Here is a 55601-nt window from a genome sequence, read left to right on the forward strand (position 1 = left end):
GCGGCCACTTCGGCGACCTGGCCTATCCGACCGGCGGCCATTATCTGCCATTGCCTTCGCCCGAATCGACCCATGTGCGCGAGATTTTGTTCGACCTGGGGATCATCCAGCGCGACCCGCAGGCGGAAAAGCCGTATTACGACGAGCGCTACATCCTGCACGCGCCGGAAGAGCGATTGCTGTTCAACGGCCACTGGCAGGACGGCTTCATTCCCACCGAAGGCGTGCCGCCTGCGGAACTGGCGCAGCATGAGCGCTTCTTTGCCGAGGTGCGGCGCCTGCGCCAGGCGCATGGCAACGATGGCAAGCGCGTCTTCGTCTTTCCTACCGTGGAGTCGTCGCAAGACCCGGCCTGGCAGGCGCTCGACACCATCACCTTGAAGCAGTGGATGGAGCGCGAAGGCTATACCTCGCCCACCCTGCACTGGTATCTGAATTACTGCTGCCGCGACGATTACGGTACGCGCTACGACCAGGTCTCGGCCTGGGCCGGCCTGCATTACTACTGCAGCCGCTGGGGCCAGGCGGCCAATGCGGGCAACGGCGCCTGGCTGACCTGGCCGGGCGGCATGCAACCGGTCGCCACGGCCATGGAGCAGGCGTCCAAGGTCCGGCGCCAGGCGGGCACGGTGGTTTCCCTCACGACGACGGCCAACGGCGTGGAAGCGCTGTGCCTGGAACTGGTCGACGGCCAGCCGCGCACCTACCTGGTCAAGGCGCGCAAGGCCATCTGCGCCATGCCGCTGTATGTGGCGGCGCGCGTGGTGAAGAACATCGTCGACTATGGCTTCGACGCGCAGCGCCATACGCCCGCGTATGCGCCATGGATGGTGGCGAACTTTTTACTGAAACGCTTTCCCGACGAACTGCCGCATGCGCCCCTGTGCTGGGACAACGTGGTGTACCAGGAACCGGGCCTCGGCTATATCGTCTCGACCCACCAGGACATCCGCGTGCGTCCGCCCGAGAAGACCGTCTTCAGCGCCTACGTGGCCCTGTCCGACCGCACGCCACAGCAAGCGCGCAAGTGGCTCGACACGGCCAGTCCCGAAGAACTGCTTGCGCTGGCCAGCGTCGATTTAAAGACGGCGTATGGGGGCGATTTTGCCAGCTGCGTCGAGCGCGTCGACATCACCGTGCGCGGCCACGCCATGGCTGCACCCTTGCCGGGGTTTCGCAGCAACGCGGGCTTGAAGGCCTTGCGCGAGCACGACGGCGCCATCCTGTTCGCACATGCGGATTTGTCGGGCTTTTCCGTGTTCGAGGAGGCGGCGTGGTGGGGGGATCGCGCGGCGCGATTGGCCGCCAACGTCTGACATAAGCTACTGCGCGTCGCAATTTGCGGCCTGCGATGCTCACTGCCTCGGCGGCCCCATGCTAAAGCACAGCTGCGCTTCTCAGCCACAACTTGCTGCCGCTCGCTACGCTTTTGTCCGACGTTATATGTAAAAAAGGCCGGCGCGAACGCCGGCCAGAGCCCCCTAAGGCTCGAACCGGTCTACTTGTTTTTGTTGATCACGTCGATGAACACGGCCGCCAGCAGTACCAGGCCCTTGATCACCTGCTGGTAGTCGATGCCGATGCCCATGATGGACATGCCGTTGTTCATCACGCCCATGATGAAGGCGCCGATGACGGCTCCCATCACCTTGCCCACGCCGCCCGAGGCCGAGGCGCCGCCGATGAAGCAGGCAGCGATCACGTCCAGCTCGAAACCCGTGCCCGCCTTCGGCGTGGCCGTGTTCAGGCGCGCCGCGAAGATCAGGCCGGCCAGCGCGGCCAGCATGCCCATGTTGACGAAGGTGTAGAAGCTGACCCGTTCCGTCTTGATGCCGGACAGGCGCGCCGCCTTTTCGTTGCCGCCCACGGCATACACGCGTCGGCCCAGCACGGTGCGGTTGGTGATGAAGGTGTAGGCGACGATGAGCAGCGACATCACGGCCAGCACGTTGGGAAAGCCGCGGTACGACGCCAGCAGGTAGCTGAAATACACCATCACGGCGGCGAAGATGGCGTTTTTCAGCAGGAAGAAGGCGCGCGGCTCGTTTTCCATGCCGTGTTTCAGTTGCTTGGCGCGGCTGCGCAGCGAGGTGACGATCAGCGCCGCGGCGGCGATCACGCCCAGCAGCAGCGACAGGCCGCGCAGGTTGTCGCCGCCGAACGGGTCGGGCAGGAAGCCGGAGCTGAGCATCTGGAAGCCTTCCGGGAAGGGACCGACCGACTGGCCTGCCAGCAGCGCCAGGGTCAGGCCCTTGAAGACCAGCATGCCGGCCAGGGTGACGATGAAGGACGGGATTTTAAAGAAGGCGACGAAATACCCTTGCGCGCCGCCGATGACGGCGCCGGCCAGTAGGCAGAGGATGCTGGCGGCGACAAAATGCATGTGGTAGTTGACGATCAGGACGGCGGCCAGCGCGCCGACGAAGCCGACCACCGAGCCGACGGACAAATCGATATGGCCGGCCACGATGACCATCAGCATGCCCAGCGCCATGATGACGATGTAGCTGTTCTGCAGCACCAGGTTCGTCAGGTTCAGCGGCTGCATCAGGGTGCCGTCCGTCATGTACTGGAAAAAGCCCATGATGACGATCAGCGAGAGCAGCATGCCGTAGTCGCGCATATTGTTTTTCAGGAAGCCGGCATAGCTTTTCGCTTGCGGCGCGGCCGCTGGCGCTGCCGCTGCCGGCGCACCTGCTGTCAGTTTATTGTCCATTGTTTTCTCCGTGTGTAACGATCGCGCGCATGATGCGTTCCTGCGATGCTTCTGCCGCGCTCAGTTCTGCCGCGAAGCGGCCTTCGTTCATGACATAGATCCGGTCGCACATGCCCAGCAATTCAGGCATTTCCGAGGAAATCATGATGATGCATTTGCCTTCGGCGGCCAGCTCGCTGATGATGCTGTAGATCTCGTACTTGGCGCCCACGTCGATGCCGCGGCTCGGTTCATCGAGGATCAGCACGTCGGGGCGCGAAAACAGCCACTTCGCCAGCACCACCTTCTGCTGGTTGCCGCCGGACAGGTTGACCACCTTCTGCGCCACGCTCGAGCAACGGGTCTTGAGCTTGCGGCGGAACTCCTCGGCCACGCTGAACTCACGCTGCTCGTCGATCACCATGTGCCGCGAAATCGCGTCCAGGTTGGCCAGGCTGGTGTTCTTCTGGATGTCTTCCTCGAGGATCAGGCCCAGGCCCTTGCGGTCTTCCGTGACATAGGCGAGGCCGTGCGCGATCGCCTTGCCGATGGTGCTGACGTCGATCTCCTGGCCATGCTTGAGCACCGTGCCGCTGATGCGCTGGCCGTAGGCGCGCCCGAACAGGCTCATCGCGAGTTCCGTGCGCCCGGAGCCCATCAGGCCGGCGATGCCGATGATCTCGCCCTTTTTCGCGTGCATATTGATGCCCTTGATGACGGGGCGGTCGGCATGCTCGGGATGGAAGACGCGCCAGTCGCGCACCTCGAAAATGGTCTCGCCGATGGTGGGCGTGCGCGGCGGATAGCGGTCGGCCATTTCGCGCCCGACCATTTTTTCGATGATGCGGTCTTCGCTGACGGGTTCGATGCGGCAGTCGAAGCTGTCGACCGTGTTCCCGTCGCGCAGCACCGTGATGGCATCGGCGACCCGTGAAATTTCATTGAGCTTGTGCGAAATCAGGATCGAGGCGATGCCCTGGGCTTTCAGGCCCAGCAGCAGGTCGAGCAGGGCCGCGCTGTCGCTTTCGTTCAGGCTGGCCGTCGGCTCGTCGAGGATCAGCAGCTTGACGTCCTTGCACAGCGCCTTGGCGATCTCGATCAGCTGCTGCTTGCCCACGCCCAGGTTGGTGATCAGGGTGTCGGGGGACTCCTTCAGGCCGACTTTGTGCAGCAGTTCGCGCGTCTTCGCTTGCGCGTATTCCCAGTCGATGACGCCCATGCGGGACGGTTCGTTGCCGAGGAAGATATTCTCGGCGATCGACAGCTGGGGCACCAGCGCCAGTTCCTGGTGGATGATGATGATGCCGATTTCTTCGCTGTCCTTGATGCCGCGGAAGTGCCGCGTCTGGCCCAGGTAATCGATGTCGCCCGTATAGCTGCCATGGCCGTAGACGCCGCTCAGCACTTTCATCAGGGTCGATTTGCCGGCGCCGTTTTCGCCGACGATGGCGTGGATCTCGCCGCTGCGTACCCGCAGGTTGACATTGTCGAGCGCAACGACGCCCGGGAATGTTTTGCGTATCCCGCGCATTTCCAGGATAGTGTTCGTCATATAACCTCTCTGGCACGGCCGCGCTGGTGGGCAGCGGTCGTGCGGCAGTCTTGTTCTTGATCGTGCGTGAAGCGAAAGGCCCGGCAGTGCCGGGCCTTCAGTACCTTGGATGCTTATTTCACTTGCGCTTCCGTGTAGTAGCCGCTGCCGGTGACGAGCACCTGCTTCCAGTTCGCCTTGTCGACGGTGACCGGTTTCAACAGGTAGGACGGCACGACCTTCACGCCGTTGTTATAGGTCTTGGTATCGTTGACGGCCGGCGTCTTGCCGCTCATCATCGCGTCGACCATGTTGGCCGTGACCTTGGCCAGTTCGCGCGTGTCCTTGAACACGGTCGATGCCTGTTCGCCGCGGATGATCGATTTCACCGACGGGATTTCCGCATCCTGGCCCGTCACGACGGGGAACGGCTGTTTCGGCGTGCCGTAGCCGACGCCCTTGAGCGAGGACAGGATGCCGATGCTCAAGCCGTCATACGGCGACAGCACCGCGTCGACGCGCGCATTGCCGTAGTAGGCGCTGAGCAGGTTGTCCATGCGGGCCTGCGCCACGGCGCCGTCCCAGCGCAGGGTGGCGACCTTTTCCATGCCCATCTGCTTCGAGCGCACCACCAGCTTGCCGCTGTCGATGTACGGTTTCAGGACCGACAGCGCGCCGTTGTAGAAGAAGTGCGCATTGTTGTCGTCGGCCGAGCCGCCAAACAGTTCGATATTGAACGGACCCTTGCCTTCCTTGAGTTTCAGCGCCGATTCGATATAGCCCGCTTGCAGCACGCCGACCTGGAAGTTGTCGAAGGTGGCGTAGTAATCGATGTTTTTCGTGCCGCGGATCAGACGGTCATACGAAATGACCTTGATGCCCTTGTCGGCCGCCTTTTGCAGCACGTTCGACAAGGTGGTGCCGTCGATGGCGGCGATCACCAGCACCTTGGCGCCCTTGGTAATCATGTTTTCCACCTGCGCCAGCTGGTTCGGGATATCGTCGTCGGCAAACTGCAAGTCCGTCTTGTAGCCGCGCTCCTTGAATACCTTCACCATATTGTCGCCGTCGGCGATCCAGCGCATGGACGACTTGGTCGGCATCGAGATGCCGATCGCACCCTTGTCTGCGGCGCTTGCCACGGGCATTACCGCCATGCCGGAGATGGCCAGCGCCAGGCTCGCGGTCAGCATTTTCATTGTTGTTTTCATTTCAGGTCTCCACCGTCTTCGATAGTTGAATGTGCCAGGGCCGTCGTCCAGCGGGCGGGCTCCGTGCGGATGGCCGATTGCGGGCCACGGCTGATACTAGTTTGTCCATCCATCCCTCACCAATCACTTTTTTCGCATAGGCGATATCCAAAACGATATCGATAGGCCAATTGATGCGATGCGCCATTGCATGCTTTTCCGCCTGCGGACAGGGCGGAAGCGCAGGCCGGGCGGCGGCTTTTTTTGGTGCGCTGCAATACCAATAATCATCATTCAATTTGGTGATTTTCGTAATTGCGGTGACACAGGGCGGCGCGCAGAATCGGTCCGAACTTGAAGACCAGCCATCCCGTCACGACCTTTTGAAAGCTTGCCATGCAGCCGATTTCCCCCGCCTCCCTGTTGCCCGCCGACCTGGCGCAGGCTCTCCTCATCGGCCGTATCTGGCGTGACGGCCCCTGCGTCGTCGCCGTGCGCGGGGGCGAGGTGGTCGACATCACGCAGACGGTAGCGACGGTGGCCGAGCTGTTCGAACGCAGCGATGCGCTCGATATCGCCCGCCATGCGCCCGGCATCGCGCTCGGCCCCGTGCAGGCGCTGCTGGAACAAGCGCTGGCCTCGCCGGCCGGCGAGCCGCTGCTGCTGGCGCCGTGCGACCTGCAGGCCGTCAAGGCCTGCGGCGTGACCTTCGCCGTCAGCCTGCTGGAACGGGTGATCGAGGAACAGGCGGGCGGCGACGCGGCACGCGCGGCGAGCCTGCGCACCGCCCTGCAAACGACCCTGGGCGGCGACCTGTCCGCATTAAAACCGGGCTCGGAGGCGGCGCAGCGCCTGAAACAGCAGCTGCAGCAGCGCGGCGCCTGGTCGCAATACATGGAAGTGGGCATCGGCCCCGACGCGGAAGTGTTTACCAAGGCGCAGCCGATGTCGTCGGTGGGCTGCGGCGCGCAGGTGGGCTTGCTGCCATCGTCGGCCTGGAACAACCCTGAGCCCGAGATTGTCCTGGCCGTCAACAGCCGGGGCGAGGTGCTGGGGGCGACCCTGGGCAACGACGTCAACCTGCGCGACATCGAAGGGCGCAGCGCCCTCTTGCTGGGCAAGGCCAAGGATAACAACGGCTCCTGCGCCATCGGCCCCTTCATCCGCCTGTTCGACGAACACTTCACGCTCGACACCGTGCGCCAGGCGGAAGTGTCGCTGCTGATCGAGGGCGCGGACGACGGCTTTGTGCTCGAAGGCGCCAGCTTCATGCGCGAGATCAGCCGCGACCCGCTCGACCTGGTGCGCCAGACGGCAGGCCAGTACCACCAGTATCCGGACGGCTTCATGCTGTTCCTGGGGACCATGTTCTCGCCCGTGAAGGACCGCGGCGCGCAGGGCGGCGGCTTCACGCACCACCTGGGCGACCGCGTGACGATTGCCAGCGCCGCGCTGGGCGCGCTGGTCAACGAAGTGCAGCGCTGCGATGCGATTGCCCCATGGACGTTCGGCGTGCGCGCGCTGTACCAGAACCTGGCCAAACGCGGTTTGCTTTGATCCGATTTTTTTAAAAGAGAGATAACATGCAGCATGCAACTTACCCCAGCCTGGCAGGCCAGCGCGTCGTCATCACGGGCGGCGGCACTGGCATCGGCGTGGCCATCGTCGAGGCGTTCGCGCGCCAGGGCGCCCACGTCACCTTCCTCGACATCGCCCGCGAGGCGTCGCTGGCCCTGCAGGAAAAGCTGGCCCACCTGCCGCAGCCGCCCGTTTTCCGCTATTGCGACCTGACGGACCTGGCAGCCCTGGCCGCCACCTTCGCCGAGATTGAACACAGCGCGGGCGCCACGGATATCCTCATCAACAACGCGGCCAATGACGACCGCCACCAGCTGCAGGACGTCACGCCCGCCTACTGGGACGAGCGCATGGCCGTCAACCTGCGCCACCAGTATTTCTGCGCCCAGGCAGTGGCGCCGGCTATGCGCGCCAAGGGCAGCGGCGTGATCCTCAACCTGGGCTCGATTTCCTGGCACCTGGCGCAGGCGAATCTGTCGATCTACATGACGGCCAAGGCCGGCATCGAGGGCCTGACGCGCGGCCTGGCGCGCGACCTGGGTGCCGACGGCATCCGCGTCAACTGCATCATTCCCGGCGCCGTGCGCACGCCGCGCCAGGAGCGGCTGTGGCATACGCCGGAAGCGGAAGCCGTGATCCTGCAGGGACAATGCCTGCAGCTGCGCGTGGAGCCGGAAGACGTGGCGGCGCTGGCGCTGTTCCTCGCGTCCGACAACGCAGCCAAGTGCGCCGGCCGCGAATACTATGTCGACGCAGGCTGGTACGGCGCATGAGTACCCCAGGCAACCGCCAGGCGCGGCGCTTCCGCTCGCAGGACTGGTTCGACAATCCTGACCACATCGACATGACGGCGCTGTACCTCGAGCGCTTCATGAACTACGGCATCACGGCCGAGGAGTTGCGTTCGGGCCGGCCCATCATCGGCATTGCGCAAAGCGGCAGCGATATCAGCCCCTGCAACCGCATCCACCTAGAGCTGGCGCAGCGCGTGCGCGACGGCATCCGCGACGCGGGCGGCATACCGATGGAATTTCCGCTGCACCCGATCTTCGAGAACTGCCGCCGTCCCACGGCCGCCCTGGACCGCAACCTCGCGTATCTGGGCCTGGTGGAGATCCTGCATGGCTATCCGATCGACGCCGTGGTGCTGACGACGGGCTGCGACAAGACCACGCCGGCGCAACTGATGGCCGCCGCCACGGTGGACATTCCCGCCATCGTGCTGTCGGGCGGCCCCATGCTCGACGGCTGGATGGACGGCGAACTGGTCGGTTCCGGCGCGGCCATCTGGAAGGGCCGCCGCCAGCTGTCCGCCGGCTTGATCGACAACGACAAATTCCTGCAGATCGCCGCCGCCTCGGCGCCGTCGGCCGGCCACTGCAATACCATGGGCACGGCATCGACCATGAATGCGCTGGCCGAGGCGCTGGGCATGTCCCTGACGGGCTGCTCGGCCATCCCCGCGCCATATCGCGAACGGGGCCAGATTGCCTATGAAACGGGGCGCCGCATCGTCGGCATGGCGCATGACGACGTGCGCCCGTCGAGCATCCTCACGCGCGAGGCCTTTCTGGATGCCATCATCGTCAATGCGGCCATCGGCGGCTCCACCAACGCCCAGCCGCACCTGATGGCCATGGCGCGCCATGCGGGCGTGGCATTGCACTCGAGCGACTGGATGGCGCACGGCTACGACGTGCCGCTGCTGTTGAACATGCAGCCGGCGGGGAAGTATCTGGGCGAACGCTTCCACCGCGCCGGCGGCGTGCCGGCTGTGATGTGGGAGCTGCAGCAGGCGGGCCTGCTGCATGCGGACCGGTTGACGGTCACGGGCCAGAGCATGGCGGCCAACTTGCAAGGCCGCGAGAGCGCGGACCGCGAGATGATCCGCCCGTTTGCTGCGCCGCTGAAGGAAAAGGCCGGTTTCATGGCCTTGCAGGGCAACCTGTTCGACTTCGCCATCATGAAAACCAGCGTGATCTCGCCCGCTTTCCGCGAGCGCTATCTGTCGCGCCCCGGCAGCGAGGGTGTGTTCGAGGCGCGCGCCATCGTCTTTGACGGTTCAAGCGACTATCACGCGCGCATCAACGACCCGGCGCTCAATATCGACGACAGCTGCATGCTGGTCATGCGCGGTGCCGGTCCCGTGGGCTGGCCCGGTTCGGCCGAAGTGGTCAACATGCAGCCGCCCGACGCCTTGCTCAAGGCCGACATCCTGAATTTGCCGACCCTGGGCGACGGGCGCCAGTCGGGAACCTCGGACAGCCCCTCGATCCTGAACGCATCGCCGGAAAGTGCCGTGGGCGGTGGCCTGGCGCTGCTGCGCACGGGCGACATCATCCGCGTGGACCTGAACGGGGGGCAGTGCGACATGCTGGTCGATGCACAGGAACTGGCGCGCCGCGCCCAGGAACTGCCGCCGCCCGTCAACGACAGCGCCACGCCGTGGCAGGAAATCTACCGCGCCAGCGTGGGCCAGCTGGAAACGGGTGCCTGCATGGAGCTGGCGCTGAAGTACCGCGCCGTAGGCCAGACCCTGCCGCGCCACAATCACTAGTTTATTTGTTGTTCGTTGTACCTCGCAGTTAAAAAATGTAGCTAAAAAATCCAATAAGGAGACACGTAATGAACAAGATCATCAGTGCAGCCATCATGACCGCCATGCTGGCATTGAGCAGCAGCGCCGCCCTGGCCGATGCGAAAAACCCGAAGATCGGCTTTTCCATCGACGACTTGCGCGTGGAACGCTGGACGCGCGACCGCGATTTCTTCATCGCCGCCGCCGAGAAGCAGGGCGCCAAGGTCTTCGTGCAGTCGGCCGACGCCAGCGAGCAGCGCCAGATTTCGCAAATTGAAAACCTGATCTCGCGCGGCGTGGATGTGCTGGTGATCGTGCCGTTCAACGCCACGGTGCTCAACAATACCGTCAAGGAAGCGAAAAAGGCCGGCATCAAGGTGTTGTCGTATGACCGCTTGATCCTGAACGCCGATATCGATGCGTATATCTCGTTCGACAACGAGAAAGTGGGCGAAATGCAGGCCGAAGGCGTGACCAAGCTGCAGCCGAAGGGCAATTACTACTTGCTGGGCGGTTCGCCGACCGACAACAACGCCAAGATGCTGCGCGAAGGCCAGATGAAGGTACTTAAACCGTTCATCGACAAGGGCGACATCAAGATCGTCGGCCAGCAGTGGGTGAAGGACTGGAGCGCCACCGAAGCGCTGTCCATCGTGGAAAACGCGCTGACGGCCAACGGCAACAAGATCGACGCCATCGTCGCCTCGAACGACGGCACGGCCGGCGGCGCCATCCAGGCCCTGGCCGCGCAAAAACTGGCCGGCAAGGTGCCGGTCTCGGGCCAGGACGCCGATCTGGCGGCGGTGAAACGCGTCATCGCCGGTACGCAGTCGATGACCGTCTACAAACCCCTGAAAACCATCGCCGCCGAAGCGGCCAAGCTGGCCGTGCAACTGGCGCGCAATGAAAAGCCCGCCTACAACTCCAGCTATGACAACGGTCTGAAAAAAGTCAGCACGGTGCTGCTGAAACCAACGCCGCTGACCAAGGCGAATGTGAACATTCTCGTCGATGACGGCTTCTATACCAAGGCGCAACTGGGTAATTGATCGCCCGCCTGATGTCGGCTGACGCGCTGCGCGCTAAGCCGACATTTTTTCCCGTATCCGCAACGAGAGTGAGCATGTCCGACTATCTGCTTGAAATGAAAGGCATCGTCAAACAGTTTGGCGGTGTCCGCGCGCTCGACGGCATCGACCTGCAGGTGCGGGCCGGCGAGTGCATCGGCTTGTGCGGCGAGAATGGCGCCGGCAAGTCGACCCTGATGAAGGTGCTGTCCGGCGTGTACCCGCACGGCACCTGGGACGGCGAGATCCTGTGGGATGGCCAGCCCCTGCGTGCGCAATCGATCCGCGACACGGAAGACGCGGGCATCATCATCATCCACCAGGAACTGATGCTGGTGCCGCAGCTGTCCGTGGCCGAGAATATCTTCATGGGCCGCGAGATCACCCTGCCCGGCGGGCGCATGCATTACGCGGCCATGTACAAGCGCGCCGACGAGCTGCTGCGCGAATTGAAGATACCCGAACTGAACGTGGCGCAGCCCGTGATGAATTACGGCGGCGGTCATCAGCAGCTGGTGGAAATCGCCAAGGCACTCAACAAGAATGCGCGATTGCTGATACTCGACGAGCCGTCGTCGTCGCTGACGGCGTCGGAAATCGCCGTGCTGCTCGATATCCTGCGCGCGCTGAAGGCCAAGGGCGTCACCTGCATCTATATTTCGCACAAGCTCGATGAGGTGGCGGCCATCTGCGACACCATCGTCGTCATCCGCGACGGCAAGCATATCGCCACCACGCCGATGGCGCAGATGAATGTCGAGCGCATCATCGCGCAAATGGTGGGCCGCGAAATGAGCCAGCTGTATCCGCAGCGCGCAGTGGGGAACAATGTGCCTGCGGCCATCGGCGAAGTGCTTTTCGAGGCGCGCCACGTGAGCTGCATCGATGCCGACAACCCGCAGCGCAAGCGGGTCGACGATGTGTCGTTCACCCTGCGCAAGGGCGAGATCCTCGGCATCGCCGGCCTGGTGGGGGCGGGGCGCACGGAGCTCGTCTCGGCCCTGTTCGGCGCCTACCAGGGGCCGTGCCAGGCCGAAGTGTGGCTCGATGGCCGCCGCATCGACACTTCGTCTCCGCAAAAGGCCATCGCCATGGGCCTGGCCATGGTGCCGGAAGACCGCAAGCATCACGGCATCGTGCCCGACCTCGACGTGGGGCAGAACATCACCCTGGCCGTGCTGGAGCAATTCGCGCGCGCCACGCGCATCGATGGTGAGGCGGAATTGAAGGCCGTGCGCGGCGAGATCGCGCAGCTGGAACTGAAGGCGGCCAGCCCGTCGCTGCCCATTACGAGCCTGTCGGGCGGCAACCAGCAAAAGGCCGTGCTGGCCAAGATGCTGCTGACGCGCCCGCGCGTGCTGATCCTCGACGAGCCCACGCGCGGCGTGGACGTGGGCGCCAAATATGAAATCTACAAACTGATGCTGGCGCTGGCCGACCGGGGCGTGGCCATCATCATGGTCTCGTCGGAACTGGCCGAAGTGCTGGGCGTGTCCGACCGCGTGCTGGTGATGGGCGAAGGCCGCCTGCGCGGCGACTTTATCAACGATGGCCTGAGCCAGGAAACCGTGCTGGCGGCGGCGCTGGACCAGCGCCCGGCGCCCGCCGCCAACACCGCAAACAAGGAACCCGCAGCATGAAACCGCACAGTATCAAACAGCTGTTCACCCAATACAAGATGCTGGCCCTGCTGATCGCCGTGGCGCTGATCTGGGCCTTCTTTTCGTGGAAGACGGAGGGCAGCTTCCTCACGCCGCGCAACCTGTCGAATCTGCTGCGCCAGATGTCCGTCACCGGCATCCTCGCCTGCGGCATGGTGCTGGTGATTATCGCCGGCGAGATCGACCTGTCGATCGGCTCCCTGCTGGGGCTACTCGGCGGCATCGCCGCCGTGCTGGACGTCACGCAGCACTGGCCGCTGGCGCTGAACCTGATGGCGGTGCTGGGCTGCGGCCTGGTGATCGGCCTCTTGAATGGCTACCTGACGGCGTACCGGGGCATCCCGTCCTTCATCGTGGGACTGGGCGGCATGCTCGCGTACCGCGGCATCCTGCTGGGCATCACGGGCGGCATCACGATCGCGCCCGTCTCCGAGCCTATGGTCTACCTGGGACAGGGCTACCTGCCCGCGGTGCCCGGCATCGTGCTGGGCATCGGCCTGTTCCTGCTGGCCGCCTTCCTGACGTGGCGCGCGCGCGCCAGTCGCGCCCAGCACGGCTTGCCACAGACGGCGTCCTGGGCCGACGGCCTGCGCCTGGCCGTCATTGGCGCCGTGCTGTATGCCTTCGTGCGGACCCTGAACGGCTACGAAGGCATTCCGCTGCCCGTGCTGCTGCTGCTGGCCTTGCTGGGGCTGTTCAGCTACATCACCAGCCAGACCGTGTTCGGCCGCCGCATCTACGCCGTGGGCAGCAATATGGAAGCGACGCGCCTGTCCGGCATCAACGTCAAAGCCGTCAAGCTGTGGATCTTCGGCATCATGGGCCTGATGTGCGCGCTCGCCGGCCTGATCAACACGGGCCGCCTGGCGGCCGGTTCGCCGTCGGCCGGCACCTTCAGCGAACTCGACGCCATCGCCGCCTGCTTCATCGGCGGCACCTCGATGCGCGGCGGCTCGGGCACCGTGTACGGCGCCCTGATCGGCGCGCTGGTGATGGCCAGCCTCGATAACGGCATGTCCATGCTGGACGTGGACACCTACTGGCAGATGATCGTGAAAGGCAGTATCCTCACCCTCGCCGTGTGGGTCGATGTCAGCACGCGAGCCGGACGCAGATAGCCGTGAAACGATCTGGCACGGGAGGAGACACCATGAAGATGCCGACCGCGCACAGGATCGCGCTCCTGTTTAACGGGAATAAGATCTACGACCGCGATATCATCGCGGGCATCGCCGCCTACCTGAATACCACGCGCGTGTCGTGGGACCTGTTCCTGGAGGAGGATTTCCGCTGCCGCCTGCCGGGCATCGAGCGCTGGCAGGGCGATGGCATCATCGCCGATTTCGACGATCCCGCCGTCTGTGCGGCGCTGGCGCACAGCCGCCTGCCCGTGGTGGCCGTGGGCGGCTCGTATGCGCGCGCCGAGGATTACCCGGCCGGCATCCCGTACGTGGCGACCGATAATTTCAAGATCGTCAAGCTGGCCTATGAACACCTGGTGGAAGCGGGCTTGAGCCAATTTGCCTGTTTCAGCCTGCCGGAGGCCGATGTCAACCGCTGGGCGCAGGAGCGCGAAACGGCGTTTTGCGCCCTGATGGAGCGCGACCACATGCGCGCCGACGTGTACCGGGGCGTGGCCACCAGCGCGCCGTCTTGGGACGAGGCGGTGGAGCAGCAGATCGCCTGGCTCAACAGCCTGGAAAAACCCGTCGGCATCATCGCCGTGAGCGATGCGCGCGCGCGCCAGCTGCTGCAAGCCTGCATGCATGCGGGCATCGCCGTGCCGGAGCAAGTGGCCCTGATCGGCATCGACAACGACCCGCTGGCGCGCATGCTCACGCGCATTCCCTTGAGTTCCGTGATCCAGGGCACCGAGGAAATGGGCCGCACGGCCGCGCATTTGCTGCACCAGATGTTGAACGGCGCGCGTCTATCCGGCACGCGCATCCTCGTGCCGCCGGCCGGCCTGAACGTGCTCGCGTCCACGCGCCACCAGCCCTTCCAGCATCCGCAGGTGATGCAGGCGCGCCACTTCATCCGCCAGTACGCCTGCCAGGGCATCAAGACGGAGCAGGTGGCCGATTACGTGGGCGTGTCGCGCTCCTCGCTCGAAGCGCACTTCCGCCACGAACTGGGGCGTAGCGTGCACGACGAGATCCTGCATTTCAAGCTCGATGCGGCCAAGACCCTGCTGGCGCGCGGGCCGGGACAGGTGGCCGAGGTGGCCGTGCGTTGCGGCTTTACCACGGTGCAGTACATGCACGCCGTCTTCAAGCGCGAACTCGGCTGCACGCCGCGCGAATTCCAGCAGCGCAGCCGGCCGCCGCCAGCGCCCGGGCAGGCGCCATGATGCATCTGCTGCGCAATGCGCGCGGCATGCGCGTGGCCATCGACGCGCATGATGCCAGTGTGCGGGCCTGGTGGGCGCCCGACCGTTATGGCCGCCTGGCCGATGTGCTGGGCGCGGCACCCTCTGCGGCGCACGCGTCCACGGGCTGGCGGTGCGACCCGCCGGACGACGGCCGCTTGCTGCTGCGCCTGGCGCACGACGGCCTGTCGGTGCGACTGGCCTACCGGCTTGACGACGATGGCAGCCTGCACCTCGACTGCGCCGCCACGGCCGATGCGGTTTCCCGTTTTGCGCTTGCCGCGCCCCGCTTCAATCTGCAGGGCGGCCGCGCCGCCGTGGGCGACCATGTGCTGCGCCTGGCGGCGGACCGCTACTGGCCTGGCGGCCACTCTTGCAGCGCTCCGCTCGACGTGGCGGGCAGCGCGTTTGACTTCCGCCAGCCGGCGCCGCTCGCTTCGCGCCTGGCCTGGCCCGCGCTGGTGAACTTGCCGGGATTCCGGCATGACTTTTACTGGACGGGCAGCGGCCCGCTGCGCGAAGCGGCACAGGTTGCCGACCCCGCTTCCGGCCGGGTCCTGCGTTTTTCCAGCACCCAGGACAGCTGCCATCTGTATTCCGATGCGCGCTGTTTTTCCCTGCTGGCGCAGGACGTGCAATTGCAGCCGGGACAGGTGAGGCGGTTCCAGCTCGCCTACCGTTTGGGCGTGCAGGATATCGACGCGTTTGACATATCCGAACCGGTATCAATGATGTCAAATAAGTGATTGGTCAGATATGCGTGGCAGTTCTACCATGGGGTAGTTTTTCCCTCATTTATTTTTGCCCTTACCGACGCTGCCAACCTGCCATGAACATACTCACCATCGATGCCGGCACCACCAATACGCGTACCTTGCTGTGGCGCGACGGCGCCGTCGTCGCCCAGGCGCAGCTGGAAACGGGCGTGCGCAATACCGCCATCGATGGCCATAACGGCGCGCTGAAACAGGCGCTGCGCGACACCATCGCCAGCGTGCTGGCCAGCGCGGGCATCGCGCCGTCCGCCGTGGACCTGGCGCTGGCGTCTGGCATGATCACTTCGCCCATGGGGGTGCGGGAAGTGCCGCATTTGCCGGCGCCTGCCGGCCTGCCCCAGCTGGCGCAAGGCATGCAGGCGGTGGAATTGCCCGACGTGCTGGCGCAGCCCCTGTGGCTGATTCCCGGCGTGCGCAACCAGCATGGCGCCGTCGGCCTGCATAACGTCGAAGCGATGGACATGATGCGGGGCGAAGAGACGGAAGTCGTCGCGCTGCTCGAGCGCCTGCAGTTGCGGGGCGCGGCGACCCTGATCATGCCCGGCTCGCATACCAAACTGATCAGCGTGGACGAGCAGCGCCGCATCCTCGGCTGCAGCACCACCATCGCGGGCGAGCTGCTGCAGGCGATCACGCAGCACACCCTGATCAAGCAATCGGTCGATGGCGGTTTTGCGCAGACCCTGGTGCCAAAAATGTTGCTGGCCGGTGCGGCCGCGGCGCAAAAAACGGGGCTGGCGCGCGCCTGCTTCAGCGTGCGCACCCTGGGCCAGTTCAGCGCCGTCGAATGCAATGAGCGGGCCAATTTCCTGATGGGCGCCGTTCTCAGCGGCGACTTGCTGGCGCTGCGCAACAGCACCGCCATCCAGATGCGGCCCGATACGCCGCTCGTCATTACCGGCAAGCCCATGCTGCGCCAGGCGCTCGGGCTGCTGATCGAGGAACACGGATTCTTTTATGGCAAGCGCATCATCGTCGACGACCAGCAGCAAGACTATCTGGCCGGTCACGGTGCGCTGCTGATCGCCGCCGCGCGCGGCTTGATTTCCCCGCAGGAGACAGTATGAGTGACAACAAGAACAAGCGTCCCTTGCGTTCGCAAGCGTGGTTTGGCGGCGACGACAAGGACAGTTTCATTCACCGCAGCTGGATGAAGAACCAGGGCTATCCCAGCGACGCTTTCGATGGCCGTCCCGTCATCGGCATCTGCAATACCTGGTCCGAGCTGACGCCCTGCAATGGCCATTTCCGCGACCTGGCCGAGATGGTCAAGCGCGGCGTGCTCGAAGCGGGCGGCTTTCCCGTCGAGTTTCCCGTCATGTCGCTGGGCGAGACGAATCTGCGTCCGACGGCCATGCTGTTCCGTAACCTGGCCAGCATGGATGTGGAAGAATCGATCCGCGCCAACCCCATCGACGGCGTGGTACTGCTGACGGGCTGCGACAAGACCACCCCGGCCTTGCTGATGGGCGCGGCCAGCGTGGACTTGCCCACCATCGTGCTGTCGGGCGGCCCCATGCTGAATGGGAATTACCGCGGCAAGCCGATCGGCTCGGGCACGGACGTGTGGAAGTTTTCCGAAGACGTGCGCGCCGGGCGCATGACCTCAAACGAATTCAAGCGGGCCGAATCGTGCATGTCGCGCTCCGCCGGCCACTGCATGACCATGGGCACGGCCTCGACCATGGCCAGCATGGTCGAGGCGCTGGGCGTGACCCTGCCCGGCAACGCGGCCATTCCCGCCGTCGATGCGCGCCGCAAGCTGCAGGCGCAGCTGACGGGCCGGCGTATCGTCGACATGGTGCATGAAGACCTGAAACTGTCGCAGATCCTCACGCGCGAAGCGTTTGAAAACGCCATCATGGTCAACGGCGCCATCGGCGGCTCGACCAATGCCGTGATCCACCTGCTGGCCATTGCCGGGCGTATCGGCGTGGACATGCGCCTGGGCGACTGGGACCGCCTGGGCCGCGACATTCCCTGTTTGCTGAACCTGATGCCGTCGGGCCAGTACCTGATGGAAGATTTTTACTATGCGGGCGGCCTGCCCGTGATCATCCGCGACCTGCTGGGCAAATTGCATGGCGAGGCGCTCACCGTCACGGGCGAGACCATGGCCGTCAACGTGGCCGAAGCGGAAAATTTCAATCCCGAGGTGATCACGCCGCTGGCGCAGCCGTTCAAGGACGAGGGCGGCATCGCCGTCCTGCAGGGCAACCTGGCCCCGCGCGGCGCCGTCATCAAGCCCTCGGCCGCGTCGCCCGAGCTGATGCAGCACCGTGGCCGCGCCGTCGTCTTCAACAGCATCGAGCATTACAAAAAGCGCGTCGACGATCCCGCGCTCGACATCGACGCCAGCTGCGTGATGGTGCTGCAAAATTGCGGCCCGCAGGGCTATCCGGGCATGGCTGAAGTGGGCAATATGGGATTGCCGAAAAAACTGCTGGAGCAGGGCGTGCGCGATATGGTGCGCATCTCGGACGCGCGCATGAGCGGCACGGCCTACGGCACGGTGGTGCTGCACGTGGCGCCGGAAGCGGCCGTGGGCGGGCCGCTGGCGCTGGTGCGCGACGGCGACATGATCGAACTGGACGTGGCGGGACGGCGCTTGCACCTGGACGTCGACGAGGCCGAGCTGGCGCGCCGGCGCGCCGAGTGGAGCGCACCGCCACCGGCCATGAAGGGCGGCTACCAGTCCATGTACATCAAGCACGTGACGCAGGCCGACGAGGGCGCGGACCTTGATTTCCTCGTCGGCTGCCGGGGATCGGCCGTGCCGCGCGAGTCACACTAAAAAGGAAAAAAATGATGGGGACACAGGCCCAATTACTGGTCGATGCGCAGAACTTCCTGGGCGAGGGCGTGCGCTGGTGCGAACGCAGCGGCCGCGTTTTCTGGACGAATATCGAAGGCTGCCAGCTGCATGCGCTGGTGCTGGCCACGGGCGAACGCCAGCGCTGGGACATGCCCGAGCGCCTGGCGTGCTTCGCGCTGACGGACCGCGACGACGTACTGCTGCTGGGCCTGGCTTCGCGCCTGGCCTGGTTTGACGCGCGCAGCGGGGCCGTCACGCCATTGCACACGGTGGAGGGCGACCTGCCCATGACGCGCCTGAACGACGGCCGCTGCGACCGCCAGGGACGCTTTGTCTTCGGCACGCTCGATGAACGCCCGTGCCGCGATGCGATCGCCAGCTTCTATCGCCTCAACCTGGACTTGAGCCTGGAACGGCTGCCGCTGCCGCAGATCGCCATCTCGAACAGCATCTGCTTCAGCGTCGATGGCACGGCCATGTATTTTTGCGACTCGATGAAGAAGGCGATCTACCGCTGGGATGATTACCTGGGCGGCGACGCCAGCCGGGTGCGCGTGTTTGCCGTGCTCGATCCGGGGCCGGGTGCCGCCGACGGCGCCACCATCGATGCGGATGACCACTTGTGGAGCGCGCAGTGGGGCGCTGGCAGGGTCTTGCGCTTCGCGCCGGACGGCAGCGTCGAACGGGCAATAGCCTTGCCCGTCTCGCAGCCCAGCTGCGTGAGCCTGGGCGGCCCGCACTACGACGAATTGTTCGTCACGACGGCGCAGGAAAGCTTGACCCCGGCCCAGCTGGCGGGCGAACCGCTGGCCGGCGGATTGTTTCATGCGCGCCAGATGGGCGTGCGCGGTTTGCCGGAAGTGCGCTTTGGCGCCCTGCCGGCCTGACAGGAGAGAGCAGATGCAAAAGCACTTGGTTTTCAATGGCATCCTCGAACGGGGCATGGTCGGTATCGTGCGCGCCGACTCGCCCGATGCGGCGCTGCAGATCGCCGAGGCGTGCATCGCCGGCGGCATCACGGCGCTGGAAGTGGCATTTACCACGCCCGATACCCTGGGCGTGCTGCGCACCCTGCGCGAACGCCATGGCCATGACGTGCTGCTGGGCGCGGGCACGGTGCTCGATACGGAGACGGCGCGCGCCGCCATCCTGGCCGGCGCCCAGTTCATCATCTCGCCCAGCGTGAACGTGGAGACCATCGCGCTGTGCCAGCGCTACCAGGTGCTGGCCATGCCGGGCGCGATGACGCCGACGGAGATCGTCACGGCCCTGCAGGCGGGCGCCGACATCGTCAAGGTCTTCCCCGCCGAGATGTTTGGCCCCGCCTATATCAAGGCCTTGCGCGCACCGTTGCCGCAGGCGCCGCTGATGCCGACGGGCGGCGTGACGGTGGAGAACCTGCATGCATGGTTTGCCAGCGGCGCCTTGGCCGTGGGCATCGGCAGCAGCCTCAGTGGCCCGGGCGCCACGGGCGATTACGCGGCCGTGACGGCGCGCGCGCAGGCCTTCGTGGCGCAGATGGCGGCCGTGCGTATGGCTAAGTCTTCTGGCTAGCTCCCGGCGGGACGGGAATCTGCTACGCTAGACGGGCAATGTCGCACGCTTAACCACGCCCCGAATATGCCCAACATCGCCCGCATCCTGCAAGACAGCCGCATCATCGCCATCGTCGGCATGTCCGACAAGCCCGAACGCGCCAGCCACGAAGTGGCCGACTACCTGCTGCGGCAGGGATACCGCGTGCTGCCCGTCAATCCGGCCCTGGCCGGGCGCGACGTGCTGGGCCAGCGCGCTTACGCCACCTTGCCGGAGGCCGCGGCGGCCGTCGCGCCGGCGCGCATCGACATCGTCGACTGCTTCCGCAAGCCGGCAGATATCCTGCCCATCGCCGAGGAAGCCATCGCCGTCAAGGCCGGCTGCCTGTGGCTGCAGCTCGACGTCGTCAATGAAGAGGCGGCGCAGCTGGCGCGGGCGGCGGGCCTGGATGTGGTGATGGACCATTGCACAAAAATAGAACACCGCAAGCTGGCGGTGGCGGCATGAAGGCCCGCACGCAATTTCGCGCCGGCCAGGGCTTCGACCTGAACGAGGAATTCGCCGGCAAGCGCCTGCTGGGCGCGGCCACCAAGGCGCCCAACAAGAAGCTGACCCCAGCCCAGTGCAAGGCCCTGGACCGCGAGGAAACCGTGGCGTTGACGGCGCAGATCGCCGAGTGCCAGAGCATGCTGTACGCGCAGCACAAGAAGAAGGTGCTGCTGGTCCTGCAGGGCATGGATACCTCGGGCAAGGATGGCACGGTGAAGGCCATTTTCAGCAATATCAACCCGATGGGCATCCGCGCCGTGGCGTTCAAGGGCCCCACCGATATCGAACTGGCGCACGACTACCTGTGGCGCGTGCACCAGCACGTGCCGGTGAAGGGCGAGATCGCCATCTTCAACCGCAGCCATTACGAGGATGTGCTGATCACGCGCGTGCAGGACATGATCGACAAGGCCGAATGCCAGCGCCGCTACGCGCAGATCCGCGATTTCGAGCGCATGCTGAGCGAGACGGGCACCGTCATCCTGAAAGTCTTCCTGCATATCTCGAAGGACGAGCAGCGGGGACGGCTGCAGGAGCGGCTCGACGATCCCGACCGCCAGTGGAAGTTCGATCCCAACGATATCGCCCAGCGCAAGAAGTGGGATGGCTACCAGCGCGCCTATGAAACGGCGATCCGCGAGACCGATGCCGATCACGCGCCGTGGTACGTGGTGCCATCGAATTCCAAGACGCAGCGCAACCTGGTAGTGGCCTCGCTGCTGCTGGAAACCCTGCAGGCCATGAAGCTCGAATATCCGGCGCCGGACCCGAAACTGTCGTCTTTCAAGGTCGAGTAGAGGGCAGGGCAGTTCAGCGCATCGCCTGCGGAATCGGCCGCGCTGTGGCATAGTATCCCTCGTCGATAATTCAAACCAGACCGGAGATCCATATGCTGCAGTTGAAAGATCCTACCTTGTTGCGTCACCAGGCTTACGTGAATGGAGCCTGGGCGGATGCCGATGGTGGCCAGACGATTAATGTGAGCAATCCCGCCACCGGCGAGCATATCGGCACGGTGCCCCTGATGGGTGCAGCCGAGACGCGCCGCGCCATCGAGGCGGCCAATGCCGCCTGGCCCGCCTGGCGCAAGAAGACGGCCAAGGAACGCGCGGCCGTGCTGCGCCGCTGGCATGACCTGATCCTGGAAAACGCCGACGACCTGGCGCTGATCATGACCACCGAGCAGGGCAAGCCCCTGCCGGAAGCGAAGGGCGAAGTGCAGTTCGGCGCCTCGTTCATCGAGTGGTTTGCCGAAGAAGGCAAGCGCGTGGCGGGCGATACCTTGCAATCGCCATGGCCCGACCGCCGCCTGGTCATCACCAAGGAGCCGATCGGCGTGTGCGCCGCCATCACGCCGTGGAATTTCCCCGCCGCCATGATCACCCGCAAGGTCGGCCCGGCCCTGGCCGCCGGCTGCCCGATGGTCTTGAAACCGGCCGAGGCAACGCCGTTTTCCGCGTTGGCGCTGGCCGTGCTGGCCGAGCGCGCGGGCGTGCCGGCGGGCGTGTTCAGCATCGTCACGGGCGCGCCGAAAGACATCGGCGGCGAAATGACGTCGAACCCCATCGTGCGCAAGCTGACGTTTACGGGCTCGACCCAGGTGGGCCGTTTGCTGGCGGAACAGTGCGCGCCGACGATCAAGAAACTGTCGCTGGAACTGGGCGGCAATGCGCCGTTCATCGTCTTCGACGACGCCGACCTGGATGCGGCCGTGGAAGGCGCCATCGCCTCGAAATACCGCAATGCGGGCCAGACCTGCGTGTGCGCCAACCGCCTGTACGTGCAGGACAGCGTGTACGACGCGTTTGCCGACAAGCTGGTGGCCGCCGTGGCCAAGCTGAAGGTGGGCAATGGCATCGAGGCGGGCGTCACGCAAGGCCCGCTGATCGACGCCAAGGCGGTCGCCAAGGTGGAAGAGCACGTGGCCGACGCGCTGGGCAAGGGCGGCCGCCTGCTGGCCGGCGGCAAGCGCCATGCGCTGGGCAACGGCTTCTTCGAGCCGACCATCATCGCCGACGTGACGAACGACATGCGCGTGGCCACCGAGGAAACCTTCGGCCCGCTGGCACCCCTGTTCCGCTTCAAGACGGACGAGGAAGTCATCGCCCTGGCCAACAATACGGAATTCGGCCTGGCGGCCTACTTCTATTCGCGCGACATCGGCCGCATCTGGCGCGTGGCAGAAGGCCTGGAAACGGGCATGGTCGGCGTCAACACGGGCCTGATCTCGAACGAGATCGCCCCCTTCGGCGGCGTCAAGCAATCTGGCCTGGGCCGCGAAGGGTCGACCTACGGTATCGAAGATTATTTAGTCATTAAATACATCTGCATGGGCGGCATCTAAGGCCGCCTAGCGTGAACCGCGGCGCGCGGCGAGGCGGTCCAGCATGCCCTTGACCGCTTCCATCTGCGTGCCGCTCTTGCGGTAGAAATCCGGGTCGATCGGGTTGATGCTGGTGTAGCCCCAGAAATCCCAGCAGCCTTTCGGGTTGTACGGATAGACGGGGCTCGGTTCGGCCTGCGGATACAGCACGATGATCTTGTTGGCGTCCGCCACCTGGTTGTAGCCGGTGCTGGTATAGAAACGGTCGCCGATCGCCTGCGTCGTTTGCAGGCAGCCGTGGAACACCACGTGCACGCGGCAGCTCTCGCTGTCGCAGGCTTTCGGGATGTAGGCATAGCCCGTATTGTTCATGCTGGAGTAGGCGTTCTGGATGAAGCTGCGTTGGTTGAATGCGATCAGCTTGCCCGTCAGGGTGGTCGATGACGGCTGCAGGTCCGGATACAGGTGCTGCAGGATGTCGCGCGCCTGCACGTAGTCGCAGTCATTGATGAAGGGCGACTCCGTCACGGCGCAGGGTTTGTCCTGATTGCTGTCGGTCAGGATGGCGTGGCCCGCGCCAAGCGTGTCGACGAAGCGGATCTGCGCCGCCGGCGTGCCCGCCAGTTGATAGAATTTTCCCACCTGTTCCACCACCGGCCGCGTCACGGTCTGGTCTTTCGTTCCGCTGAACAGATACACGCGCTGGCGTTTCAGGTTGGCCGTGTCGTCGATGAGACGGGCCTGCGCAAAATCGTTCGCCGCGCGCAGCAATTCGCTGGCCACGGGCGGCGCCACTTGCGAGCTGCCTGGATTCATGCAAGTGGTCAGGGCATTCGTCAGGTAGGGAATATACGGGAAGCGGCCCGGCTGGCCCGAGCAGAAATACGGGCCCCCCGCGATGATGCCGGCGCCAGCGACGGTGGCCGAGTAGGCGACGGCAAACTGCGCCGCCATGAAGCCGCCCGAGGACAGGCCGGACACCGTGGTCTGGCTCAGGTCGGCCTGGTAGGCGGGCAGGGCGGGGGCGTCCTTGGTCGCGGCGGGTTTGACGGCTGCTTTTGCGGCCGTGGCGGCATGCGCGTCGCCGGGCGCCAGGATGAGTAGGCTGGCGGCCAGCAGGGTGGTGGGTAATGCGGTCAGGTGCGGGAAGGGCATGGCAACTCCAGAAGGCAAGAAAAGGGACAGGAAGGCCGAGCATAGGTAAAAAAACTGTGCGCTGGGCAAGTACTGCACTGTCGTTGATGTCGCTCAAGCTATCGCTGTTGTTGTGCGTCTTGTACGCGCGCGCGGCGTTTGACATAGAATGGTTTTTTTCCGTTCAACCATGGTGCCCCTCATGTCCAAGACCCTTGCCCAGCTGTTTGCGCTCACCACCCTTGCCGCCGGCGCCAGCCTGGCCATGCCGGCCCATGCCGCCGAAACCGTGCCAGCTGCCGCCGCGGCAACCGCCTGCCCCGCCATCCTCAAGCAGACCTTCAACCGCCTGCAGGATGAAGCGCCGCAAAACCTGTGCCAGTATGCGGGCAAGGTCGTGCTGGTGGTCAATACGGCCAGTTATTGTGGTTTTACCAACCAGTATGAAGGGCTCGAGGCGCTGTACGCCAAGTACGGCAGCAAGGGCCTGGTGGTGCTGGGCTTCCCGTCGAACGATTTCGGCAAGCAGGAGCCGGGCAACAGCAAGGAAATCGCCGATTTCTGCTACAACACCTACGGCGTGAAGTTCCCCATGTTCGCCAAATCGGTGGTGTCCGGTCCCACGCCGAATCCCCTGTACGTGGACCTGATCAAGCAGACGGGCAAGACGCCGGCCTGGAATTTCCACAAATACCTGATCGACCGCCACGGTAAAGTGGTGGAAAGCTTCCCCAGCAAGGTGACGCCGGACGACAAGAAACTCGTTGGCGCGGTGGAAAAAGCGCTGGCGATGTAAGTTGCCGATATACAAGCAGGCTTGAACGCCTGCTTTTTTTTTAATGCCGCGCTTGTCGTCTTGCCATCATTGTCCTAAGCTGGTTGTTCGCGTTTGTTACAACAAAGGAGATCATCATGGCGTATGTCGATGGATTTGTGGTGCCCGTACCGAAAGCCAAGCTCGATGCCTACCTGGCCATGTCGCGCAGTTGCGGTGCCGTCTGGCGCGAATATGGCGCGCTGGAATTTCGCGAATGCGTGGGCGACGATGTCAAGCCGGGCAAGCTGACCTCGTTCCCGCAGGCGGTGGACTTGCAGGATGGCGAAGTGGTGGTGTTTTCATGGATCGTGTATGAGTCGCGCGCCAAGCGCGATGAAATCAACGACAAGGTCATGAAAGACCCGCGCCTGGCCGAGATGATGGACCCGGCCAAGCTGCCGTTCGATGGCAAGCGGATGATCTACGGCGGCTATGAAATGCGCATTGACGTTTAAATGACGAGCTGGGCCGGCATCGCGCCGCGCAGCGCATTGCACACGACGATGGCCTCGGCCCGTGCCAGCATGGTGCGCGTGATGATGGTTTCCTGCGCACCCCAGGCGGGATCGGCCAGCATCGCCGCGCGTTGCACGCCGGGTAGCAGTCCGCAGGACAGGGGCGGCGTGTGCCAGCGGCCATCGAGCCGGACGAAGACATTGCTGCGCCCGCCCTCCGTCAATTCGCCCCGCTCGTTAAAGAACAGCATGTCGAAGCCGCCTTGCGCCTCGGCCGCGCGCCACGCCGCGTCATAGCGCGCGCGCACGCTGCTCTTGTGGCGCAGGAACAGGTCGGCGGCAGTCGTGGCGTCGGGCGCCAGCATGACGTTGACCGTCTTCGGCAAGGGCGACAGGGCGCCGCTTTGCAGCGTGAACTGGCCATCCTGGCGCAGCGCCAGGCGCAGGCGGAAGGGCGCATCGTCGGGTCGTGCCGCACAGGCCGCGTGCAGCGCCGCGCGGGCAGCGTCGGCATCCCAGGCAAAATTAAAATAGGCGCAGGAGGCGGCCAGGCGCGTCAGGTGGCGCTCCTGCTGGCGGCAGCCGTCGGCGCGGCTCGCGTGCAGGGTCTCGAACAGTTCGAAGTCATTGGTCAGCCCTGTTAGGAAGCGGGCCTTGAGCTGGCATTCCGCAAATTCCTCGTGCGGGTCGCTGTCCAGGACGATACCGGCGCCCACGCCCATCTCGCCGCGCCGCATGCCACCTGGACCCGCCGGCTGCAAGGCCAAGGTGCGGATCGGCACGGACATGCAAAAGTCGCCCACGGTATGGGCGGCTCCGGCGGCTGGCGGATCGAACCAGCCGATGGCGCCCGTGTAGACACCGCGCGGTGCGGGCTCCAGTTCGGCGATGATTTCCATGGTGCGGCGCTTGGGCGCGCCCGTGATGGAACCGCACGGATACAAGGCCTGGAAGATATCGGCCAGGCTGGCGTCGTCTCTCAAACGCGCCTGCACGGTGGAGGTCATCTGCAGCACGCTGCTGTAGCGTGTCACCTGGAACAGGGCGGGCACCTTGACGGAGCCCGTGGCGGCGATGCGGCCGATGTCGTTGCGCAGCAGGTCGACGATCATCAGGTTTTCCGCGCGGTTTTTCGGATCATTGGCCAGGGCGGCGGCGCGGCGCGCGTTTTCGTCCGTTTGTTCAGGCGGAGCCGCCGGCGCCGTGCCTTTCATCGGGCGCGCCGTCAGCTCGCCCTGCGCATGGCGCACGAACAGCTCCGGCGACAGCGACAGCAGGGCGCCGCCATCGGGCAGCATCACCAGCGCGCCATACGGCACGGGCTGGCGTTCCCGCAGCCGCGTATACAGGGCCAGGGGCGAGCCGAAGGCGTCGAAGCGCAAGCGATACGTATAGTTGACCTGATAGGTGTCGCCGGCCACGATGTAGTCGTGGATGCGGTGCAGCGCGCGCGTGAATTCGGCCTGATTCACGTTCGCGCGGATGCCGGCGATGCCGGTCGGCGTTTCCATCGCCGGCGTACGTGCGGCCAGCCACTGCAGCACCTCGTCCTGCGACAGCTGGGTGCAGTGTTCGAAGACGAGCACCTGCGCCAGCGGCGGCGCATCTGGGCCAGGGGCGCGCGGCGGCATGGCCAGCAAGTGCGCGCCCAGCTCGTAGCTGCACACGCTGACGGCGTACTGGCCGCGATTTAAGGCCTTTTGCAGCCCCTCGAGCAGGGTTGTCCACTGCTCCCCCTCGCTGCACTGCAGGACCGCCGCCAGGCCCGTGTACAGGCGCGAAGCGGCGCCCGGGGTGCTGGCGTCGTCGAGCAGGGCGAAACAGTCGGTATGCATGGGGACAGCCGCGGCGGTGACTTACCCCAGCAGCATGGCGATTTGCAGCGCCGCTTCCTGGGATGGATTGATCTTGAAGCCGCTCTTGGCGTAGCGGTGCCAGCGTCCAATGACGAAGCTGACGATCAGGGTGGCGCGCGCCGCCACTTCGCTTTCCTTGCCATGGCCTTCGGCGGCGGCCACGCGCAATGCCTGCTTGAGCGCCAGTTCCACGCGGTCGTAGAACTGGTTCATGCGCACTTGCAGGCGCTCGTCCTCATTGACCAGCGCGTCACCGATCAGCACGCGCGTCATGCCCGGATTGCTGATGGCGAAATTGAGCAGCATGCCGATGATGTCGCGCGTCTGCGTCATGCCGTCGCTGTGCTTTTCCGCGATCTGGTTGATCAGGCCGAAGACGCTCGACTCGATGAATTCGATCAGCCCTTCGAACATTTGCGCCTTGCTGGCGAAATGGCGGTACAGGGCCGCTTCCGAGACGGCCAGCCTGGCCGCCAGTGCGGCGGTGGTGATCTTTTCGCCTTTCGGCTGCTCCAGCATTGCGGCGAGGGCCTGAAGAATTTGTAGCCTGCGTTGGCCCGGCGGTGTGCTTGCCATATTTTCTCTTGTCGTTAAAAAAAATGCTGCTTGATGGGGAAGTCCGTCACCGCCGCTAGCGGTGCTGCTTCCGGTGTCAGCCGGAAGCCCAGGAGTCCCCTTCAACGCAGACGGTGAAGGCGGCGTGCCAAATGCCGGACAGATTTTACTTTGACATCGACGTAAGCGGGGCGATTTAACGCCTTGGGCAGCTTCGCCACGCCGATCGGGTCGGCCATTTTCAGGTATTGCGTGACCCAGGCCGTGCGCAGGCCCAGTCTTTTTGCGCCCTTCAGGTTGGCGAGGGTGTCTTCCACCAGGATGCAGCGGCCAGGGCGGATCTGGTGCTTGCGCATCAGTTTGCGCAGCATCAGCGTCGATGGCTTGGGCCGCAGCTGGCGGTGCACCTGCATCGCCTCGATGGCGACGTGGTGTGAAAAGTGCCGGCGCAGTCCCAGGTGGCGCATCACGTCGCTCGAATAGCGCAGCGGCGCGTTGGTGAGTAAAATTTTACGGCCAGGCAGGCGTTTGAGTAAAGCCCCCAGTCCCCGCTCGGCGCGTATCATGGCGCGCAAATCGTCGAAGGCGTGCGTCTCGTGCAAAAAATGCGCGGCCTGCACCTGATGGTGCTTGACCATGCCCAGCAAGGTGGCGCCATAGCGGCGCCAGTAAGCCGCGCGCGCCGCATTGACGATGGCGTCGTCGGCCGGCGTCACGCCGTCGCCCAGTACCCGGGCAATATACGTGTTCATATTGGCCGTGATGGTGGGAAAAATGGCGTGCGAGGCATTGTGCAGCGTGTTGTCGAGGTCAAACAGCCAGACCGGCGACGAGCGGTTAAGATGGGACACAGGCACGAGAGTCTTTGCTAGCGAGAGAAGATGAAAAATTCAACAATCAGGAAAACCATGCGACGCCAGATTATAGTGATGTTTTGCGGATTATTCTTGCTGCCGTTGCCGGCGGCCTTCGCCGAAGTGCCGCCCGTGGCGCAAAACCGGGGCGCGCTGTTCAAGGTGCAGGACACGGGCCACACCCTGTATCTGTTCGGCACCATCCATGTCGGCGCCCCCGATTTTTATCCGCTCGAACCCACCGTGACGCAGGCGCTGCACCAGGCCGGGGCACTGGCACTGGAGATCGATCCCGGCGCCGATCCGCGCGCCGCCGTGGGTGCCGTGCTGAAATATGGCATGGAGGCACCGGGCAGCAAAGTGCCGGCAGATTGCCGCCAGACGCTGGCGCCACGCCTGGCGCCGTTGTTGCAAAAATACGGCATTTCAGCCGAATCGGTGGCGCCGATGAAGCCGTGGATGCTCGCCAGCGTGCTGGCCATCGGCGAATTTTCCACCCTGGGCTACCGCTCCGACCTGGCGGTGGACAATTATCTGTCGCAGCAAGCCAGGGCGCGCAAGATCCCCGTGGTGGAACTCGAGTCGATGGAAGGCCAGATGGCGCTGTTTGGCGCCATGTCGCCAGCTGAGCAGTGCCGTTTCCTGGAAGACGGCGTGGCGTCGATCGAAGACCAGGAACAAAGCCAGGAGGCGCGCGAGATCGCCGATGCGTGGCGCAACGCCGACGCGGCCGCCTTCGACAAGCTGGCGGCAAAGGCAGCGACAGACCCCTCGTTCGCGGCGCAGTTCGTGCAAAAAGTGTTGCTGGACGGCCGCAACCCGGCCCTGGCCGACGGCATCGCCAAACTCCTGGCGCGCGAAAAGCACAGCCTGGCCGCCATCGGCGTGCTGCACCTGGTCGGAGCGAAAAGCGTGCCGGATTTATTGCGCAAGAAAGGCCTGAAGGTCGAGCGGATTTATTGAACGGCAGAAGCGATGACGGCGGCTCAGCCGCGCAAAACACGCGGCAGAGTAGATGAAAAGTGTTCAGGGCAAGGCGTCGAGACGAAGACAGTACGCATGTACGGCGAGGCGAGGCAACGCAGCCATGGACATTTTTCAGATACGGGGATATAAAGTTGGTGCCCTTGACGTGGATCGAACACGTGGCCTCTCCCTTACCAAGGGAGTGCTCTACCACTGAGCTACAAGGGCAAATTAAAAGCGGCGCCAGGTGATCTGCGCCGCCAAACTACTCGCTGTGATGCATTGCGATTTTTTTAGTGCGAACGGATCATAGTACCAAAAGCCTGCTCGGTCAACACTTCCAGCAATAATGAGTGTTCGATGCGGCCGTCGATGATGTGCACCGTGTTGACTCCGGACTTGGCGGCGTCGAGCGCGGATGAGATCTTCGGCAGCATGCCGCCCGAGATCGTGCCATCGGCGAACATCTCGTCGATTTCACGCGCGGACAGGTCGGTCACCAGGTTGCCCTGCTTGTCCTGGACGCCGGCGATGTTGGTCATCATGATCAGCTTTTCCGCTTTCAGGATTTCCGCGATCTTGCCCGCGACCACATCGGCGTTGATGTTGTAGGCCTGGCCATCCTGGCCGAAGCCGATCGGCGAGATGATGGGAATGAAGGCGTCGTCCTGCAGCGCCTTGACGACGGCCGGGTTGATCGCGTCGATCTCGCCCACAAAGCCGATGTCGAGGAATTCGCCCGGATGTTCGCGGTCCGGCATCTGCATCTTGCGCGCACGGATCAAGCCGCCGTCCTTGCCCGTCAGGCCGACAGCCTGGCCGCCGTAATGGTTGATCAGCATGACGATATCCTGCTGCACTTCGCCGCCCAGCACCCACTCCACCACTTCCATGGTTTCTTCATCGGTGATGCGCATGCCTTGCACGAAGGTGCCTTGCTTGCCGATTTTTTTCAGCGCGTTGTCGATCTGCGGTCCGCCGCCGTGCACCACGACCGGGTTCATGCCGACCAGCTTGAGCAGGATGACGTCGCGCGCGAAGCCGTGCTTCAGGCGTTCGTCCGTCATGGCATTGCCACCGTATTTGATGACGATGGTCTTGCCGTGGAAATTGCGGATGTAGGGAAGGGCCTCGGCCAGAATCTGCGCCTTGATTTGCGGCGACACCGCCGTCAAGTCGTCATTCATGTCCAGGTTCAAGTTAGCTAGTTGATTCATGGCGAGTCCGGAAAATAGATTTGTGCGATTTTACAGGGAAGAAGAAAATCCTGGAGGCATTATAGGGCGATCTTGTTGTATTTTCCCTGATGATCCTATAGTCTGGCCCGATATGTCCCCCAGCCAGCCCTTTTACTGCCCGTTACATCTGCGTCGCATCGCGGCGCAGCAAGACACACACTTGCCAATTCAAACACAGCCATGAGCCAGTGCAGCCTTTGCGGCGCCACTTTCCAGTGCGGCCAGCTCGATCCGGACGCCAAGGAACCCTGCTGGTGCGTCGCCCTGCCGCCCGCTGTTCCCGTGCCCGGCAGCGCCGCCGTGGGCTGCTGGTGCCCCGCCTGCCTGCAAGCGCACATCGCCACACTATCACCTCCTGCCAAGCCCTAACGTCGGCTAATTAAGTGCTTCGGCATGCAATTGCTTTGCAATAAACCTTGCATTCTGTAGGGGAATACGTTCAGACTTCGATTTTCAAGAATTTCTTATAGGAAAGTCATGCGCTTCAGGGATATCAGTATCGGCGTGCGCATCAATGCCGGTTATGCCATGTTGATCGTGCTGATGCTGGTCGTCATCGTCCTCTCTGGCAGCCGCATCTATGCCATCCGTGCCGAGACCGACGATATCCTGCAGCGCGACTGGGTCGCCGCCAAGGCCACCAGCAAGATCCACGGGCTGGCGCGCGAGGCGGCCACGCGCATCGGCAATCTGCCGAACCAGCACAAGCTGGCGCTGCGCCAGGCGAATCAGGCGCGCCTGGAAGCGATCAAGCAAGGCATCGACGAGCAGGTGCGCATCCTTGATGGTCTCGATGCGCGGCCCGAGGAACGGCGCCTGCTGGAACAGATGCACCTGGCACGCGCCGATTACTATGGCTCGCTCAAGACGATGTTCGAGCTGGTCGAGCGCGGCGAGGATGCCCGCGCCGAGCAGGCCATGCAGACGCAGACCTTGCCGGTGCTGGAAAAAGTGCTGCTGTACGTGGGCCAGCTCGACGACCTGCAGCAGCAGCTGATCCGCGACAGCGCGGCCAGGATACGCAACGACATCGATACCTCGCTGCTGCTGATGGGCGGCATCGGCCTGGCAGCCTTGCTGACCGGTCTGGCCTTTGCCTGGTCGGCGCGCTCGATCACGCGTCCGCTGGGCGAGGCGGTGGCGATCGCCACGCGCGTGGCCAATGGTGACCTCAGTTCCGTCATCGAAGTGACGTCGCGCGACGAGACAGGCGAATTGCTGCAGGCGCTCAAGGACATGAGCACCAGCCTGGCCGTCGAGCAGGACCTGCGCCATGCCGTCGAAGTGGCCGAGGATGCGACCAAGATGAAGTCGGACTTCCTGGCGAATATGTCCCATGAAATTCGCACGCCGATGAACGGCATCATCGGCATGACCCACCTGGCGCTGCAGACGGACCTTACGTCGACCCAGCGCAACTACCTGGAGAAGGTGGAATCGGCTTCGAAGAACCTGTTGGCCATCATCGACGACATCCTCGATTTCTCTAAGATCGAGGCGGGCAAGATGGCCTTTGAAAAAGTCGATTTCTTCCTCGAGGACGTGCTGGCGCAGATCGCCGACCTGTCCGTGATGCGGGCGCAGGACAAGGGGCTCGAACTGCTGTTCGACATCGCTCCCGACGTGCCGAACGCCTTGCAGGGCGACCCGCTGCGCCTGGGCCAGGTGCTGATCAATCTCACCAACAATGCGATCAAGTTTACGGACAAGGGCGAGATCGTCGTCACCATCCGCCTGCAGCAGCTGGAAGAGCATGCCGCTGTCTTGCGCGTGGACGTGCGCGACACGGGCATCGGCCTGACGCCACCCCAGCGCAGCAAACTGTTCCAGGCCTTTACCCAGGCCGACACCTCCACCACGCGCCACCATGGCGGCACGGGCCTGGGGCTGACCATCAGCAAGCGCCTGGTGGAAATGATGGAAGGCGAGATCGACCTGGTCAGCGAAGCGGGCGTGGGCAGCACCTTTTTCTTCACGGCCCGCTTCGGCCTGGCCGCCGTGCCGCGCGACAGCCTGCTTGCACCGCAGCGCTTCGAGGGCCTGCGCGTGCTGGTGGTCGACGACAACCCCAGCGCGCGTGAAATCTTCGTCAGCATGCTGACGGCGCTCGGCTTCGAGGCGCGTGCCGTGTCTGGCGGCGTGCTGGCCATCGGCGCCGTGGCGCAGGCGCGCGCCGAGGGGCGCCCGTACGGACTGGTGCTGATGGACTGGAAAATGCCGGGCATGAACGGCCTCGATACCCTGGCCGGCATCCGCGCCGCCGCCGCCGGTATCGATGCCACGCCGGCCTGCATCATGGTCACGGCCTTTCATCGCGAAGCGCTGCTGGAAGCGGCGCGCCAGCGGGACTTGCCGCTCGACGGCGTGTTGAACAAGCCCGTCAGCGCCTCGACCCTGCTCGACCAGATTTCGTTCGTGTTTGGCGGCGTGACGGGGCAGAGCCGCAAGACGCAGCGCCAGAGCAGCTACCGCGACGACGAACGCGCCCTGCGCGGTGCCTGGCTGCTGCTGGTCGAGGATAATGAAGTGAACCAGGAAGTGGCGCAGCATATCCTCAACGACGCCGGCATCCGCGTCGATATCGCCGGTAATGGCGCCATCGCGCTGGCGAAGATAGAGGAAAACGCCTATGACGGCGTGCTGATGGATTGCCAGATGCCGGTGATGGATGGCTACCAGGCGACGCGCAAGCTGCGCCAGGACCCCCGTTACTCGAATTTGCCCGTGATCGCCATGACGGCCAATGCCATGGTCGGCGACAAGGAAAAATGTCTGGACGCCGGCATGAACGATTTCATCGCCAAGCCGATCGACGTGGCGCAGCTGTTCGGCACCCTGGCGCGCTGGATCGCGCCGGCCGCGCCGCAGGCAATGACGTCGGTAGCGGCGCAGCCGGAAGCGGAGCTGCCCGTGATCGCCGGCCTGAAAATGGCGGAAGCCATGCGCCGCGTGGGCGGCAATGCCGCTTTGATGCGAAAATTACTGGACCGCTTCGTGGAAACCCAGTTTGACGCCATGCAGCGCATCGTGGCCGCCATCGAGAACAACCAGCTCGAGACGGCGATCCGCGAAGCGCATACCCTGAAGGGCCTGGCCGGTAATATCGGTGCCGGCGGCCTGGCCGACAGCGCCGCGCGGGTCGAGCACTTGCTCAGCCTGGGCTCGCACGACGGCTTGCCGCAGGCGCTGGCCGCTTGCACCCTGGCGCTCGACGAGCTGGTGCCGAAGATCGTGCTGGCGATGCAGTCGCGCGGCAATGTGGCCGAGGCGGGCGGCGCGGCGGTGGCGCACGTGGCGCCGGTGGACCGGGCATATCTGGAAGCGGGCTTGCGCGAGTTGTCGCAGCTGCTGCAGCAGGACGACGCGCAGGCCGTCAAGCACCTTGACGGCATCGGTCCCGTGCTGGTCGCGGCGGGGCAGGCGGAACATGCGCGCCAGTTGAAGCGCATGCTGGGACAATACGATTTCGAAGGTGCGCTGGCGCAGCTGGGCGAGGTGGCCGATGCGCTGGAGCTGACACTGTGACAAGGATAACTATGCAGAGCGAAGGACGGGCATGAGAGCGCCGGCAAGCAAGGCAACCATCCTGGTGGTCGATGACACGCCAGACAATATCGACCTGCTGCGCGCGGTGCTGGAAGACGATTACCGCACCAAGATCGCCGTCAATGGCGAGCGCGCCCTGAAGATCGCCGCCGGCGGCGACCAGCCTGACCTGATCCTGCTCGACATCATGATGCCGGGCATGAGCGGCTACGATGTGTGCCGCGCGCTGAAGGCCGATCCCGCCACGGCCGGCATCCCCGTGATTTTCGTCACGGCCATGAGCGAGGTGGCAGACGAGCAGCTGGGCCTGGCCCTGGGCGCCGTCGATTACATCACCAAGCCGATTTCGGCGCCCATCGTGCTGGCGCGTATCAGGACGCAGCTGGCGATGAAGCAGATGCAGGATTTCCTGCGCGACCAGAACCAGTATCTGGAAACGGAAGTGGAGCGCCGCGTGCAGGAAGTGGCGGCGCTGCAGGACGTCACCATCCACGCCATGGCGTCGCTGGCCGAGACGCGCGACAGCGAGACGGGCAACCATATCCGCCGCACCTCGCACTACCTGAAGGCGCTGGCCGAGAAGGTGCGCAACTTGCCGCGTTTCCGCGATTTTTTGACGGACAAGAATATCGAACTGCTGTTCAAGACGGCGCCGCTGCACGATATCGGCAAGGTGGGCATCCCCGACCATATCCTGCTCAAGCCGGGGCGTTTCGAGCCGCATGAAATGGCCATCATGAAGACGCACACCACCTTGGGACGCGACGCCATCCTGGCGGCCGAGCACGAACTGGGCATCGAAGTCGATTTCCTCAAGTACGCGAAAGAGATCGCCTACAGCCACCATGAAAAATGGGACGGCAGCGGCTACCCGCAAGGACTGGCGGGCGACGCCATCCCGATTTCGGCGCGCCTGATGGCGCTGGCCGACGTGTACGACGCCCTGATCAGCCGGCGCATCTACAAGCAGGGCATGGACCACGCGCAGGCCGTGCAGATCATCGTCGAGGGGCGCGGTTCGCACTTCGACGCCGAGATCGTCGATGCCTTCCTGCAGATCCAGGACCAGTTCATCGCCATCTCCAACCGCTATGCCGACGGCGTGTGCGAGATCGCCGACAAGCAGCGGCAGATCGCGCCATACACCGAAAACATCAGCTGACGGTCTTGAAGAAGCGCAGCATTTCCCGGCTGGCGTCCGGCCCTTTTCCGTCCGTATAGCTGCCGTTGTTGCTGCCGCCGGACCAGGCATGGCCGGCGCCGTGGATGACCCAGTGTTCGCCCAGCGGCGAGCCGTCGGCCTGGCTGTGCGTGGTGCGCGTGTAGCGGTGGCCGTTCGGCACGCTGCCGTCGACGGAAGCGGCCCTGGCCGCCTTGCCGCCCGCCTGGCTGCGCACGCCCTGGGCGATCAGTTCATCGCCATTGCGCGGGTTGACGGTGGTGTCGCGGTCGCCGTGGAAAACGATGATGGGTACGCCGCCGGCCGGCGCCTTGCGCTGGGCATTGGGCATGGCACCGCCCTTCATGGCGGCCAGCGCCGACGGCAAGTCCTGCGCCGAGGCGAAGGGCAGGCCGGAATGCACGCCGACGGCGGCAAACAGGTCGGGGTACAGGGTACCGACGATGACGGCCATGGCGCCGCCCGCCGACAGGCCGGCGACGAATACTTCGCGCTCGTTGACCGGGTATTCGTCGATGACTTGCTGGGCGATGCCGGCGATCAGCGACGGTTCGCCCTGGTCGCGTTGCTGGTCGATGGCGTTGAACCAGTTCCAGCAGCGCGAACTGTTGGCGCCCTGCGTCTGTGCCGGATAGACGACAAAACACTCCTTTTCTTCGGCCAGCGCATTCATTTGCGTGCCGGCGGCGAAATCGTCGGGATTTTGCGTGCAGCCGTGCAGCATGACGATCAGCGGCATGGCCTGGCCGTGGTAGCTGCTGGGGATATACAGCTTGTACGAACGCGTGCCCGCATGGTTGCGGTATACGCCGTCGATGAACTGCGCGCCAGCGGGGATCTCCGCCGGCGTGGCGGCCGGCGCGTTGAAGCCGGGCGGGTGGAAATTGGGCAGATCGAAGCTGGGCATGTCGAAGCTGTGCTGGCCCAGGCCGGCGGGTACGCCCAGGCGCGCCATGAAGTCCTGCGCGAAGTCCTGTGCCGCCTGCGCGGGCGAGGGCGGCGCGGCGTCAGCGTGAGGCTGCCCGGTCCGGGCCTGCGCTGGTGCTGGTGGCGGATTAATGTCGCGCATCGGCTGCGGTGGCGGCGCTTGCGTGGCGGCCGCTTGCGGCGCCAGGCCGGCCGCAGACAGCGCCTGCTGGATCGCTTCGGCGGCGGCGGCGGGGCCGCTGCCCATCAGATTACGGGTCGCGGCGCGCATCTGCGCCAGCATGTTGAGAGGTAGTTTCATGACCATCCTTAACGGTGCCGCGCATCGGCCGGGTCATCGCCGCGAACCAATACGCTAGTGAATTCGCCCTGCGAGCGCCGTCTTGACGACGGTGCTGGCGTGCAGGGCACCTAATACGAAAATCGACTCGATGGTGGCCAGTGCCAGTTCCACCGAGACGTCGCTGGCGATGCTGGCCAGTCCCAGCACCTGTATCTGCAGGCGCTGGCCGGCTGCCTGGATCGCTTCCAGGTCGGCGCGCGAGTAATGCTGCATGCCCAATACCAGGCTTTTACGGGCGACGGTTTGTTTCACCACGTCGGCGTGGGTGCCCAGCTGGTTGCGTATGGCCGTACGGATCAGATCCGTGCGGTTGGAATAAAATCCCTCCTGGACCAGCAGATCGATCTGCCCCAGGTCAATCAAGCCGAGGTTGATCGTGATTTTCTCGGATTCCCCAATTTTGGGCTTGCTGTCTTGCTTGGCCATATCTCTCCATAAACTCCACGTGGCATCCATTTGCCATCTGTATGGATGGTAGTATAGTTCTGAAATATCTCAAGTCAAGCAGGATCTGGCCTGATCGTGTTGTAGGACGGGCACCCGCAGAGTGAGAATGTGTGAAAAATATATTTCCGGAAGAGCGGTTGTTGACCATTGTTTCGCTGGAAAATATATTCACGGAAACATTGCAGGGCGATGCCATCGACTCGCCGGCGCCGTTTCGCGGCATAATGAAAGTCTTCACGTTTACCGATGCCGCTCCATGATGGTCGCTCCCCCACCTCCGCCAGCCGTTCCGCTTTCTTTGCCGTCGCCGGTGCCGTCGCCCTGCGTCAGCCTGTGCAAGATGAACCGCAACAGCGGCTTGTGCGAAGGCTGCCTGCGCACGCTCGACGAGATCATCGCCTGGAGCAAGGCCGACGACGATTTCAAGCGCGCCGTGTGGGCCGAATTGCCGGGCCGTGAATCTTTGCTCGATTTCGAGCCCGACTACTGAGGAAGCCATGCCGCGATCGCCAGCGCTGTTCCCCGATGCCATGCAGGTGTTCGAACGCGGCTGGCTGTCGTCGAACAACATTCTGTTCCAGGGGAAGGATGACACGGCCCTGATCGACAGCGGCTATGTCACGCATGCGCCGCAAACCCTGGCCCTGCTGCGCCACAGCCTGGCCGGCCGGCCGCTGGACCGCCTGTTCAACACCCACTTGCACTCCGACCATTGCGGCGGCAACGCGCTGCTGCAAGCCGCATATGGCTGCCATACGGCCATTCCCGTATCGGAAGCGGACAAGGTGCGCGCATGGGATGTCGATGCCCTGAGTTTCCAGGCCACGGGTCAGCAATGCCCGCGCTTCCGCTTTGACGCCACCGTCTCTCCGGGCGACACCTTGACTTTGGCCGGCATGGCCTGGCAGGCGCTGGGTGCGCCGGGCCACGACCCGCACTCGCTGATTTTTTACTGCGCCGGCGAGGGCATCCTGATTTCCGCCGACGCCCTGTGGGAAAACGGCTTTGGCGTGATCTTCCCCGAACTCGATGGCGGCTCCGGCTTTCCTGAAGCGCGCGCTACCCTGGACCTGATCGCCGGCCTGGACGTGCGCGTCGTCATTCCCGGCCACGGGCGGCCATTCCAGGATGCCGCCGGCGCCCTGCAGCGCGCGTATTCGCGCCTCGACTACCTGGCGTCCGACCCCGTGCGCAATGCGCAGAATGCGGTCAAAGTGCTGCTGAAATTTTTGCTGCTGGAGCGCCAGCGCATCGCCCTGGCCGAGATACCGGCCCTGCTGCGCAGCATGCCGATCTTCGAGGAGGCCAACCGGCGCTTCCTGCGCCAGGAGGCGGCCGCGCTGGCCGAGTGGGCCGTGTCGCAACTATGCAGGGCAGCAGCGGCGCGGGTCGAGGGTGAGTACTTGCTTAACGAGGGTTGAGCAGGGCTTGCGATAAATTCAGCACGATCGTACTTTTTCTGCACTATAATCAACGTTCAGTGTGTCTTTCACGTCCGATCAACTTTCCAGCGAGTCCGCCATGGCATTGCCTGTTGCGTTGCAAAACCTCTCCTTACCCGTTATCGCCTCGCCGATGTTCATCGCCAGCGGCCCGGCCCTCGTCGCGGCGCAGTGCAAGGCCGGCATCGTCGGTTCCTTCCCGGCCCTGAACGCGCGTCCGGCCGAATTGCTCGACACCTGGCTGACCGACCTGCAGGCCGAGCTGGCCGCCTTCCAGGCCGCTCATCCCGATAAAAAAGTGGGGCCGATCGCCGTCAACCAGATCGTGCACCAGTCGAACGACCGCCTGGCGCATGACGTGGCAGTGTGCGTGAAACACCAGGTCCCCATCATCATTTCCTCGCTGCGCGCGCCGCCCAAGGAAATGCTCGACGCCATCCACAGCTATGGCGGCATCGTGCTGCATGACGTGATTTCGATCCGTCACGCGAAAAAGGCGCTGGAGGCGGGCGTCGATGGCTTGATCCTGGTCGCCAGCGGCGCCGGCGGCCACGCGGGCACCCTGTCGCCGTTCGCGCTGGTGGGCGAAGTGCGCAAATTCTTCGACGGCCCGCTGGCGCTGTCGGGCTCCATCGCCACGGGCGACGCCGTGCTGGCCGCGCAAGCGATGGGCGCCGACTTTGCCTACATCGGCTCGCGCTGGCTGGCGACCAAGGAATCGAACGTCAGCGACGGCTACCGCGACGCCATCGTGGATTCAAGCGCGGCGGACATCGTCTACACGAACCTGTTTACTGGCGTGCACGGCAATTACCTGAAAAAATCGATCGAAGCGGCCGGACTCGATCCGGAAGCCTTGCCCGAAGCGGACAAGAGCGCGATGAATTTTGGTTCCGGCAGCGCCAAGGCCTGGCGCGACATCTGGGGTGCGGGCCAGGGCGTCGGCTTGATGGATGACGTGCCGAGTGTGGCAGAGATGGTGGCGCGCCTGAAGGCCGAATACGATGCGGCGCGCGCGCGGTTGAAGCTGTAAAAGCGTGAAGGCTGGGGTCAGACCCGTCGGGTCTGACCCCGGAATTTGGCCATCACTCCTGCTTCAAATCCTCAGGCTTGATGGCCCACAAACCCGGCAGGTTGCGCCAGTAGCCATACGCATCCATACCGAAGCCGACGACGAAGCGGTTCGGGATCACCAGGCCGACGATGTCGGCTTGTACGGGCTTTTTCTTGCCGATGGCCTTGTCGGCGAACACGGCCAGGATGACTTCCGAGGCGCCCATGTCCAGCAGGCGCTGCTTGACGTGCGCCAGGGTTTCGCCTTCGTCGAGAATATCGTCGAGCACGATGACGGTGCGGCCCGCCACGTTCGAGCGGGGGATGACTTTCCACACCACTTCGCCACCCTTGTCATCGTCGCCGTAGCGGCTCACATGGATGTAGTCGAATTCGAGCGGGAAGCTCAGTTGCGGCAGCAGGCTGCCCGTAAACACGACGGCGCCGCCCATCACGCCCAGCACCAGCGGGAACTCTTTCGAATCCTCGGCGTTGAAGCGTGTGTTGAGCACATCGGCCATGCGCGTGATCGACGCCTGCACGGCCTCCTGGTCGAACAGCAGTTCCGCGTTCTTGATCAGGTCACGGGCACGGTTGTGATGAAATTCTTGCATGGACTCTTGCATGGCGATGAATAGGGCTGATGGTCAATGCCGGTATTATCCCGCAAATCGGCCTTATTTGTAATCGCGCATGTCGTCGATGATTTTCCCATCCTGCGCCAGACTGCCTATGGCCACCAGCACCACGTCGCCCCGCAGCTTGGTCAGTTCGCGGATCGAGCTGATGATCGCTTCCACGCCGCTGGCGTCATGCGGATCGTCGACTTCGCAATGCAAGGCCATCTCATCGTTGGCCATGCGTCCCGACACCACCAGCCGCGCCTTCCTGATTTGCGGGTGGCGGCGCGCGATCTCATGCACCTGCGACGGATGCACGAACATGGCGCGCACCTTGGTGGTTTGATCCGCGCGTCCCATCCAGCCCTTGATGCGCGTATTCGTGCGCCCGCACGGCGAATCCGGCGCATCGACCAGCACTGCCGACAGATCACCGGTGGCGAAGCGGATCAGCGGGTAGTCGGCATTGAAGACGGTGACGACGACTTCGCCCACCTCGCCCGGCGCGACGGGAATGCCGCTGCCCGGATGGACGATTTCCAGCAGCACGTTTTCATCGACGACCATGCCGGGATTGAGCTTGCCATTGCTGGCCGTTTCATAGGCGATGCTGCCGATATCGGCCGAGGCATAGGTCTGGAACACGTGCGGCACGCCGTTCTCGGCAAACCAGCTGCGCAAGGATTCGGGCAAGGCTTCCGCGCCTATCACGGCCTTGGTGACGCTGCTGATGTCGGCGCCCATCTCGCGCGCCTTTTCGATGATCAGTTTTAAAAATGAGGGCGTGCCGATATACGTGTCCGGCTTCAGGTCGGCCATCGCCTGCACCTGCATTTCCGTCTGGCCGATGCCGGCCGGGATGACCGTGCAGCCGATGCGCGCGGCGCCCCCTTCGACCATGAAGGCGGCCGGCGTGAAGTGATACGAAAAACAGTTCTGCAGCAAGCCGCCGGCGCGCACGCCGGCCGCATACATGGGCCGCGCGAAGCGCCACCAGTCGGGCCCCCTGCCTTCCGGATCGAAGATGGGACCGGGCGAGACGAACACGCGCGACAGGGCGTTTTTCGGCGTCGTGTTCAAGCCGCCGAACGGCAGCTGCGCGTGCTGCAATTGCTTGAGATCGGACTTGCGCGTCACGGGCAGCTGCGCCAGCGCGGCGCGGCTGGTGATGCCGGCCGCGTTGACGCCGTCGAGGATACGGGCCCAGCCCGGCGCCTGTTGCGCGCGCGCGATCAGCTGCGGCAGGCCGGCCATCAATTCGCGTTCGCGCGCTTCGGGGGCGCGGGCTTCCAGACTGTCGAGCGTATCGGTCATGTTGCTGATTCTCCAATGTCACGTTGCATTTTTTTCGTCAGCCCCGCAAAAATCAGGCTGTATGAGCGGTGCAGCAGGGCGGCCATTTCCCCATCGTCCAGGGCGTCGGGGCTGGCGATATGCACCCATTTGGCCCGCGCCAGGTAGGGAGCCGGGCGGATGCCGGGGCGGTCCGTCAATTCCAGGAAGCGTTCCGCATCGACCTTGAAGCTCATGCCGCGCGTGCTGTGCGCTTCCGCGCCGCACAGGGCGAACATCTTGCCGCCAACGCAAAACGCCAGCACGTTGCTCCACTTGATGTCTTCGGTCGCGCCGGGAAAGCCACGGCACACTTGCTTCGCCCGTTCCAGGTCCATGACGGCAGCTCTTATGTCAGGCCAGCCAGCGCTTGCGGCGGCGGTAGAACTTCATGTCGCGGAAGCTCTTGCGCCCGGCGCTGGACACGCCCAGGTAAAACTCTTTGACGTCTTCGTTGCTGGCCAGTTCCTGCGCTTGCCCTTCCATCACGACGCGGCCGTTTTCCAGGATGTAGCCGAAGTCGGCGTAGCGCAGCGCCACGTTGGTGTTCTGTTCGGCCAGCAGGAAAGACACGTTTTCCTTGTGGTTCAGGTCCTTGACGATGCCGAAGATCTCTTCGACGATCTGCGGCGCGATGCCCATCGAGGGTTCGTCCAATAAGATCATCGACGGCTTGGCCATCAGCGCGCGGCCGATGGCGCACATCTGCTGCTCGCCGCCCGAGGTATAGCCGGCCTGGCTGCTGCGCCGCGTTCTGAGGCGCGGGAAATAGTGATACACCTTTTCCAGCGCGTCTTTCAGTTCGCCGCGCGACAGGCTGCGCGTGTAGGCGCCCGTCAGCAGGTTCTCCTCGATGGTGAGGTGGCCGAAACAGTGCCGGCCTTCCATCACTTGCGACAGGCCGCGCTTGACCAGCTCATTCGGCGTCAATTGGTCCACGCGCTCGCCCTTGAACTGGACCTCGCCCTTGGTGACGTCGCCCCGTTCGCCGCGCAGCAGGGTCGAGATGGTTTTCAGGGTGGTCGACTTGCCGGCGCCGTTGGCGCCCAGGAGCGCCACGATCTTGCCCTGCGGGACTTGCAGCGACACGCCCTTCAGGACCAGAATCACATGGTCGTAGATGACTTCGATATTGTTCACCGACAGGTAGGGCGGCGGTGCTTCCGTCTGGATCGGGGATTGCGTGGCAGTGTGGGTCATGGCTGCTTCTTTAAAATGTTAAACACGGGACCGGCGCGCTGGCACCGGTCCGGTTCCAGTTGCTTATTTCATGCACGCCGGCGTGATCTTCTTCTCTTCGGCGTACTTGTTCGAGGATTCCTCGACGAGCTTACGCACCAGGGCCTTGTCGCCGACGATCCATTTTGGCGTGATGGCGGTCCACTTCTTGCCATCCCACTGCTGCACTTTCACGGCGCCCGAACCTTCATGGTCGTCGCAGCTGGTCTTCACGGTGGGGAACATGCCCAGCGCGCCCACGGCCTTCTGGCGCGCATCGTCGACGTTCAGGTTTTCCAGACCCCAGCGCATCTGCTCGCCCGTGATCGGCTTGCCCTTGCCGAATTTTTCCTGCGCCACGCGGATCGCTTCGACCCACAGGATACCGGCCGTCACGCCGCGCATGTGGTACACGGAGCCGATGCGCGACTGGTCGGACAGGTTGCCCTTGCCGGTGGCGTAGAGTTTCTTGCGGATGTCGTCGAGCACGGGGTAGTTGCCCGGCGTATTGAACGTCATCGCCGTGTAGCCCTTGGCCGCGTCGCCCGATGGAATCGTGTCTTCCTCGGAACCGGCCCACCAGACGCCCAGCATTTTGTCGCGCGGGAAGCCGTTGCGCTGCGCCGTCTTGATGGCCACGGAGTTCATCACGCCCCAGCCCCACAGGATCACGTGGTCCGGCTTGGCCTGGCGGATTTGCAGCCATTGCGATTGCTGTTCGCTGCCAGGCGGCGCGACGGGAATCTTGATCAGCTCAAAGCCGTACTGTTTCGACAGCGCTTCGAGCACGGGCAGCGGTTCCTTGCCGAAGGCCGAATCGTGGTACAGGTGGACGATCTTCTTGCCTTTCAGCTTGTCCATGCCGCCATCCTTGTCGCCCAAATACTTGATCATGGCGGCGGCCTGGCTCCAGTAGCTGGAGATCAGCGGATACACATACGGGAAGACCTTGCCGTTGGCGGCGTCCGAGCGGCCGTAGCCGATCATCGTCATGGGGATCTTGTCCTGCGCTACGCGGTCGAGGATGCCGTAGGCGACGCCCGTGGACAGGGTTTCGACCAGGGTGGCGCCGCCCTGCTTGGTTTTCAGGCGTTCATAGCATTCGACGCCGCGCGACGGGTTGTATTCGGTTTCGCATTCTTCCCAGCTGATTTTCACGCCATTGACGCCGCCGGCCTGGTTGACCAGGTTGAAGTAATCGATGATGCCGCCGTAGAAACCGGAGCCGCCGGCCGCGTACGGACCCACGCGGTAGGAGGGCAGGGCGATGTACTGTTCCTTGTCCTGCGCCTGGGCGCTGCCGGCCATGGTGAGTGCGGCACTGGCGATGGCGGCGGCCAGCATGAGCGATTTGATGTGTTTCATTGTGTGTCTCCTCTTGTTTTATTTGGTATTCAAGTGAACCGACATCGACTGCAAAAACTTAATGGGGGAAGGGCCAGAGTCTCAACTTTTCCTTCGCAATCTGCCACAGCCTGGCCAGGCCGTGCGGCTCGACGATCAGGAAGAAGATGATCAGCGCGCCGAACACCATCAGTTCCAGGTTCGAGGCCACGCTGGTTGGCAATGTCAGGCCATGCGCGATGGTGTTCAGGAAGACGGGCAGCAGCACGATGAAGGCCGCGCCGAGGAAGGAACCGAGGATCGAACCGACGCCGCCGATGATGATCATGAACAGGATGCGGAAGGACAGATCCAGGTTGTATGCTTCCGGTTCCACCGTGCCCAGGTAGGCGTACGCATACAGGGCGCCGGCCACGCCGCAGTAGAACGAGCTGACGGCAAACGCCAGCAGCTTGGTGCGCATCAATCTGAAACCGATCACCTCGGCCGCCATGTCCATGTCGCGCACGGCCATCCACGAGCGGCCCACGTTCGAGCGGATCATGTTCTTGGCCAGCAGCGCCATGCTGGCGACGATCGCCAGCACCAGCAGGTATTTGCTTTGCGGCGTGTCGAACTGGTAGCCGAGGATAGTCATCTTTTGCACCGTGATCACGCCCGAGGAGCTGTAGTTGGTCAGATACGGGATCTTGGTCAGGCACCAGACAACAAAAAACTGCGTTGCCAGGGTGGAGGCGGCCAGGTAAAAGCCGCGGATGCGCAGGGAGGGCAGGCCGAAGGCGATGCCCACCATGGCCGCGCACAGGCCGCCCAGGATGAACGACACGAGCAGCGGCAATCCGGGCAGGCGCGCCATGAAGTTATACGAGGCAAACGCGCCGACGGCCATGAAGGCGGCCGTGCCCAGCGACAGCTGGCCTGCATAACCGGTCAGGATGTTCAGGCCCAATGCCGCCAGGGCGAAGATCAGGAAGGGGATCAGGATCGCCGACAGCATGTACGGCGAGGCGAAATACGGCAGGAGGAAGATGGCGACGAGCAGCGTGGCCGTCAGCGCCAGGCGGTCTTGCCGGATCGGGAAAATCTGGTTGTCAGCCTGATAGCTGGTCTTGAATTGTCCTGCTTCACGGTAAATCATGGCATGTCCTTTGCGATGGAGCGGTAGCGTTGTGCGTCGTTTGCATGGTGCGGCGGTGCGGCATCAGATGCGCCGGATGATCTTCTCGCCGAACAGGCCTTCCGGGCGCACGAGCAGGAACAGCAGGGCCAGCACATACGGGAACCAGCCTTCGATGCCGCCGCCCACCATGGGACCGAGGTAGACTTCGGCCAGCTTTTCCGACGCGCCGATGATCAGGCCTCCGACGATGGCGCCCGGCACGGAGGTAAAGCCGCCGAGGATCAGCACGGGCAGCGCTTTCAGGGCGATGAAGGTGAGGGCGAACTGCACCCCGTTGCGCGCGCCCCACAGCAAGCCGGCCACCATCGCCACCAGGCCCGCCACGCCCCACACCACGGCCCAGATGCGCTGCAGCGGAATGCCGACAGCCAGCGCCGCCTGGTGATCGTCGGCGACGGCGCGCAGGGCGCGGCCCACCTTGGTTTTCGAGAACAGCAAGGCCAGGCAAATCACCAGCAGCGCGCAGATGCCGGCCGCCACCACGTCGAACTGCGAAACGATGATGTTGAAATGGTCCATCAGGAAGGGCATCGGCACGTCTTCGATGGGCAGGTCCAGCTTGTGCACCTGCGAGCCCCACATCAGCTGCGCCAGGCCCTCGATGAAAAAGGTCAGGCCGATGGTGGCCATGAAGAGCGTGATTTCGGGCTGGTTGACGAGGGGCCGCAAGACCACCCTTTCAATCGCCATGCCCAGCACGATCATCGTCACCATCGTCAGCGGGATGGCCAGCCACAAGGACAGGCCGAACTTGTCCATGATGCCGACGCATGTGAGGGCGGCGAAGAACACCATCGCGCCCTGCGCGAAATTGAATACGCCCGAGGCCTTGTAGATCAGGACGAAGCCGATCGCCACCAGCGCGTACATGACGCCCGACAGCAGGCCGCCGATCAGCACTTCAAAGAAAAAATTGATATTCATTGCTATTCCTTGTCTAGTGCGCCACGCCGAGATAGGCATTGATCACATCCTGGTTGCTGCGCACCTCGTCGGGCGTGCCGTCGCCGATCTTCTTGCCGTAGTCGAGCACCACCACGCGGTCGGAGATATCCATCACCACGCCCATGTCGTGCTCGATCAGCACGATGGTCGTGCCCAGCTGGTCGTTGACGTCGAGGATGAAGCGGCACATGTCCTGCTTTTCTTCCACGTTCATGCCGGCCATCGGTTCGTCCAGCAGCAAAATCTCCGGTTCGGCTACCAGCGCGCGGCCCAGTTCCACGCGCTTTTGCAGGCCGTAGGGCAGGCGTCCCACGGGCGTCTTGCGGATGGCCTGGATTTCCAGGAAGTCGATGATCTCTTCTGCCTTCTTGCGGTGCTCGATTTCCTCGCGCCGCGCGGGTCCCCAGTACAGGGCCTGCAGCAGGAAATTCGACTTCATTTTGAGGTTGCGCCCCGTCATGATGTTGTCCAGCACCGTCATGCCCTTGAACAGGGCGATGTTCTGGAAGGTGCGCGCGATGCCGGACTTGGCGGCCGCGTAGCAATCCATGCCGCGCCGGTGTTCGCCGCGGTAGATGATTTCTCCCTGCTGCGGGCGGTACACGCCATTGATCACGTTGAGCATCGAGCTTTTGCCGGCGCCGTTCGGGCCGATGATGGCGCGGATTTCATGCTGCTTGACGTCGAACGAGATGTCGGTCAGCGCTTTCACGCCGCCGAACGACAGCGAGATATTCTTCAGGTCGAGTATCACGGGGCCCGTCTTGCGGGCCGTGCCGAAATGGGTGTCGGGTTCGTTCATTTGCATCGTGCTGTGCTCCATCATGCGGCCAGGCTCTGGGGCCGGTACGTTTTGCTGTCCCAGATCTGCAGGTCGGCGCTGGTCGAGCCAAGGCGGCCATCCTCGAATTTCACCTGGGTCTCGATATATTGCGTTGCCTTGCCCTCATACAGGGCGGAGATCAGCACCGCGTATTTTTCGGCGATGAATTTGCGGCGCACCTTGCGCGTGCGCGTCAGCTCATCGTCATCCGGGTCGAGTTCCTTGTGCAGCACCAGGAAGCGGTGCACCTGCGTGCGGTCCATCAGCGGGTCGGCCGCCAGTTCCGCGTTGACCTGCTCGATGCAGTCGCGAATCAGACCGTAGGTTTCGGCGCGCGCCGCGAGGTCCGTGTAGCCGGAGTAGGCGATGCCGCGCCGCTCCGACCAGTTGCCCACCGCTTCGATGTCGATGTTGATGAAGGCGCACACCTGGTCTCGCGCATGGCCGAAGGCCACCACTTCCTTGATGAAGGGGAAGAACTTGAGCTTGTTTTCGATGTAGTTGGGGGCGAACATGGCGCCGCAATTCAGCTTGCCCACATCGGCCGCGCGGTCGATGATTTTCAGATGGCCTTCGCTGTCGAACACGCCCGCGTCGCCCGTGTGGAAGTAGCCGTCGTTGTCGATCACTTCGGCGGTGGCATCGGGGCGCTTGAAGTAGCCGCTCATGGTGGCGGGCGACTTGACCAGCACTTCGCCATTGGCCGCCAGCTTGACTTCCACCCCTGGCGCGGGCAGTCCGACGCTGTCGAACTTGATATTGCCGTCCGGTTGCAGACACACATAGGCGCAGGTTTCGGTGGAGCCGTACAGCTGCTTGAGGTTGACGCCGATCGAGCGGTAGAAGCGGAACAGGTCGGGGCCGATGGCGGCGCCGGCCGTGTAGGCAACGCGCACGCGCGACAGTCCCAGCACGTTTTTCAGGGGGCCATAGACGAGCAGCTCGCCCAGCTTGTAGCTGAGGCGGTCCGCCAGCGAAACGGGCTTGCCGTCCAAAATCTGCGCGCCGCAGCGCTTGGCCACGTCCATGAAGTGACTGAACATGCGGCGTTTGATGCTGCTGGCGTCTTCCATGCGTATCATCACGCTGGTGAGCATGTTTTCGAACACGCGCGGCGGCGCAAAGTAGCAGGTGGGGCCGATTTCGCGCATGTCGATCATCACCGTGTCGCCCGATTCCGGGCAGTTGACGGTAAAGCCGGCCACCATGGCCTGCGCCAGCGAAAACAGGCAGTCGCCCACCCACGCCATGGGCAGGTAGGACAGGATGTCTTCATTGTCGGTGAGCTGGTCGAAGGCGACGCCGCCTTCGCCGGCTGCCAGCAGCGCCGTATGGCTCTGGCACACGCCCTTCGGTTTGCCCGTGGTGCCCGAGGTGTAGAGGATCACGGCCGAGTCGCTGCCCTGGCCCGCTGCCACGGCGGCGTCGAAAAAACCCGGGTGTTCGCGGTCGTAGGCGCGGCCGAGCACCTGCAGGGCGGCAAAGGACGTCAGCTCCGGCTGGCGGTAATGGCGCATGCCCCGTTCATCGTCATAGGCGATGTGGGCGACGTGCGGATACAGGGCCTTGAGCTCGAGCAGCTTGTCGACCTGCTCCTGGTCTTCGACGATGGCGTAGCGGATTTCCGCATCCTGCAGTACGTAGGCCATGTCGGCGGCCGGCGCGTCCTGGTACAGCGGCACGGGCACGCCGCCCAGGCTTTGCGCGGCCAGCATGGCCCAGTACAGGCGGGGACGGTTGTCGCCGATGATGGCCAGGTTCATGCCGCGCTGGAAGCCGATGGCGGCCAGGCCGCAGGCCAGCGCGCGCACTTCCTCGTTGACCTCGGCCCAGGTCCAGGTCTGCCAGATGCCCAGATGTTTTTCGCGAAAGGCGGGCTTGTCGGATCGTACTGTCCCGTGTTGCAATAAGCGCCGCGGAAAAGTCGGCATTGTTGCTGTGGTATGCGTTTGCACCAGTGTCTCCCTGTTGCTTGTCTCAGGCTCCACCTCGTTGGATGGCGCTCTGTGTTTTTTATGTGTAAGGCGTTTGTGCAATGATAGTAGCTTGCGTTAGTTTGCCGAGTTGTCTTTTCGGGGACATTTACCCACTTTTCGATGGTGCATCGCACAATGACCTACCCTGATATCAGTTTGAAGGATGCCGTGCGCGCGGCCAACTGGGCGCAGCTGCTCGATCCCGTGCAAATGGCCCGGGTCGAGGCGGATGTGTTCGAGACTTTCGTGCCGAAAGGCGGTTTTGTCTGCCGCAAGGGCGAGCCGGTGGACAACTGGATCGGCGTTATCAGCGGCATGGTCAAGATGAATAATTTTTCCGCCTCCGGCAAGGCCATGACCTTCATCGGCGTGCCGCCCGGCAGCTGGTTCGGCGAAGGCTCGCTGCTGAAGAACGAGATCCGCAAATACGACACCATGGCCCTGCGCGACACGCGCGTGGCGCGCCTGCCCGGCGCCACCTTCCACTGGCTGCTGGAAACGAGCTTGCCATTCACGCGCTTTTTGCTGATGCAGCTCAACGAGCGCCTGGGCCAGTTCATCGGCATGGTGGAAAACGAGCGCCTGCTGGACCTGAACACGCGCGTGGCGCGCTGCCTGGCGTCGATGTTCAACTCGCATCTGTACCCGGGCGTGGAAACCCTGGTGCAGCTGTCGCAGGAGGAAATCGGCCTGCTGTCGGGCTCCTCGCGCCAGCGCGCCAACCAGGCCTTGCAGGTGCTGGAAAAAAAGGGTTTATTGCGCCTCGATTACGGCGGCATCCGCGTGCTGGACCTGGAAGGCTTGCGCCGCTATGAGGCCGATGATGGCGAATGACGTTTCGATGGATGACGTGCGGCACCTGACGGAGCAGCATTACCAGTCGTTCCTGCAGGCGCGCCTGGCTGGTGCGAAGGCGCTGGCGCGGCTGGATGCGGCCATGCAGGCACGCCACGCCCTGCTGCCCATGCCGATTACCCTGCGCGAACTGGCCTTGCTGCCGCAACTGAGCGACACTTCCTTGCTGGCGCTGGCCAGTTCGCCGCATAGCGGGCACTGGAGCCGCGACGACATCGGCGACACGGACCCCGCGCAAGTGCTGGCCGGCGACGCGGCGTATGCGGATTTTTCGCGCACCATCCTGGAAGAAGCGGCTGCACATATCGTGGCCATCCATGCCGGCCAACTGCCGTATGTGGCCGATGCGGCCTTTGCCACGGCCGATTCCGGCGTACTGGCGCGCGCTGCGCGGGTGGCGGCGTATCGCGATGAGGGCTGGTTCGCGCCCGTCATCACGACCTTGCTGCCGCAGGTGTGCGTGGCGCCCGGCACGGCCAAGAGTGCGCCATCGCAATCGCTGGCCATCGCCCTGGGCCATGGCGTGGAAACCATCCCCACGCCCGCCAGCGTGGAAGCCCTGCGCACGGCACTGCTGCAGGCACGCCACGCGGGCGTCAGGAAAAAACTCGAACGCAACCTGAAACCGGCCGAAAAGGCGTTGCGGGAGCGCAGTGCCTTAGCCGGGCTAATCGCGGTATCATAGGGGCTTCCCAGCACCGCTCTTTTCGTCCCCATGCAGACACCTGACCAAGCCACTCCCGCCTCCCGTTTGTCGCAGCTGCGCAGCGCCATGCGCGCGCAGCACATCGACGCCTGCATCGTGCCCTCGGCCGACCCGCATTTGTCCGAGTACCTGCCGGCCCGCTGGCAGGGCCGCGAGTGGCTGTCTGGCTTTACGGGGTCGGTCGGTACCCTGGTCGTGACGCAGGATTTCGCCGGCGTGTGGACCGATGGCCGCTACTGGGAGCAGGCGGAAACGGAGCTGGCCGGCAGCGGTATCGTCCTGAAGAAAATCCCGTCCGGCGCCAGCGTGCTGTATATCGACTGGCTGGGCGAGACCATGCAGCCGGGGCAGACGGTGGCCGTCGACGGCGCCGTGCTGGGCCTGGCCAATGCGCGCCTGCTGCAGCAGGCGCTGGGTGCGCAAGTGACCCTGCGCACCGATACCGATGTGCTGCAAGCCGTGTGGCCGCAGCGCCCGGCCATGCCCGCCGCCCCCGTGGTGGAACACGCGGCCGCGTATCCGGCCCTGTCGCGCAGTGAGAAACTGGCGGCCCTGCGTGCCGGCATGGCGGCGCACGGCGCCAGCCACCATGTGATTTCCACCCTCGACGATATCGCCTGGCTGTTCAACCTGCGCGGCGCCGACGTCAACTACAACCCCGTCTTCCTCGCCCATGCGCTGGTGGGCCCGGAGCGCGCCACCCTGTTCGTCGCCGACGGCAAGCTGCCCGCCGCCCTGCGCGCCACCCTGGAGAGCGAAGGCGTGGACGTGGCCGCGTATGACCGTGCGGCGGCCGCGCTGGCCGCCTTGCCAGCCGGCGCCACCTTGCTGCTCGACCCGCGCCGCATCACGTTCGGCACGCGCCAGGCCGTGGCCGACGGCGTGCGCGTGGTCGAAGCCATCAATCCGACCACCCTGGCCAAGTCGCGCAAGACGGAGAGCGAAGCGGCGCACGTGCGCGCGGCCATGGAGCAGGACGGCGCCGCCCTGTGCGAATTCTTCAGCTGGCTGGACAGAACCCTGGCCGACCCGCAGCGCGCGCCCTTGACGGAAATCGGCGTCGATGAGCACCTGACGGCCGCCCGCGCCCGCCGCGCCGGTTTTGTCAGCCCCAGTTTCGGCACCATCGCCGGCTTCAATGCGCATGGCGCCATCATGCATTACCACGCCCATGCGGATTCGGCTGCCACGATCGAAGGCGATGGCTTGCTGCTGATCGATTCGGGCGGCCAGTACTGGGGCGGCACCACGGATATCACGCGCGTGGTCCCCGTCGGCACGATCACGGCAGAACACCGGCGCGATTTCACCCTGGTCTTGCGCAGCATGATCGCCCTGTCGCGCGCGCAGTTCCCGCGCGGCGTGAAGTCGCCCATGCTCGACTCGATTGCCCGCGCGCCCCTGTGGGCCGAAGGCATCGACTTTGGCCACGGCACGGGCCATGGCGTGGGCTTTTTCCTCAACGTGCATGAAGGGCCGCAATCGATTTCGCAGTCCGCCATGCCGGAGCCGCAGACGGCCATGGAACCGGGCATGATCACCTCCATCGAGCCGGGCATCTACCGCCCTGGCCAGTGGGGCATCCGCATCGAGAACCTGGTGCTCAACATTCCCGCGGGGACGACGCCCTTCGGCGAATTCCTGCGCTTCGAAACCTTGACCCTGTGCCCGATCGACACGCGCTGCGTGGAACGCTCGCTGTTGCGCGACGACGAGGCGGCCTGGCTCAACGACTATCACGCCACCGTGCGCGCGCGCCTGGCACCGCACCTGGCGGCGCCGGCCGATGCGCCTGCGCTGGCGTGGCTGGAACAGCGCACGGGAGCCATCTGATGCGCTCGACCCGCGCCACGTCCGCCATCGAGCGGCTCAAGGAACGCACCGGCAACCGCCTCTACACGATGGCGCGCACGGGCGATGAACTGTTCTTCCTCACGGAAGGCCCCGGCTTGCCGCCCCTGTGCCCGCCGCTGGAACTCGACGCCTTTGTCGCCTTCGTGAATGGCCTGGGACCGCAAAAGGCGCGCCGCGTCAGCAAGCTCGACGTGGCGTTTGAAAAGCAGCTGACGAAAAAGCCCTAGATGCCGACCATCGACTTCCTGCGCGCCTACTGGTCGCCGGCCGAGCTGGCGACGAATGGCGTGATCCTGCTGAACCTGCTGGGCGCGCTGCTGCTGGGCTTGCTGGTGGGGTACGAGCGTTCGTATCACGGGCGCGCGGCGGGCATGCGCACCTATAGCCTCGTCTGCATGGCCTCGGCCGCGCTGACCGTGCTGGGCGGCTATCCCGAATTCTGGTACGGCGGCCATGGCGCCATCGTCGGCAGCGACCCCACGCGCGTCATCCAGGGCATCGTCACGGGCGTGGGTTTCCTCGGCGCCGGCGTCATCATGCGTGAGGGCTTCAATATCAGCGGTCTGACGACGGCCGCCTCGATCTGGGCTTCGTCCGTGATCGGCATCATGGTCGGCATCGGTTTTTATCTGTCGGCCATGGGCCTGGCCTTCCTGTGCGCGATGGCGATGATTTTCCTGTCAAAATTGGAGAACTGGCTGCCTTCGCGCCACGCGGTGGCCATCACCATGCGCTTCAAGCAAGGGTTCATTCCGCGCGAGGATGCGCTGCGGCGCATGGCCGCCAAACGCGGCTACGACATCGCCGGCGGCTCGCTGACCATCGGCAGCAGCGATGGCATGCAGGAATGGCGCTTTGTCGCCATCGCGCATGGCAAGAACACGGGCGCCAGCCTGTCGGCCATGTCGGCCGAACTGGCCGCCTTCGAAGGCATCGCCGGCTTCCAGCTGTCGCATGCCCGCAATTGATACGGATGCCGAGAGGATGGAGATGGATGGACAAGCCCAAGAGGTACTCGATTTCTGGTTCCTGCCGCCGGATCACCCTGGCCATGGCCAGCCGCGCGTGGAATGGTTCCGCAAGGATGACGGCTTCGACGCGCAGATACGCGACCGTTTCGGCGCGCTGATCGATGCCGCCATCGACGGCGGCTTGCGCGCGTGGGATGCCACGCCGCACGGCGCGCTGGCGCACCTCATCGTGCTCGATCAATTCACGCGCAATGTGTATCGCGGCACGCCGCGTGCCTTTGCCGGCGATGCCCGGGCGCTGGCGCTGGCCGTGTCGATGACGCAGCAGGGGCTAGACCAGCAGCTGCCGCCGATGCTGCGCGCCTTTGCCTACCTGCCGTTCGAACATGCGGAAGACCTGGCCATGCAGGCGCGCGCCGTCGAGCTGTTCCAGCTGCTGTCGCAGGCGCAGCCCGGTTTTGACAGCATGCTTGACTATGCGCAGCGGCACCAGGAAGTGATTGCTCGCTTCGGCCGCTTCCCCCACCGTAACGCCATCCTCGGTCGCCCCTCCACCTCGGAAGAAGTGGAATTCCTGCGCCAGCCGGGATCGAGTTTTTAGAAAATCATCATGAACGTCACTTTGAATATCATCGGCGCCGGCCACGTGGGCCGTGTGCTGGGCCGTCTGTTTGCGCAAGCCGAGGGTATCGCCGTGCAGGATGTGCTGACGCGCTCGATGGCGTCGGCGCAAGCGGCCGTGGCCTTCATCGGCGCCGGTATACCCGTCGACAGCTATGCGGCCTTGCGCCACGCCGACGTCACCATGCTGGCCGTGTCCGACGACCAGATCGGCCCGGCCTGCGCGGCGCTGGTGGCCGAGGGGCGCCAGGCGGGCGCCATCGTGTTTCACTGCAGCGGCGCGCTGGCTTCGAACGTGCTGCTGGCGGCCACGCAGGCCGGCGCTTTTGTCGCCAGCGCCCACCCGATCCGCAGCTTTGCCGACCCGCAGCAGGTGGCCGCCACCTTCGACGGCACGTTTTGCGGCGTCGAAGGCGACCCGCTGGCGCTGGTTTTCCTCACGCCGGCCTTGATCGCCATTGGCGCGCGCCCCGTGCCCATCGACCCTGCCGCCAAGACCCTGTATCACGCCGCTGCCGTCTTCGCCAGCAATTACCTGGTGACGGTGCTCGACGCGGCCTTGCGCGCGTACCAGGCTGCCGGCATTCCCGAACCGGTGGCGCGCGAACTGGCGCAGCCCCTGGTGACGGAAGCGGTGGCGAACGTGTTCCGCCTGGGCGCCGCGCCCGCGCTGTCCGGCCCCATCGCACGCGGTGACGATGCCACGGTGCAACGTCAACTGCAGGCCGTGCAGCAGTGGGATGCGGAAACGGGCGAGTTGTACCGGGCGCTGGTGGCGCCCACGCAGGATCTGGCCCGGCGCAAGTCCGCGCTCTAGGCGGCGTGCAGGCGGTTGCGGCCCTGCTCCTTGGCCTGGTACAAGGCGCTGTCGGCGCGCGAAAAGAAGGCCGATTCGCTTTCCTCCGGCCGGTACTCGGTCACGCCCAGGCTGATCGTCACGGGGACGCGCGGCTCGGGCAGGCCAAAATCGTGCTGTTCGATGGCGGCACGCAGGTTTTCCGCCACTTCCGCCGCTTTGGCCAGGCTGCAGTTATTCAGCAGCACCAGGTATTCCTCGCCGCCCCAGCGCGTGATGACATCGCTTTCGCGCACGGTGGCGCGCGCCACGTCCGCCACGCCACGGATGACCTTGTCGCCCCACAGGTGGCCGTGGGTATCGTTGACGCGCTTGAAGAAATCGATGTCGAAGAGGATGGCCGACATCGGTTGCTCGTTGCGTTTGGACAATAACATCGCGCGCTGGAACAGCAATTCCAGCGACTGGCGGTTCAATAGCCCGGTCAGCGCATCCGTCGAGGCGATGCGCTCGATGCGGCGCTGGTAGCGGTTCACCGTCAGCAGAGTCAGCACGAGCACCAGCAGGGTGACGCCAAAGCTGATGGCCAGGTTGAAGATGAATACGCGCTGCAGCGACTGGACTTCGTCGCTGACGTTCTGCTCGACCACCAGGTACCAGCCCAGTTCGGGAATGAAACGTGAGTTGACGAGGATTTGCGCGCGGCCCAGCTGGTACGACAGATGCGTCGGTTCGCTGCGGTGATTGATGATTTGCCCGGCAATGGCGCTCACGCCGGGCAGGCTGCGGATGTTGCCATGCCCGTTGCGCACGCTCTTGCCCGCCAGCACCAGTGTGCCGGCGGCATCGACAAAATAGATGTTGCGGTGGAAGCGCGCCT

53 protein-coding genes and 1 tRNA gene (2 of these 54 running past the window's edge) are annotated in these 55601 nt (G+C 64.2%); 33 read left to right on the forward strand and 21 right to left on the reverse strand.

Features of this window, described 5'->3' with window-relative positions:
• Positions 1–1316, forward strand: the 3' portion of a protein-coding gene (locus AC1RJW_RS06790; protein WP_493044331.1) for an NAD(P)-binding protein. 319 nt of this gene lie to the left of the window's left edge; 1316 of the gene's 1635 nt are visible here — the last part of the coding sequence; its start codon lies off the left edge, out of view; its stop codon occupies positions 1314–1316.
• A 182-nt stretch (positions 1317–1498) separates the two neighbouring features.
• Here the strand turns inward: AC1RJW_RS06790 and mmsB are convergent, their stop codons facing one another.
• From mmsB to chvE, 3 genes are all read right to left on the reverse strand, one after another.
• Entirely contained in the window at positions 1499–2716 is a 1218-nt protein-coding gene (gene mmsB / locus AC1RJW_RS06795; RefSeq protein ID WP_070218940.1) for a multiple monosaccharide ABC transporter permease, read from the reverse strand.
• Entirely contained in the window at positions 2706–4247 is a 1542-nt protein-coding gene (mmsA, locus tag AC1RJW_RS06800; protein ID WP_493044332.1) for a multiple monosaccharide ABC transporter ATP-binding protein, read from the reverse strand. The genes mmsB and mmsA overlap by 11 nt, the downstream gene beginning before the upstream one ends.
• 113 nt (positions 4248–4360) lie before the next feature.
• A complete protein-coding gene (gene chvE, locus AC1RJW_RS06805) occupies positions 4361–5383 on the reverse strand; it encodes a multiple monosaccharide ABC transporter substrate-binding protein (RefSeq protein ID WP_225243237.1) in 1023 nt (340 codons plus the stop codon).
• Between the two features lie 429 nt (positions 5384–5812).
• Here chvE and AC1RJW_RS06810 point away from each other — a divergent pair, with 429 nt between their 5' ends.
• From AC1RJW_RS06810 to gabD, 15 genes are all read left to right on the forward strand, one after another.
• Positions 5813–6973, forward strand: coding sequence for a fumarylacetoacetate hydrolase family protein (locus AC1RJW_RS06810; protein ID WP_493044333.1), 1161 nt, complete (start codon positions 5813–5815; stop codon positions 6971–6973).
• Positions 6974–6999: 26 nt separating this feature from the next.
• Positions 7000–7767, forward strand: coding sequence for a D-xylose 1-dehydrogenase (xylB, locus tag AC1RJW_RS06815; protein WP_493044334.1), 768 nt, complete (start codon positions 7000–7002; stop codon positions 7765–7767).
• Positions 7764–9551 (forward strand): IlvD/Edd family dehydratase, encoded by a 1788-nt coding sequence (locus AC1RJW_RS06820; RefSeq protein WP_493044335.1) that lies wholly within the window; start codon positions 7764–7766, stop codon positions 9549–9551. Before xylB ends, AC1RJW_RS06820 begins: the two co-directional genes overlap by 4 nt.
• Before the next feature lie 95 nt (positions 9552–9646).
• On the forward strand, positions 9647–10621 hold the full coding sequence (xylF, locus tag AC1RJW_RS06825) for a D-xylose ABC transporter substrate-binding protein (RefSeq protein ID WP_099377905.1): 975 nt from the start codon (positions 9647–9649) through the stop codon (positions 10619–10621).
• Positions 10622–10695: 74 nt separating this feature from the next.
• Positions 10696–12279 carry a D-xylose ABC transporter ATP-binding protein gene (xylG, locus tag AC1RJW_RS06830; RefSeq protein ID WP_493044336.1) on the forward strand — a complete coding sequence of 528 codons (1584 nt, stop codon included), beginning with the start codon at positions 10696–10698 and terminating at the stop codon, positions 12277–12279.
• Entirely contained in the window at positions 12276–13418 is a 1143-nt protein-coding gene (locus AC1RJW_RS06835; protein WP_230504313.1) for a sugar ABC transporter permease, read from the forward strand. Before xylG ends, AC1RJW_RS06835 begins: the two co-directional genes overlap by 4 nt.
• Before the next feature lie 32 nt (positions 13419–13450).
• The gene (locus tag AC1RJW_RS06840; RefSeq protein ID WP_493044337.1) at positions 13451–14650 is read left to right on the forward strand and encodes a XylR family transcriptional regulator; all 1200 of its coding nucleotides are present in this window, start codon (positions 13451–13453) and stop codon (positions 14648–14650) included.
• Positions 14647–15414, forward strand: coding sequence for an aldose epimerase family protein (locus AC1RJW_RS06845; protein WP_493044338.1), 768 nt, complete (start codon positions 14647–14649; stop codon positions 15412–15414). The genes AC1RJW_RS06840 and AC1RJW_RS06845 overlap by 4 nt, the downstream gene beginning before the upstream one ends.
• Before the next feature lie 83 nt (positions 15415–15497).
• Positions 15498–16511: a 2-dehydro-3-deoxygalactonokinase gene (locus tag AC1RJW_RS06850; RefSeq protein WP_493044339.1), complete on the forward strand. Its 1014-nt coding sequence runs from the start codon at positions 15498–15500 to the stop codon at positions 16509–16511.
• The gene (araD, locus tag AC1RJW_RS06855; RefSeq protein ID WP_493044340.1) at positions 16508–18238 is read left to right on the forward strand and encodes an L-arabinonate dehydratase; all 1731 of its coding nucleotides are present in this window, start codon (positions 16508–16510) and stop codon (positions 18236–18238) included. Before AC1RJW_RS06850 ends, araD begins: the two co-directional genes overlap by 4 nt.
• Positions 18239–18249: 11 nt before the next feature.
• The gene (locus AC1RJW_RS06860; protein ID WP_493044341.1) at positions 18250–19146 is read left to right on the forward strand and encodes an SMP-30/gluconolactonase/LRE family protein; all 897 of its coding nucleotides are present in this window, start codon (positions 18250–18252) and stop codon (positions 19144–19146) included.
• Positions 19147–19159: 13 nt separating this feature from the next.
• Complete coding sequence (locus tag AC1RJW_RS06865; RefSeq protein WP_493044342.1) at positions 19160–19813, forward strand: bifunctional 2-keto-4-hydroxyglutarate aldolase/2-keto-3-deoxy-6-phosphogluconate aldolase; 654 nt, start codon at positions 19160–19162, stop codon at positions 19811–19813.
• Positions 19814–19879: 66 nt separating this feature from the next.
• Positions 19880–20302: a CoA-binding protein gene (locus tag AC1RJW_RS06870; protein WP_493044343.1), complete on the forward strand. Its 423-nt coding sequence runs from the start codon at positions 19880–19882 to the stop codon at positions 20300–20302.
• Positions 20299–21141 carry a PPK2 family polyphosphate kinase gene (locus AC1RJW_RS06875; RefSeq protein ID WP_493044344.1) on the forward strand — a complete coding sequence of 281 codons (843 nt, stop codon included), beginning with the start codon at positions 20299–20301 and terminating at the stop codon, positions 21139–21141. The genes AC1RJW_RS06870 and AC1RJW_RS06875 overlap by 4 nt, the downstream gene beginning before the upstream one ends.
• 92 nt (positions 21142–21233) lie before the next feature.
• A complete protein-coding gene (gene gabD, locus AC1RJW_RS06880; protein ID WP_493044345.1) occupies positions 21234–22688 on the forward strand; it encodes an NADP-dependent succinate-semialdehyde dehydrogenase in 1455 nt (484 codons plus the stop codon).
• A gap of 6 nt (positions 22689–22694) precedes the next feature.
• Here gabD and AC1RJW_RS06885 read toward each other — a convergent pair whose 3' ends face one another.
• Positions 22695–23822, reverse strand: coding sequence for an extracellular catalytic domain type 2 short-chain-length polyhydroxyalkanoate depolymerase (locus AC1RJW_RS06885; protein WP_493044346.1), 1128 nt, complete (start codon positions 23820–23822; stop codon positions 22695–22697).
• A 181-nt stretch (positions 23823–24003) separates the two neighbouring features.
• On the opposite strand from AC1RJW_RS06885, the gene AC1RJW_RS06890 reads away from it, so the two are divergent.
• The gene (locus tag AC1RJW_RS06890; protein WP_493044347.1) at positions 24004–24597 is read left to right on the forward strand and encodes a glutathione peroxidase; all 594 of its coding nucleotides are present in this window, start codon (positions 24004–24006) and stop codon (positions 24595–24597) included.
• Between the two features lie 116 nt (positions 24598–24713).
• Positions 24714–25073 carry a DUF1428 domain-containing protein gene (locus AC1RJW_RS06895; RefSeq protein ID WP_493044348.1) on the forward strand — a complete coding sequence of 120 codons (360 nt, stop codon included), beginning with the start codon at positions 24714–24716 and terminating at the stop codon, positions 25071–25073.
• Here AC1RJW_RS06895 and pabB read toward each other — a convergent pair.
• From pabB to AC1RJW_RS06910, 3 genes are all read right to left on the reverse strand, one after another.
• On the reverse strand, positions 25070–26908 hold the full coding sequence (gene pabB / locus AC1RJW_RS06900) for an aminodeoxychorismate synthase component I (protein ID WP_493044349.1): 1839 nt from the start codon (positions 26906–26908) through the stop codon (positions 25070–25072). The genes AC1RJW_RS06895 and pabB overlap by 4 nt on opposite strands.
• Positions 26909–26929: 21 nt before the next feature.
• Positions 26930–27505 (reverse strand): nucleoid occlusion factor SlmA, encoded by a 576-nt coding sequence (slmA, locus tag AC1RJW_RS06905; protein WP_070313104.1) that lies wholly within the window; start codon positions 27503–27505, stop codon positions 26930–26932.
• 101 nt (positions 27506–27606) lie between these two features.
• Positions 27607–28341 carry a pyrimidine 5'-nucleotidase gene (locus tag AC1RJW_RS06910; RefSeq protein WP_121670813.1) on the reverse strand — a complete coding sequence of 245 codons (735 nt, stop codon included), beginning with the start codon at positions 28339–28341 and terminating at the stop codon, positions 27607–27609.
• Between the two features lie 90 nt (positions 28342–28431).
• Here AC1RJW_RS06910 and AC1RJW_RS06915 point away from each other — a divergent pair, with 90 nt between their 5' ends.
• A complete protein-coding gene (locus AC1RJW_RS06915) occupies positions 28432–29301 on the forward strand; it encodes a TraB/GumN family protein (RefSeq protein WP_493044350.1) in 870 nt (289 codons plus the stop codon).
• A gap of 156 nt (positions 29302–29457) precedes the next feature.
• On the opposite strand, the gene AC1RJW_RS06920 is transcribed toward AC1RJW_RS06915, so the two are convergent.
• A tRNA-Thr gene (locus AC1RJW_RS06920) sits at positions 29458–29532 on the reverse strand.
• 65 nt (positions 29533–29597) lie between these two features.
• Entirely contained in the window at positions 29598–30491 is an 894-nt protein-coding gene (gene argB, locus AC1RJW_RS06925) for an acetylglutamate kinase (RefSeq protein ID WP_010393729.1), read from the reverse strand.
• A 231-nt stretch (positions 30492–30722) separates the two neighbouring features.
• Here argB and AC1RJW_RS06930 point away from each other — a divergent pair, with 231 nt between their 5' ends.
• The 3 genes from AC1RJW_RS06930 (at position 30723) to AC1RJW_RS06940 (ending at position 35250) form a co-directional block, all read left to right on the forward strand.
• Positions 30723–30911, forward strand: a complete 189-nt coding sequence (locus tag AC1RJW_RS06930) for a cysteine-rich CWC family protein (RefSeq protein ID WP_493044351.1) — start codon at positions 30723–30725, stop codon at positions 30909–30911.
• 108 nt (positions 30912–31019) lie between these two features.
• Positions 31020–34067: a response regulator gene (locus AC1RJW_RS06935; RefSeq protein ID WP_493044352.1), complete on the forward strand. Its 3048-nt coding sequence runs from the start codon at positions 31020–31022 to the stop codon at positions 34065–34067.
• A gap of 31 nt (positions 34068–34098) precedes the next feature.
• Positions 34099–35250 carry a response regulator gene (locus AC1RJW_RS06940; protein ID WP_493044353.1) on the forward strand — a complete coding sequence of 384 codons (1152 nt, stop codon included), beginning with the start codon at positions 34099–34101 and terminating at the stop codon, positions 35248–35250.
• Here AC1RJW_RS06940 and AC1RJW_RS06945 read toward each other — a convergent pair.
• Both AC1RJW_RS06945 and AC1RJW_RS06950 read right to left on the reverse strand, forming a co-directional pair.
• Positions 35243–36496: an extracellular catalytic domain type 1 short-chain-length polyhydroxyalkanoate depolymerase gene (locus AC1RJW_RS06945; protein ID WP_493044354.1), complete on the reverse strand. Its 1254-nt coding sequence runs from the start codon at positions 36494–36496 to the stop codon at positions 35243–35245. The two genes, AC1RJW_RS06940 and AC1RJW_RS06945, sit on opposite strands and share 8 nt — an antisense overlap.
• A 54-nt stretch (positions 36497–36550) precedes the next feature.
• On the reverse strand, positions 36551–36964 hold the full coding sequence (locus AC1RJW_RS06950; protein WP_034752801.1) for a CopG family transcriptional regulator: 414 nt from the start codon (positions 36962–36964) through the stop codon (positions 36551–36553).
• 131 nt (positions 36965–37095) lie between these two features.
• Between AC1RJW_RS06950 and AC1RJW_RS06955 the strand changes: the two genes are divergently transcribed.
• The 4 genes from AC1RJW_RS06955 (at position 37096) to AC1RJW_RS06970 (ending at position 39460) form a co-directional block, all read left to right on the forward strand.
• Entirely contained in the window at positions 37096–37245 is a 150-nt protein-coding gene (locus tag AC1RJW_RS06955) for a hypothetical protein (RefSeq protein ID WP_493044355.1), read from the forward strand.
• Positions 37242–37475: a DUF1289 domain-containing protein gene (locus AC1RJW_RS06960; protein WP_368858614.1), complete on the forward strand. Its 234-nt coding sequence runs from the start codon at positions 37242–37244 to the stop codon at positions 37473–37475. Before AC1RJW_RS06955 ends, AC1RJW_RS06960 begins: the two co-directional genes overlap by 4 nt.
• Before the next feature lie 7 nt (positions 37476–37482).
• Positions 37483–38406, forward strand: a complete 924-nt coding sequence (locus tag AC1RJW_RS06965) for an MBL fold metallo-hydrolase (protein ID WP_493044356.1) — start codon at positions 37483–37485, stop codon at positions 38404–38406.
• Between the two features lie 100 nt (positions 38407–38506).
• Positions 38507–39460, forward strand: a complete 954-nt coding sequence (locus AC1RJW_RS06970) for an NAD(P)H-dependent flavin oxidoreductase (protein ID WP_493044357.1) — start codon at positions 38507–38509, stop codon at positions 39458–39460.
• A gap of 52 nt (positions 39461–39512) precedes the next feature.
• On the opposite strand, the gene AC1RJW_RS06975 is transcribed toward AC1RJW_RS06970, so the two are convergent.
• The 9 genes from AC1RJW_RS06975 to AC1RJW_RS07015 form a co-directional block, all read right to left on the reverse strand.
• Complete coding sequence (locus AC1RJW_RS06975) at positions 39513–40094, reverse strand: hypoxanthine-guanine phosphoribosyltransferase (RefSeq protein WP_086137290.1); 582 nt, start codon at positions 40092–40094, stop codon at positions 39513–39515.
• A gap of 63 nt (positions 40095–40157) precedes the next feature.
• Positions 40158–41414, reverse strand: a complete 1257-nt coding sequence (locus AC1RJW_RS06980) for a phenylacetate--CoA ligase family protein (RefSeq protein ID WP_493044358.1) — start codon at positions 41412–41414, stop codon at positions 40158–40160.
• A complete protein-coding gene (locus tag AC1RJW_RS06985; protein ID WP_493044359.1) occupies positions 41411–41770 on the reverse strand; it encodes an MmcQ/YjbR family DNA-binding protein in 360 nt (119 codons plus the stop codon). Before AC1RJW_RS06985 ends, AC1RJW_RS06980 begins: the two co-directional genes overlap by 4 nt.
• 16 nt (positions 41771–41786) lie before the next feature.
• On the reverse strand, positions 41787–42632 hold the full coding sequence (locus AC1RJW_RS06990) for an ABC transporter ATP-binding protein (RefSeq protein ID WP_493044360.1): 846 nt from the start codon (positions 42630–42632) through the stop codon (positions 41787–41789).
• A gap of 63 nt (positions 42633–42695) precedes the next feature.
• Positions 42696–44015: an ABC transporter substrate-binding protein gene (locus AC1RJW_RS06995; protein WP_489629273.1), complete on the reverse strand. Its 1320-nt coding sequence runs from the start codon at positions 44013–44015 to the stop codon at positions 42696–42698.
• 58 nt (positions 44016–44073) lie between these two features.
• Complete coding sequence (locus AC1RJW_RS07000) at positions 44074–45132, reverse strand: branched-chain amino acid ABC transporter permease (RefSeq protein WP_493044361.1); 1059 nt, start codon at positions 45130–45132, stop codon at positions 44074–44076.
• A 63-nt stretch (positions 45133–45195) separates the two neighbouring features.
• Positions 45196–46092, reverse strand: coding sequence for a branched-chain amino acid ABC transporter permease (locus AC1RJW_RS07005; RefSeq protein WP_326457022.1), 897 nt, complete (start codon positions 46090–46092; stop codon positions 45196–45198).
• A gap of 19 nt (positions 46093–46111) precedes the next feature.
• Positions 46112–46927, reverse strand: coding sequence for an ABC transporter ATP-binding protein (locus AC1RJW_RS07010; RefSeq protein ID WP_493044362.1), 816 nt, complete (start codon positions 46925–46927; stop codon positions 46112–46114).
• Positions 46928–46941: 14 nt separating this feature from the next.
• Entirely contained in the window at positions 46942–48873 is a 1932-nt protein-coding gene (locus AC1RJW_RS07015; protein WP_493044363.1) for an AMP-binding protein, read from the reverse strand.
• A 180-nt stretch (positions 48874–49053) separates the two neighbouring features.
• On the opposite strand from AC1RJW_RS07015, the gene AC1RJW_RS07020 reads away from it, so the two are divergent.
• Genes AC1RJW_RS07020 through AC1RJW_RS07050 form a run of 7 tightly spaced genes read left to right on the forward strand, consistent with a single transcriptional unit; the run spans position 49054 to position 54742 of the window.
• Positions 49054–49752 carry a Crp/Fnr family transcriptional regulator gene (locus AC1RJW_RS07020; protein ID WP_219118675.1) on the forward strand — a complete coding sequence of 233 codons (699 nt, stop codon included), beginning with the start codon at positions 49054–49056 and terminating at the stop codon, positions 49750–49752.
• The gene (locus tag AC1RJW_RS07025; RefSeq protein WP_493044364.1) at positions 49739–50458 is read left to right on the forward strand and encodes a hypothetical protein; all 720 of its coding nucleotides are present in this window, start codon (positions 49739–49741) and stop codon (positions 50456–50458) included. The genes AC1RJW_RS07020 and AC1RJW_RS07025 overlap by 14 nt, the downstream gene beginning before the upstream one ends.
• Before the next feature lie 30 nt (positions 50459–50488).
• Entirely contained in the window at positions 50489–52312 is a 1824-nt protein-coding gene (locus tag AC1RJW_RS07030) for an aminopeptidase P family protein (protein ID WP_493044365.1), read from the forward strand.
• Positions 52312–52560 carry a hypothetical protein gene (locus tag AC1RJW_RS07035; RefSeq protein ID WP_034752831.1) on the forward strand — a complete coding sequence of 83 codons (249 nt, stop codon included), beginning with the start codon at positions 52312–52314 and terminating at the stop codon, positions 52558–52560. The genes AC1RJW_RS07030 and AC1RJW_RS07035 overlap by 1 nt, the downstream gene beginning before the upstream one ends.
• A complete protein-coding gene (locus tag AC1RJW_RS07040) occupies positions 52561–53301 on the forward strand; it encodes an MgtC/SapB family protein (protein WP_493044366.1) in 741 nt (246 codons plus the stop codon).
• Between the two features lie 16 nt (positions 53302–53317).
• Positions 53318–53905, forward strand: coding sequence for a DUF924 family protein (locus AC1RJW_RS07045; RefSeq protein ID WP_493044712.1), 588 nt, complete (start codon positions 53318–53320; stop codon positions 53903–53905).
• A 9-nt stretch (positions 53906–53914) separates the two neighbouring features.
• Positions 53915–54742: a Rossmann-like and DUF2520 domain-containing protein gene (locus AC1RJW_RS07050; RefSeq protein WP_493044367.1), complete on the forward strand. Its 828-nt coding sequence runs from the start codon at positions 53915–53917 to the stop codon at positions 54740–54742.
• On the opposite strand, the gene AC1RJW_RS07055 is transcribed toward AC1RJW_RS07050, so the two are convergent.
• Positions 54739–55601, reverse strand: the 3' portion of a protein-coding gene (locus AC1RJW_RS07055; RefSeq protein WP_493044368.1) for a sensor domain-containing diguanylate cyclase. Its footprint extends 592 nt past the window's final position; only the last 863 of its 1455 coding nucleotides appear in the window; its start codon lies beyond the right edge, outside the window; the stop codon is at positions 54739–54741. The genes AC1RJW_RS07050 and AC1RJW_RS07055 overlap by 4 nt on opposite strands.

Source organism: Janthinobacterium sp. GW822-FHT07A03 (assembly GCF_058798815.1).

Bases quoted from the DNA above. Each gene is read 5' to 3' on its own strand.
- AC1RJW_RS06835 (WP_230504313.1), top strand. From the start codon at position 12,276: ATGAAACCGCACAGTATCAAACAGCTGTTCACCCAATACAAGATGCTG.
- AC1RJW_RS06970 (WP_493044357.1), top strand. From the start codon at position 38,507: ATGGCATTGCCTGTTGCGTTGCAAAACCTCTCCTTACCCGTTATCGCC.
- AC1RJW_RS06875 (WP_493044344.1), top strand. From the start codon at position 20,299: ATGAAGGCCCGCACGCAATTTCGCGCCGGCCAGGGCTTCGACCTGAAC.
- AC1RJW_RS06930 (WP_493044351.1), top strand. From the start codon at position 30,723: ATGAGCCAGTGCAGCCTTTGCGGCGCCACTTTCCAGTGCGGCCAGCTC.
- AC1RJW_RS06945 (WP_493044354.1), bottom strand. From the start codon at position 36,496: ATGAAACTACCTCTCAACATGCTGGCGCAGATGCGCGCCGCGACCCGT.
- AC1RJW_RS06870 (WP_493044343.1), top strand. From the start codon at position 19,880: ATGCCCAACATCGCCCGCATCCTGCAAGACAGCCGCATCATCGCCATC.
- AC1RJW_RS07025 (WP_493044364.1), top strand. From the start codon at position 49,739: ATGATGGCGAATGACGTTTCGATGGATGACGTGCGGCACCTGACGGAG.
- argB (WP_010393729.1), bottom strand. From the start codon at position 30,491: ATGAATGACGACTTGACGGCGGTGTCGCCGCAAATCAAGGCGCAGATT.
- pabB (WP_493044349.1), bottom strand. From the start codon at position 26,908: ATGCATACCGACTGTTTCGCCCTGCTCGACGACGCCAGCACCCCGGGC.
- AC1RJW_RS06975 (WP_086137290.1), bottom strand. From the start codon at position 40,094: ATGCAAGAATTTCATCACAACCGTGCCCGTGACCTGATCAAGAACGCG.
- slmA (WP_070313104.1), bottom strand. From the start codon at position 27,505: ATGGCAAGCACACCGCCGGGCCAACGCAGGCTACAAATTCTTCAGGCC.
- AC1RJW_RS07030 (WP_493044365.1), top strand. From the start codon at position 50,489: ATGCAGACACCTGACCAAGCCACTCCCGCCTCCCGTTTGTCGCAGCTG.
- AC1RJW_RS06885 (WP_493044346.1), bottom strand. From the start codon at position 23,822: ATGCCCTTCCCGCACCTGACCGCATTACCCACCACCCTGCTGGCCGCC.
- AC1RJW_RS06940 (WP_493044353.1), top strand. From the start codon at position 34,099: ATGAGAGCGCCGGCAAGCAAGGCAACCATCCTGGTGGTCGATGACACG.
- AC1RJW_RS06845 (WP_493044338.1), top strand. From the start codon at position 14,647: ATGATGCATCTGCTGCGCAATGCGCGCGGCATGCGCGTGGCCATCGAC.
- AC1RJW_RS06995 (WP_489629273.1), bottom strand. From the start codon at position 44,015: ATGAAACACATCAAATCGCTCATGCTGGCCGCCGCCATCGCCAGTGCC.
- AC1RJW_RS06950 (WP_034752801.1), bottom strand. From the start codon at position 36,964: ATGGCCAAGCAAGACAGCAAGCCCAAAATTGGGGAATCCGAGAAAATC.
- mmsA (WP_493044332.1), bottom strand. From the start codon at position 4,247: ATGACGAACACTATCCTGGAAATGCGCGGGATACGCAAAACATTCCCG.
- AC1RJW_RS07040 (WP_493044366.1), top strand. From the start codon at position 52,561: ATGCCGACCATCGACTTCCTGCGCGCCTACTGGTCGCCGGCCGAGCTG.
- xylB (WP_493044334.1), top strand. From the start codon at position 7,000: ATGCAGCATGCAACTTACCCCAGCCTGGCAGGCCAGCGCGTCGTCATC.
- AC1RJW_RS06820 (WP_493044335.1), top strand. From the start codon at position 7,764: ATGAGTACCCCAGGCAACCGCCAGGCGCGGCGCTTCCGCTCGCAGGAC.
- AC1RJW_RS06865 (WP_493044342.1), top strand. From the start codon at position 19,160: ATGCAAAAGCACTTGGTTTTCAATGGCATCCTCGAACGGGGCATGGTC.
- AC1RJW_RS06810 (WP_493044333.1), top strand. From the start codon at position 5,813: ATGCAGCCGATTTCCCCCGCCTCCCTGTTGCCCGCCGACCTGGCGCAG.
- AC1RJW_RS06890 (WP_493044347.1), top strand. From the start codon at position 24,004: ATGTCCAAGACCCTTGCCCAGCTGTTTGCGCTCACCACCCTTGCCGCC.
- araD (WP_493044340.1), top strand. From the start codon at position 16,508: ATGAGTGACAACAAGAACAAGCGTCCCTTGCGTTCGCAAGCGTGGTTT.
- AC1RJW_RS07050 (WP_493044367.1), top strand. From the start codon at position 53,915: ATGAACGTCACTTTGAATATCATCGGCGCCGGCCACGTGGGCCGTGTG.
- xylF (WP_099377905.1), top strand. From the start codon at position 9,647: ATGACCGCCATGCTGGCATTGAGCAGCAGCGCCGCCCTGGCCGATGCG.
- mmsB (WP_070218940.1), bottom strand. From the start codon at position 2,716: ATGGACAATAAACTGACAGCAGGTGCGCCGGCAGCGGCAGCGCCAGCG.
- AC1RJW_RS07000 (WP_493044361.1), bottom strand. From the start codon at position 45,132: ATGATTTACCGTGAAGCAGGACAATTCAAGACCAGCTATCAGGCTGAC.
- AC1RJW_RS06935 (WP_493044352.1), top strand. From the start codon at position 31,020: ATGCGCTTCAGGGATATCAGTATCGGCGTGCGCATCAATGCCGGTTAT.
- AC1RJW_RS06985 (WP_493044359.1), bottom strand. From the start codon at position 41,770: ATGGACCTGGAACGGGCGAAGCAAGTGTGCCGTGGCTTTCCCGGCGCG.
- AC1RJW_RS06965 (WP_493044356.1), top strand. From the start codon at position 37,483: ATGCCGCGATCGCCAGCGCTGTTCCCCGATGCCATGCAGGTGTTCGAA.
- AC1RJW_RS07020 (WP_219118675.1), top strand. From the start codon at position 49,054: ATGACCTACCCTGATATCAGTTTGAAGGATGCCGTGCGCGCGGCCAAC.
- AC1RJW_RS07035 (WP_034752831.1), top strand. From the start codon at position 52,312: ATGCGCTCGACCCGCGCCACGTCCGCCATCGAGCGGCTCAAGGAACGC.
- gabD (WP_493044345.1), top strand. From the start codon at position 21,234: ATGCTGCAGTTGAAAGATCCTACCTTGTTGCGTCACCAGGCTTACGTG.
- AC1RJW_RS06990 (WP_493044360.1), bottom strand. From the start codon at position 42,632: ATGACCCACACTGCCACGCAATCCCCGATCCAGACGGAAGCACCGCCG.
- AC1RJW_RS06860 (WP_493044341.1), top strand. From the start codon at position 18,250: ATGATGGGGACACAGGCCCAATTACTGGTCGATGCGCAGAACTTCCTG.
- AC1RJW_RS06895 (WP_493044348.1), top strand. From the start codon at position 24,714: ATGGCGTATGTCGATGGATTTGTGGTGCCCGTACCGAAAGCCAAGCTC.
- chvE (WP_225243237.1), bottom strand. From the start codon at position 5,383: ATGGCGGTAATGCCCGTGGCAAGCGCCGCAGACAAGGGTGCGATCGGC.
- AC1RJW_RS06850 (WP_493044339.1), top strand. From the start codon at position 15,498: ATGAACATACTCACCATCGATGCCGGCACCACCAATACGCGTACCTTG.
- AC1RJW_RS06960 (WP_368858614.1), top strand. From the start codon at position 37,242: ATGATGGTCGCTCCCCCACCTCCGCCAGCCGTTCCGCTTTCTTTGCCG.
- AC1RJW_RS06840 (WP_493044337.1), top strand. From the start codon at position 13,451: ATGAAGATGCCGACCGCGCACAGGATCGCGCTCCTGTTTAACGGGAAT.
- AC1RJW_RS07015 (WP_493044363.1), bottom strand. From the start codon at position 48,873: ATGCCGACTTTTCCGCGGCGCTTATTGCAACACGGGACAGTACGATCC.
- xylG (WP_493044336.1), top strand. From the start codon at position 10,696: ATGTCCGACTATCTGCTTGAAATGAAAGGCATCGTCAAACAGTTTGGC.
- AC1RJW_RS06980 (WP_493044358.1), bottom strand. From the start codon at position 41,414: ATGACCGATACGCTCGACAGTCTGGAAGCCCGCGCCCCCGAAGCGCGC.
- AC1RJW_RS07045 (WP_493044712.1), top strand. From the start codon at position 53,318: ATGGAGATGGATGGACAAGCCCAAGAGGTACTCGATTTCTGGTTCCTG.
- AC1RJW_RS07010 (WP_493044362.1), bottom strand. From the start codon at position 46,927: ATGCAAATGAACGAACCCGACACCCATTTCGGCACGGCCCGCAAGACG.